44 protein-coding genes and 1 tRNA gene are annotated in these 46462 nt (G+C 64.5%); 25 read left to right on the top strand and 20 right to left on the bottom strand.

Going from position 1 to position 46462, the window contains the following annotated elements; genetic code table 11:
* Positions 1–98: 98 nt before the first annotated feature.
* Both SP5_RS11565 and epsC read right to left on the bottom strand, forming a co-directional pair.
* Complete coding sequence (locus tag SP5_RS11565; RefSeq protein ID WP_042488677.1) at positions 99–431, bottom strand: DUF2794 domain-containing protein; 333 nt, start codon at positions 429–431, stop codon at positions 99–101.
* The gene (gene epsC / locus SP5_RS11560; protein WP_042488703.1) at positions 431–1114 is read right to left on the bottom strand and encodes a serine O-acetyltransferase EpsC; all 684 of its coding nucleotides are present in this window, start codon (positions 1112–1114) and stop codon (positions 431–433) included. The genes SP5_RS11565 and epsC overlap by 1 nt, the downstream gene beginning before the upstream one ends.
* A 167-nt stretch (positions 1115–1281) precedes the next feature.
* On the opposite strand from epsC, the gene SP5_RS11555 reads away from it, so the two are divergent.
* Entirely contained in the window at positions 1282–2046 is a 765-nt protein-coding gene (locus SP5_RS11555) for a sulfite exporter TauE/SafE family protein (protein ID WP_157013691.1), read from the top strand.
* A 133-nt stretch (positions 2047–2179) separates the two neighbouring features.
* Here SP5_RS11555 and ahpD read toward each other — a convergent pair whose 3' ends face one another.
* Entirely contained in the window at positions 2180–2701 is a 522-nt protein-coding gene (ahpD, locus tag SP5_RS11550) for an alkylhydroperoxidase, AhpD family (protein ID WP_042488672.1), read from the bottom strand.
* A gap of 121 nt (positions 2702–2822) precedes the next feature.
* Complete coding sequence (locus SP5_RS11545) at positions 2823–3368, bottom strand: peroxiredoxin (protein WP_042488670.1); 546 nt, start codon at positions 3366–3368, stop codon at positions 2823–2825.
* A gap of 156 nt (positions 3369–3524) precedes the next feature.
* On the opposite strand from SP5_RS11545, the gene SP5_RS11540 reads away from it, so the two are divergent.
* The 3 genes from SP5_RS11540 (at position 3525) to SP5_RS11530 (ending at position 5846) form a co-directional block, all read left to right on the top strand.
* Positions 3525–4427 carry a hydrogen peroxide-inducible genes activator gene (locus SP5_RS11540; RefSeq protein WP_042488667.1) on the top strand — a complete coding sequence of 301 codons (903 nt, stop codon included), beginning with the start codon at positions 3525–3527 and terminating at the stop codon, positions 4425–4427.
* Positions 4428–4481: 54 nt separating this feature from the next.
* Positions 4482–5102 (top strand): fasciclin domain-containing protein, encoded by a 621-nt coding sequence (locus tag SP5_RS11535; RefSeq protein WP_076710759.1) that lies wholly within the window; start codon positions 4482–4484, stop codon positions 5100–5102.
* A 114-nt stretch (positions 5103–5216) separates the two neighbouring features.
* Entirely contained in the window at positions 5217–5846 is a 630-nt protein-coding gene (locus tag SP5_RS11530) for a fasciclin domain-containing protein (protein WP_157013690.1), read from the top strand.
* A 51-nt stretch (positions 5847–5897) separates the two neighbouring features.
* Here the strand turns inward: SP5_RS11530 and SP5_RS11525 are convergent, their stop codons facing one another.
* Genes SP5_RS11525 through pgsA form a run of 3 tightly spaced genes read right to left on the bottom strand, consistent with a single transcriptional unit; the run spans position 5898 to position 7146 of the window.
* Positions 5898–6338, bottom strand: a complete 441-nt coding sequence (locus tag SP5_RS11525) for a molybdenum cofactor biosynthesis protein MoaE (RefSeq protein ID WP_042488663.1) — start codon at positions 6336–6338, stop codon at positions 5898–5900.
* On the bottom strand, positions 6335–6592 hold the full coding sequence (gene moaD, locus SP5_RS11520) for a molybdopterin converting factor subunit 1 (RefSeq protein ID WP_042488660.1): 258 nt from the start codon (positions 6590–6592) through the stop codon (positions 6335–6337). The genes SP5_RS11525 and moaD overlap by 4 nt, the downstream gene beginning before the upstream one ends.
* A complete protein-coding gene (gene pgsA / locus SP5_RS11515; RefSeq protein WP_042488657.1) occupies positions 6592–7146 on the bottom strand; it encodes a CDP-diacylglycerol--glycerol-3-phosphate 3-phosphatidyltransferase in 555 nt (184 codons plus the stop codon). The genes moaD and pgsA overlap by 1 nt, the downstream gene beginning before the upstream one ends.
* 114 nt (positions 7147–7260) lie before the next feature.
* On the opposite strand from pgsA, the gene SP5_RS11510 reads away from it, so the two are divergent.
* Positions 7261–8571 carry an MFS transporter gene (locus SP5_RS11510; RefSeq protein ID WP_042488654.1) on the top strand — a complete coding sequence of 437 codons (1311 nt, stop codon included), beginning with the start codon at positions 7261–7263 and terminating at the stop codon, positions 8569–8571.
* A gap of 260 nt (positions 8572–8831) precedes the next feature.
* On the opposite strand, the gene SP5_RS11505 is transcribed toward SP5_RS11510, so the two are convergent.
* The 4 genes from SP5_RS11505 to SP5_RS11490 form a co-directional block, all read right to left on the bottom strand.
* On the bottom strand, positions 8832–10535 hold the full coding sequence (locus tag SP5_RS11505; RefSeq protein WP_042488650.1) for a cation acetate symporter: 1704 nt from the start codon (positions 10533–10535) through the stop codon (positions 8832–8834).
* Positions 10532–10837 carry a DUF485 domain-containing protein gene (locus SP5_RS11500; RefSeq protein ID WP_042488648.1) on the bottom strand — a complete coding sequence of 102 codons (306 nt, stop codon included), beginning with the start codon at positions 10835–10837 and terminating at the stop codon, positions 10532–10534. Before SP5_RS11500 ends, SP5_RS11505 begins: the two co-directional genes overlap by 4 nt.
* Before the next feature lie 70 nt (positions 10838–10907).
* Entirely contained in the window at positions 10908–12224 is a 1317-nt protein-coding gene (locus tag SP5_RS11495; RefSeq protein WP_042488646.1) for a sigma-54-dependent transcriptional regulator, read from the bottom strand.
* Complete coding sequence (locus tag SP5_RS11490) at positions 12221–14011, bottom strand: sensor histidine kinase (RefSeq protein ID WP_042488644.1); 1791 nt, start codon at positions 14009–14011, stop codon at positions 12221–12223. Before SP5_RS11490 ends, SP5_RS11495 begins: the two co-directional genes overlap by 4 nt.
* A gap of 209 nt (positions 14012–14220) precedes the next feature.
* Here SP5_RS11490 and SP5_RS11485 point away from each other — a divergent pair, with 209 nt between their 5' ends.
* From SP5_RS11485 to SP5_RS11475, 3 genes are all read left to right on the top strand, one after another.
* Positions 14221–15552, top strand: coding sequence for a dicarboxylate/amino acid:cation symporter (locus SP5_RS11485; protein ID WP_042488641.1), 1332 nt, complete (start codon positions 14221–14223; stop codon positions 15550–15552).
* 107 nt (positions 15553–15659) lie between these two features.
* Positions 15660–17147: an alginate export family protein gene (locus tag SP5_RS11480; protein WP_084220664.1), complete on the top strand. Its 1488-nt coding sequence runs from the start codon at positions 15660–15662 to the stop codon at positions 17145–17147.
* Positions 17148–17191: 44 nt separating this feature from the next.
* A complete protein-coding gene (locus SP5_RS11475; RefSeq protein WP_042488639.1) occupies positions 17192–18484 on the top strand; it encodes an MFS transporter in 1293 nt (430 codons plus the stop codon).
* A 3-nt stretch (positions 18485–18487) separates the two neighbouring features.
* Here SP5_RS11475 and mtnP read toward each other — a convergent pair whose 3' ends face one another.
* The 4 genes from mtnP to SP5_RS11455 all read right to left on the bottom strand — a co-directional run bounded on the left by mtnP (position 18488) and on the right by SP5_RS11455 (position 25376).
* A complete protein-coding gene (mtnP, locus tag SP5_RS11470) occupies positions 18488–19366 on the bottom strand; it encodes an S-methyl-5'-thioadenosine phosphorylase (RefSeq protein WP_042488692.1) in 879 nt (292 codons plus the stop codon).
* Positions 19367–19486: 120 nt separating this feature from the next.
* The gene (locus SP5_RS11465; RefSeq protein WP_042488636.1) at positions 19487–20956 is read right to left on the bottom strand and encodes an efflux transporter outer membrane subunit; all 1470 of its coding nucleotides are present in this window, start codon (positions 20954–20956) and stop codon (positions 19487–19489) included.
* Entirely contained in the window at positions 20949–24161 is a 3213-nt protein-coding gene (locus SP5_RS11460) for a multidrug efflux RND transporter permease subunit (protein WP_042488634.1), read from the bottom strand. Before SP5_RS11460 ends, SP5_RS11465 begins: the two co-directional genes overlap by 8 nt.
* A gap of 18 nt (positions 24162–24179) precedes the next feature.
* Positions 24180–25376 (bottom strand): efflux RND transporter periplasmic adaptor subunit, encoded by a 1197-nt coding sequence (locus tag SP5_RS11455; protein ID WP_042488631.1) that lies wholly within the window; start codon positions 25374–25376, stop codon positions 24180–24182.
* Positions 25377–25504: 128 nt separating this feature from the next.
* Here SP5_RS11455 and SP5_RS11450 point away from each other — a divergent pair, with 128 nt between their 5' ends.
* Genes SP5_RS11450 through SP5_RS11435 form a run of 4 tightly spaced genes read left to right on the top strand, consistent with a single transcriptional unit; the run spans position 25505 to position 29899 of the window.
* Positions 25505–26137 (top strand): TetR/AcrR family transcriptional regulator, encoded by a 633-nt coding sequence (locus SP5_RS11450; RefSeq protein WP_042488628.1) that lies wholly within the window; start codon positions 25505–25507, stop codon positions 26135–26137.
* Between the two features lie 56 nt (positions 26138–26193).
* Complete coding sequence (locus SP5_RS11445) at positions 26194–27309, top strand: glycoside hydrolase family 130 protein (protein ID WP_042488625.1); 1116 nt, start codon at positions 26194–26196, stop codon at positions 27307–27309.
* Positions 27306–28895, top strand: a complete 1590-nt coding sequence (locus SP5_RS11440; protein WP_042488621.1) for an alpha-amylase family glycosyl hydrolase — start codon at positions 27306–27308, stop codon at positions 28893–28895. The genes SP5_RS11445 and SP5_RS11440 overlap by 4 nt, the downstream gene beginning before the upstream one ends.
* The gene (locus SP5_RS11435; RefSeq protein WP_042488618.1) at positions 28892–29899 is read left to right on the top strand and encodes a glycosyltransferase family 4 protein; all 1008 of its coding nucleotides are present in this window, start codon (positions 28892–28894) and stop codon (positions 29897–29899) included. The genes SP5_RS11440 and SP5_RS11435 overlap by 4 nt, the downstream gene beginning before the upstream one ends.
* On the opposite strand, the gene SP5_RS11430 is transcribed toward SP5_RS11435, so the two are convergent.
* Positions 29881–30348: a MarR family winged helix-turn-helix transcriptional regulator gene (locus SP5_RS11430; protein ID WP_042488616.1), complete on the bottom strand. Its 468-nt coding sequence runs from the start codon at positions 30346–30348 to the stop codon at positions 29881–29883. The genes SP5_RS11435 and SP5_RS11430 overlap by 19 nt on opposite strands.
* Before the next feature lie 63 nt (positions 30349–30411).
* On the opposite strand from SP5_RS11430, the gene hppD reads away from it, so the two are divergent.
* The 4 genes from hppD to SP5_RS11410 all read left to right on the top strand — a co-directional run bounded on the left by hppD (position 30412) and on the right by SP5_RS11410 (position 33889).
* A complete protein-coding gene (hppD, locus tag SP5_RS11425; protein ID WP_042488612.1) occupies positions 30412–31473 on the top strand; it encodes a 4-hydroxyphenylpyruvate dioxygenase in 1062 nt (353 codons plus the stop codon).
* Positions 31474–31623: 150 nt separating this feature from the next.
* On the top strand, positions 31624–32904 hold the full coding sequence (gene hmgA / locus SP5_RS11420) for a homogentisate 1,2-dioxygenase (RefSeq protein ID WP_042488609.1): 1281 nt from the start codon (positions 31624–31626) through the stop codon (positions 32902–32904).
* Positions 32901–33533 carry a maleylacetoacetate isomerase gene (gene maiA / locus SP5_RS11415; protein WP_042488607.1) on the top strand — a complete coding sequence of 211 codons (633 nt, stop codon included), beginning with the start codon at positions 32901–32903 and terminating at the stop codon, positions 33531–33533. Before hmgA ends, maiA begins: the two co-directional genes overlap by 4 nt.
* Complete coding sequence (locus SP5_RS11410) at positions 33530–33889, top strand: Rieske (2Fe-2S) protein (RefSeq protein ID WP_042488604.1); 360 nt, start codon at positions 33530–33532, stop codon at positions 33887–33889. Before maiA ends, SP5_RS11410 begins: the two co-directional genes overlap by 4 nt.
* Here the strand turns inward: SP5_RS11410 and SP5_RS11405 are convergent.
* On the bottom strand, positions 33879–34745 hold the full coding sequence (locus SP5_RS11405; RefSeq protein WP_245613473.1) for a PEP-CTERM sorting domain-containing protein: 867 nt from the start codon (positions 34743–34745) through the stop codon (positions 33879–33881). The two genes, SP5_RS11410 and SP5_RS11405, sit on opposite strands and share 11 nt — an antisense overlap.
* Before the next feature lie 102 nt (positions 34746–34847).
* Here SP5_RS11405 and SP5_RS11400 point away from each other — a divergent pair, with 102 nt between their 5' ends.
* The 7 genes from SP5_RS11400 (at position 34848) to SP5_RS11370 (ending at position 41047) form a co-directional block, all read left to right on the top strand.
* A complete protein-coding gene (locus tag SP5_RS11400) occupies positions 34848–35123 on the top strand; it encodes a metal/formaldehyde-sensitive transcriptional repressor (protein ID WP_042488601.1) in 276 nt (91 codons plus the stop codon).
* Between the two features lie 47 nt (positions 35124–35170).
* A complete protein-coding gene (gene dmeF, locus SP5_RS11395; protein ID WP_042488598.1) occupies positions 35171–36115 on the top strand; it encodes a CDF family Co(II)/Ni(II) efflux transporter DmeF in 945 nt (314 codons plus the stop codon).
* A 35-nt stretch (positions 36116–36150) separates the two neighbouring features.
* Positions 36151–36783 (top strand): L,D-transpeptidase family protein, encoded by a 633-nt coding sequence (locus SP5_RS11390; protein WP_042488597.1) that lies wholly within the window; start codon positions 36151–36153, stop codon positions 36781–36783.
* Positions 36784–36851: 68 nt separating this feature from the next.
* Positions 36852–36925, top strand: a tRNA-Gly gene (locus SP5_RS11385).
* Between the two features lie 146 nt (positions 36926–37071).
* On the top strand, positions 37072–39105 hold the full coding sequence (locus tag SP5_RS11380) for a DUF6538 domain-containing protein (protein WP_157013688.1): 2034 nt from the start codon (positions 37072–37074) through the stop codon (positions 39103–39105).
* Positions 39106–39224: 119 nt separating this feature from the next.
* Positions 39225–40412 carry a DNA cytosine methyltransferase gene (locus tag SP5_RS11375; RefSeq protein WP_042488592.1) on the top strand — a complete coding sequence of 396 codons (1188 nt, stop codon included), beginning with the start codon at positions 39225–39227 and terminating at the stop codon, positions 40410–40412.
* Positions 40412–41047, top strand: a complete 636-nt coding sequence (locus SP5_RS11370; protein ID WP_042488589.1) for an Eco29kI family restriction endonuclease — start codon at positions 40412–40414, stop codon at positions 41045–41047. Before SP5_RS11375 ends, SP5_RS11370 begins: the two co-directional genes overlap by 1 nt.
* A gap of 227 nt (positions 41048–41274) precedes the next feature.
* On the opposite strand, the gene SP5_RS11365 is transcribed toward SP5_RS11370, so the two are convergent.
* Genes SP5_RS11365 through SP5_RS18530 form a run of 3 tightly spaced genes read right to left on the bottom strand, consistent with a single transcriptional unit; the run spans position 41275 to position 43952 of the window.
* Positions 41275–42426 (bottom strand): hypothetical protein, encoded by a 1152-nt coding sequence (locus SP5_RS11365; protein ID WP_042488586.1) that lies wholly within the window; start codon positions 42424–42426, stop codon positions 41275–41277.
* Positions 42423–43346 (bottom strand): MvdC/MvdD family ATP grasp protein, encoded by a 924-nt coding sequence (locus SP5_RS11360; protein WP_245613472.1) that lies wholly within the window; start codon positions 43344–43346, stop codon positions 42423–42425. Before SP5_RS11360 ends, SP5_RS11365 begins: the two co-directional genes overlap by 4 nt.
* Positions 43347–43397: 51 nt before the next feature.
* Positions 43398–43952 carry a hypothetical protein gene (locus SP5_RS18530; protein WP_052811510.1) on the bottom strand — a complete coding sequence of 185 codons (555 nt, stop codon included), beginning with the start codon at positions 43950–43952 and terminating at the stop codon, positions 43398–43400.
* A 469-nt stretch (positions 43953–44421) separates the two neighbouring features.
* On the opposite strand from SP5_RS18530, the gene SP5_RS11350 reads away from it, so the two are divergent.
* On the top strand, positions 44422–45054 hold the full coding sequence (locus SP5_RS11350) for a tyrosine-type recombinase/integrase (protein WP_042488683.1): 633 nt from the start codon (positions 44422–44424) through the stop codon (positions 45052–45054).
* Between the two features lie 409 nt (positions 45055–45463).
* A partial coding sequence (locus SP5_RS11345) for an abortive infection family protein (protein WP_052811509.1) occupies positions 45464–46462 on the top strand: 999 nt, incomplete at its 3' end.

Below are 46462 nucleotides of genomic sequence, written 5' to 3'. Positions count from 1 at the left end.
TTCGCCATGGGCCATACGCTTGTGGATACGCCCCACCCCCGGCCCCTCCCCTGAAGGGGAGGGGTGAGATCATCTCATGTCATCCTGCTATAGAACACCTATTCCTCGACCAGTTTCATCAGACGCCGCTCGACCGGGGCCAGAACCGGTCCCAGCTCATGCCCCCGCTTCAGCACCGCCCCGCCCTCACCGATCAGTGCCCACATGCCCTGGCGGTTGCGCAGCGCCGGGCGCTTCTCGATCCGGAATTCGGGACGTTCCGCCGCACGGCGAAAGGCGGAGAAAATGGCCGCATCGCGTCCCATATCCATCGCATAGTCGCGCCAGTGTCCGGCCGCGACCATCCGGCCGTAAAGGTCGAGGATACGGGTCAGTTCCGCGCGGTCGAACCCCACCTGCCCCGCCGTCTTGGGAAAGGGTACGACCCCCATCAGGCCCGATCGCGCTCTTCGCCCTGCTCGGCCAGCACTGCGTCCAGCCGTCGCCGCATCGTCTCCAGCTCGCAACGGAGCATTTCGATCTTCTGGGTCTGGGGATCGAACATCTCGGAACAAGGCGTGCCGTAAGGGACGAAGCGCTTCTCCGGCGCAGCGCCGCCCTCGACGATCGTGGGTCGAGCGGGAATGCCGACCATCACCGCACCCTCGGGCACGTCGCGCGTGACGACCGCGTTCGCCCCGACCCGCGCGCGCGGCCCCACGATGATCGGCCCCAGCACCTGCGCACCGGATCCGACGATCGCGCCGTCCATCAGCGTCGGATGGCGCTTGCCCGCCACGCCATTGTCCGGGCTGGTGCCGCCCAGGGTCACGCATTGATAGATCGTGACGTCGTCGCCGATTTCCGCCGTCTCGCCGATGACGACAAAGCCGTGGTCGATGAAGAAATTGCGCCCGATCTTGGCACCCGGATGAATATCGATCGCGGTCAGGAAGCGGGTGAAATGATTGACCAGCCGGGCGAGGAAAAACGCCCGCGACCTGTACAGCCGATGCGCGACCCGGTGCCCGGCCAGCGCCCAGACGCCGGGGTACAGCAAAATCTCCGCACGCGAATGCGGAGCGGGATCGCGAGCCCGGATCGAATCGAGATAAGCGGCCAATCGGCTCGGCATGAGCATGTCCCCAGATGCGATACGCGCATTTAGGCATAGGCTCGGGCAAAATCCAGATCGCCCCCCTCGATTGACCAACGCTTGCCTGGCACCGGGCAAACTCTATCGCGGTTGCAGCGTTGCTTGAGAAACGGCATGGCCGCCGGTCATTAAGCACAGGAGACATGATGGACCCGACCAGTACCGAGCTGATCCACATCCTGCCATTCGTGGCCGTGGGTTTCGCCGCGCAGGTGGTCGACGGTGCGCTGGGCATGGCCTTCGGGGTGATCTCCAACACGCTGCTCATCAGCCTGGGCGTTCCGCCCGCCGCCGCCTCGGCGGGCGTCCACAGTGTCGAGACCTTTACCACCGCGGTCTCCGGGATCAGCCATGTGGTGCATCGCAACGTCAACTGGCGGCTGTTCCTGCGACTGATGATCCCCGGCGTGATCGGCGGCGCGCTGGGGGCCTATGTCCTGTCCAACATCGATGCGGCCGTCGTGAAACCCTTCATCCTGGCCTATCTGACCGGCATCGGCATCTACCTGCTGATCCGCGCCTGGCGGCACAAGGCGGCGACGCGCGAGCCCAAGATCGTCGAGCCCTTGGGGTTCCTCGGCGGCTTTCTGGACGCCGCAGGCGGCGGCGGCTGGGGGCCGGTCGTGACGTCCAACCTGCTGGCCCAGGGCGCCGCGCCGCGCACGACTATCGGAACGGTCAACACCGCCGAGTTCTTCCTGACCGCGACCATCTCGGCGACGTTCATCACCCAGCTGGGCTGGGGTGCCTTCACCATGGCGACGGTCGGACTGCTGATCGGCGGGATCTGCGCGGCCCCGTTCGGGGCGATGCTCGCCAAGCGGGTTCCGGCGCGAACCCTGTTGACGCTGGTCGGGGTAATCCTGACGCTGACCAGCCTTTGGGGATTGTACCAGGCGATCACGCGGTAAATCCTCCCCTGCAAGGGGAGGTGGCAGCGCGTAGCGCTGACGGAGGGGTGTCACGGTCTGTGGCGACGCCCCTCCACCACCGGGCTGCGCCCGGCGGTCCCCCTCCCCAAGCTTCGCTTGGGGAGGATTTGGGCTACGCGACGGCCGAGTGAACGGTCGCCACGGCCTGCATCACCGCTGCGATCCGAACGGCGGTCTGGATGACCTCGGCCGAAATCCCGGCCTTCTTCAGCACCGCCTCATGGGCATCGATGCACATGCCGCAGCCGTTGATCGCCGACACCGCCAGGCTGAACAGCTCGAAATCGATCTTGTCGATGCCCGGGGCGCCGATCACGTTCATGCGCAGCTTGGCGGGCATGTTACGATATTCCTGGTTCCCGGCCAGGTGCGTGAAGCGGTAATAGACATTGTTCATAGCCATCACCGCCGCCGCCGCGCGCGCAGCATTGGCCGCCTCCGGCGACAGCTTGGAGGCGCATTCCGCCTCGGCCGCGTCGACCAGCGGCTTGTGGCCGGTGCCATGCGCGCAGGCGAGCAGCAGGCCATATTTACGCTGGTCGTTCAGCACTGGCTCGTTGAGCAGCGAGCCGACGTTCAGGCGGATATCCTTGGCGAAGTCGGGCAGCTGCCCGGCAAATTCCTTGAGGGACATGGGATTGCTCCAGATAGACGACGCCCCAGTCCGGGCCTCCGATCCGCGGTGGACCAGCGACCCTCGCCGGGGCGTCGGGAATGATGGGCACGGGGACGTCACCGCCCCCGGGCCGACAGGATTACTCGGCGGCGAGCTGGAGGACGTCGTCGCCCTTGTTCCAGTTGCACGGGCACAGCTCGTCGGTCTGCAGCGCGTCGAGGACACGCAGCGTCTCGGCCGGGTTGCGGCCGACGTTCAGGCCGTTGATCGTGACGTGCTGGATGACATTGTCGGGATCGATGATGAACGTCGCGCGGTAGGCGACATGCTCGTTCTTGTCGACGATGCCCAGCGCGTCGGCGAGGACGCGACCATTGTCCGCGATCCAGGGGAAATCGGCAGCGGCCAGATCCGGGTCCGACTTGCGCCAAGCCAGGTGGACATGCGCGGTGTCGGTCGACGCGCCGATGAGCACGGCATCGCGGTCCTCGAAGTCACCCTTCAGCTCGGAATAGCCGACGATCTCGGTCGGGCAGACAAAGGTGAAGTCCTTCGGCCAGTAGAACAGGACCTTCCACTTGCCCTCATAGGAGGTGTCGCTGATCGTCTCGCCGGCGGGCAGCGCGTTGGTGCCCTGCTGGACGGGAACGGTGAATGCGGGGAGCTTGTCTCCAACGGTCAACATGGCAATCTGCCTCCTTCTTTCATAAAATTCGGCTTCAGCCATCCTCTCGCACGACCGGCGGTTGGCCCGCCTGTATTCGATGCCGCAACAGATATGGGGACTGGCGCCTTTGATCCAACAAGCTATTTGTCACATCGCAATCGACTGAGACGATCAATGGCCGCGACCTATCTACCGACCCTGAAACAGTTACAATATCTCGTGGCCCTGCAGGACCATGGCCATTTCGGCCGGGCGGCGGATGCGTGTTTCGTCACGCAATCCACCCTCTCGGCGGGCCTGCGCGAGCTGGAGACGCTGATCGGCGTGACGCTGGTCGAGCGGACGCGGCGCGTCGTGCGCTTCACGCCGCTGGGCGAACGCATCGCCGACAAGGCGCGCCGCGTCCTGCGCGAGGCGGACGAGCTGGGCGACATGGCCCGCGCCGCCGGACGGCCCCTGTCGGGGGAGATGCGCATGTCGGTGATCCCGACCATCGCACCCTTCATGCTGCCGCGCATCCTGCCCCGTCTGCGGCGCGACTTTCCCGACCTGAAGCTGTTCCTGCGCGAGGAGCCGAGCGGCCCGGCTTGCGAGCGCCTGCACAATGGCCGTACCGATTGCGTCCTGCTCGCGCTCCCCTATGCCTGTGGCGAGGTGACGGCCGAGCCGTTGTTCGACGACCGACTGTTCGTCGCCTTCCCGACCGACGAGGAGGTGACGCCGCCTGCGGCCTTCCCGGCCTCCGCGATCGACGAGGCGCGGCTGTTGCTGCTGGAGGACGGACATTGCCTGAAGGACCATGCGCTGGCCGCGTGCAACCGCCCCGAACTGCGCGCGGAGGCGACGATGCTGGGCACCTCGCTCCACACCATCGTCCAGATGGTCGACAATGGCCTGGGCATGACGATGCTGCCCGAAATGGCGCTGCGCTCGGGCATTCTGGATAATACCCATATCACCGCGCGGCCGCTTGACGCCGAGAATGCGGTGCGCAAGATCGCGCTGGTCTGGCGTCGCGCCAGCCCCCGGGAAAAGGATTTTCGTTTGTTGGCACAGGTGCTTGCGGAAGCAGCTTGATCGGCACCCTGCGCGTCCCCTTCGATATCATCCCATCTTCAGGAGATTTCGCCCATGACCCATAATGCACGGCGGCTGGTGGCCGTTCTGCCGCTCATCGCCATGATCGGACTGGGTGGCTGCGGGCGCGGGCGGGATCAGCGCGAGGCGCCCGCCGCTCCGTCCAGCGCGCCGGTCGTCGCGCCCCCGGCAGCGCCGCAGCCGGATCAGCCGATGGTGCCCACCCGCACCATTCTCGACAATGCGACGGCCACGCCCTCTCTTTCGTCGCTGGTCGCCGCGATCCGCGCCTCCGGGCTGGCGACCACGCTGGCAGGTCCCGGTCCCTATACCCTGTTCGCGCCGTCGAACGAGGCCTTCGCGCGGCTTGCTCCCGGTGTGCAGGAGCAGTTGCTGCAGCCCGCAAACCGGGATTCGCTGGTCAAGCTGATCCGCTTTCACATGGTCCCCGGCGTCGTGGGCATCGCCGACCTGCAACAGCAGATCGCCGCTGGTGGCGGCACCGCCAAGCTGATGACCGTCCAGGGCGAGTGGCTGACCGTCAGCATGACCCAATCGGTCATCACCCTGACCGACAGCAGCGGTAACAAAAGCTATATCGAAGCTGGCGACATGCCCCAGGCGAACGGCGTCATTCACATCGTCAATGGTGTCTTGGTGCCAAAACTGGATTAAGTGCGTTACTCCCGGCAGGACGGCCGTTTCGCTTCAGGAACGGCTGGCCTGCCCTTCACCATGCGGCGCGATGCGATCCCGCTCCGCCGCCAGAAGAACGGGAGTATGCTTTTGATGTTGAAGACTTTTGCCATTCTCGTGTCCGCCACCGCCCTGACCGGGGCAAGTGCCGCCATCGCCCAGACGGCGCCGCAGACCACCCCGATGCAGCCCGCACCTGCCCAGACGGCCCCCGCCGCCCCGGGCCAGGCTGCTCCGATGGCCCCGGCCACCCCGACGCCCGCCGCGACCGGCACCATCGTTCAGGTCCTGGCCGCGACGCCGGACCGCAGCACGCTGGCGCGCCTGGTCACGACGGCGGGACTGACCGCCGACCTGTCCGGCCCCGGCCCCTTCACCGTCTTCGCACCCAGCAACGAGGCGTTCAGCCGTATGCCCCCGGGCGCGCTCGACACGCTGAGCAAGCCGGAGAACAAGGCCACGCTGGCGACGATCCTGAAATACCACGTCGTCCCGGGCAAGGTGACCGCCGACCAGCTGAAGGCGCAGATCGCGGCCGGTAACGGCACCGCCACGCTGACGACGCTCGCCGGTCAGCCGCTGACCGCGCAGCTCGGCCCGAACGGCAACATCATGCTGACCGACGTGAATGGACAGAAGGCCTATGTCGACAAGGCCGATGTCCAGGCGACCAACGGCGTTGTGCATCTGACCAACGGCATCAATGTGCCGAAGATCGGCTAAACCGCCGGATCGTCGAAACAGGGAAAGGCGGGGCTTCGGCCTCGCCTTTTTCTATGCGGTCCAGCGTTCGGCGGCGGCCGTGTCGCTTTCGCGTGCCTCGACCCAGCGGGAGTCATGCCCCCGCGTCTCGCGCTTCCAGAAGGGCGCGTCGGTCTTCAAGCGATCGATCAGATACGCACAGGCATCGAGCGCGTCGCGCCGATGGGGTGCCGCCGCCAGGACCAGTACGATCCGTTCGCCCGGCCGCATGGGGCCGACCCGGTGGACGATCGTTGCCGCCTGAAGCGACCAGCGGTTCACCGCCTCGCGCGCGATCCGCTCCAGTGCCGCCTCGGTCGCACCGGGGTAATGTTCCAGCTCGAGGCTGTCGACTCCGTCGTCGGCGCGAACCAGCCCGCAAAAGCTTGCCACCGCGCCGACATCCTGCCCTTCGACCCGCGCCATTTCCTCGGCCAGGTCGATGGGCGCGCGCGATACCAGGACGCGGATCATCCGCCCGTCACCGGCGGAAAAATCGCAACCTCACGGGCATTGCCGATGGCGGCATCGAGACCGACGAAATTCTGGTCGACCGCCGCGCGCAGCCGCTCCGGCTCGGCCATAGCCTCGGCATAGCCGCCACCCCGCGTCGCCAGCCATGCGACCAGATCGGCGACCGTCGCGACATGCTCGGGCAGCGTCACCGTCTCTTCGGCGTGCCCGATCCGCTCGCGGACCCAGGCGAAATAGAGGATCGTCAGCATCATCAGCTATCCATATGCTTGAGGCCGACGCGCAGATAGTCCCAGCCGGTGACGAGCGTCAGCACCGCCGCGGCCCAGAGCGCCGCCAGGGCCGCCCCATGCATCCACGGCCAACCGGGCAGCGCGCCGCCCAGGATCAGACCGCCGAGCGCGATCAGTTGCAGCGTCGTCTTCCACTTGGCCAGTCGCGACACCGGCACCGAGACCTGCAACTGCGCCAGGAATTCGCGAAGTCCCGACACTGCGATCTCGCGCAACAGGATGACGAGGCCCGCGACCACGCTCAACCCGCTCAAGACCTGCACGGCGACCAGCACCAGTATGACCGAGGCGACCATGATCTTGTCGGCGATGGGATCAAGAAAGACGCCCAGCTTCGACACAGCCCCCTGCGCACGCGCCAGATAGCCGTCGAAATAGTCAGTGATGCCCATCAGGCAGTACAGCGCAAAGGCGATGCCGTAGCCCAATGCCCAATCGGGCTGCCACAACAGCCCCGCGAGCAGCGGCACGGCCAGGATTCGCGAGAGCGTCAACAGGTTGGGCAGCGTCAGCATGTCGCCTTCTAACCGCTCGTGCGCCCATGACAAACCGCTTTAAGCGGTTGGCGATATGGGTACGCATAGCTATGTTGGTGTCATCCTGTTGCCACGATCGGGCCATTTTTCGTTATGCTCAATGCCCTCGGGCTTCTCAAACAGCGTCGCTTCCTGCCGCTGTTTGCCACCCAGTTTCTCGGCGCATTCAACGACAACCTGTTCAAGACGTCGATGGTGCTGTTCGCCACCTATGCGATCTTCACCGACCCCCATTCCGAATTCTACTTCAACTGCGCCGCGACCGGCGCCGCCATCCTGCCCTTCGTCTTCCTGTCGGCGCTGTCGGGACAATTGGCCGACAGCCATGACAAGGCCAAGATCATCCGCATCGTGAAGACGGTCGAGATCGGCATCATGCTGGTCGGTGCGGGTGGCCTGCTGATCGCCAAGGCGGGTTATACCACGGCCGGACTGGCGCTGATGCTGGGCACGGTGCTGGCGCTGGGTGTGCATTCGACCTTTTTCGGGCCTATCAAATACGCCATCCTGCCCCAGCATCTGGAAGCCGAGGACATATTGGGCGGCACCGGTCTGGTCGAGGCGGGGACCTATCTGGCGATCCTGCTCGGCACGGTCGCGGCGGGCTGGATCCCGATCGAGGCGGCGGCCGTCGGCGTCATCGTGGTCGCGGTGATCGGCTGGTTCCTGGGCCGCCAGGTGCCCCCCGCCCCGCGCGAAGGGCCACCGCTGAAGCTCAACTACAACCCCTTCACCGCCTCGTGGCGGCTGATCTCGGCGACGCTGCATATCCGCCGCCTGTTCCTGGCGATCATCGCGATCAGCTTCTTCTGGACGATCGGCGCGGTCCTCATCATCATCTTCCCCCCGCTGGTGAAGAATGTCCTGACGGCGGACAAGGAAGTCGCCAGCCTCGCCATCGCGATCTTCTCGATCGGTGTCGCCATCGGCTCGGTGGTCATCAACACGATGCTGAAGGGTGAGATTTCGGCGCGCTATTCGCCCATGTCGGTGATCGCGATGGGCGCGTTCGTCGTGCTGTTTTCGTTCCTGTGCCGCAACTGGACACCGGCGGCGGGGGGTGGCCTGTATAGCTGGCAGGCGTTCCTGGCCGAACCGCGGGCGATCGGCATCCTCGCCACGCTTCTGGCGATCGCGACGACCGGGGGCATGTTCGTCGTACCGCTCTATGCCTTCCTGACCACCACGGTCGAAAAGGACCAGACGGCGCGCACGGTGGCGGCGAACAACATCGTGAACTGCTTTGCCATGACGATCGGCTCGGTCCTGGCCTTTGCGATCAGTGCGGCGGGCGTTTCGTCGGCCGACATGCTCTTCGTGGTCGCGGCCATGTGCCTGGTGTCGGCCTGGCTCGCGCTGCTGCTGCACCGCGCCTGTGACGATGTTTCCGCCGAACCGGCTTAAAACAGAAACGTGTAGATGCTGATGAAGAAGGCCGTGAAGCTGAGGACGAACAACCGGATATCCTGATCGTCGTCCTGCCGCCGCCGTGTTTTGACGGGGGGCGAAAGCGTGCGCCGAAAGGGGTGACGGGAAGCTTCGTTGGTCAGGACAAGGCGGCGTCTCATAGCCCCCTGTTAACGCCTCGTTTACCATTTCGGCAGCGGCCCGATATCGGACCGGCTGTCCCCGCTGCCCCGTATCGAGACAGCGGGGACAGGGGATCAATGGTCGTGTGCGCCCGACGCGCCGATGCCCGTCTCCGAGCGGATGCGCTGCGCCGGATAGCCTGCCTTGTCGACCGCCGCACGGCCGCTGCTATCGGTGACGGACACCAGCCAGATGGTCAGGAACGCCAGGGGCATCGAGAAGATGGTCGGCGAACCATAAGGGAAGATCGGCGCGGCATGCCCCAGCACCGTCACCCAGATGGCAGGCGACAATATGGTCAGCACCAATGCGGTCAGCAGCCCGACCAGGCCGCCTGCGACCACGCCCCGCGTCGTGCAGCCCGACCATAGCAGCGACAGGAACAACACCGGGAAGTTCGCCGACGCCGCCAGCGCAAAGGCCAGGCTGACCATGAAGGCGACATTCTGCTTCTCGAACAGGATGCCCAGCAGGATCGCGATGACCGCCAGCACCAGCACGGTGATCCGCGACACTTTCAGCTCGGAGGCGGAATCCGCCTGCCCCTTCTTGATGACGGTCGCATACAGGTCATGGCTGACCGCGGAAGCCCCTGACAGGGTCAGGCCCGCCACCACCGCAAGGATGGTCGCGAACGCCACCGCCGAGATGAAGCCGAGGAACAGGTTGCCGCCGACGGCCTGCGCCAGATGGATCGCCGCCATGTTGCTGCCGCCCCTCAGCGCACCTTCGGCATCAAGAAAGCCCGGGTCGGTGGCGACCAGCACGATCGCGCCGAAACCGATGACGAAGGTCAGGATGTAGAAATAGCCGATCCACCCCGTCGCCCACAACACCGAGCTGCGCGCCGCCTTGGCGTTGGGCACGGTGAAGAAGCGCATCAGGATATGCGGCAGGCCCGCCGTGCCGAACATCAGCGCCGCCCCGATCGAGATGGCGGAAACGGGATCCTTGATGAACCCGCCCGGTCCCATGATCGCCCGGCCCTTCGTCACCGCCTCGTCCGGCCCCGCGCCCGCCAGAGCGGCGAGCGCCGTCTTCACCTCGATCGCGCGGGCGAACAGCGCCTCCGGGCTGAAGCCGAACCGCGCCAGCACCGCGATCGCCATGAAACTGGCAGCACCCAGCAGCATCATCGCCTTGACGATCTGGACCCAGGTCGTCGCCGTCATGCCGCCGAACAGGACGTACATCGTCATCAGCACGCCGACGATTATGACCGCATATCCATAGGGCAGACCGAACAGCAGGCGGATCAACTGCCCCGCCCCCACCATCTGCGCGATCAGATAGAACAGGACGACCAGCAGCGTCGAACAGGCGGCCACCATCCGCACCGGCGTCTGGGCGAAGCGGAAGGACGCGACATCGGCGAAGGTGAACCGCCCCAGATTGCGCAACCGCTCGGCCATCAGGAACAACAGGATCGGCCAGCCGACGAGGAAGCCGATCGAATAGATCAGCCCGTCATAGCCATCGGCATAGATCTGCGCCGAAATGCCCAGGAACGAGGCGGCGGACATGAAGTCGCCCGCAATCGCCAGGCCGTTCTGAAACCCGGTAATCCCGCCCCCGGCGGTGTAGAAATCGGATGCCGTCCGGGTCCGCCGCGCGGCCCAGCGGGTAATGGCCAGCGTCAGCGCGACAAAGGCCGCGAACATGCCGATCGCCGTCCAGTTCGTCGCCTGCTGCACCGCCGGGCCGATGGCATGAGCCTCAGCCGCCGAAACCGGCAGCAGCGTCAAGGCGGCGGCAAGTGGAATCCCCCCGCGCGTCATGCACCATACTCCGCCCGGAGTGCGTCGATGACCGGATCGAAATCGCGATTGGCCCGCCATACATACAGGCCGGTCAGCACGATCGCGAGCGCGATCACCCCCAGCCCGATCGGTATGCCCCAGCTCGTCGCCCCGCCGCTGACCGAACGGGCGAGCAGCGCCTTGTCGAAGGCGATGGTCAGGATGAACCCGAAATAGACGATCAGCATGATGACCGTCAGGACCGTCGTGAAACGCCCTCGCTTGCGAACCAACGCGATATAGCGCGGATCGCTGGCCAGACGGGCTGCGGCATCCTCCATGGCAATCTCCTAACCCCCGCACCGTAGATCGGTGTCGTGGCCGCCATGCTCCCTTGCCCGTGACGCGGCGTCAAGCGCGATTGGGACGATAGGCGTTCAGGTCGATGCCGTGCCGCGCGACCTTGTCGTAAAAGGTCTTGCGCGGGATGCCGAGCACGGCGAGCGCCGCGCGGACGTCGCCCGCCACCTCCTCCAGCACGGCGCGGATCGTCGCGCCCTCGAACTGCTCGACCCGTTCGGGCAACGGCAGCGGATCGCCCGCCTCCCGCGCGTCCCCGAACAGGCCCAGCGCGACGCGATTGGCATAGTTGCGCACCTCACGCACATTGCCCGGCCAGTCATGCGACAGCAGCCGCGCCTGGATACTGCCGTCGATCATCGGCACCGGCCGCCCGAACCGCTCCGCCGCCTCGCGAAGGAAATGGGCAAAGAGCAACGGCACATCGGCCCGCCGCTCGCGCAAGGGCGGCACGCGCAGCCGCACCGCGTCGAGACGATAGAGCAGGTCGGCGCGGAACCGCCCCTCCTCCACCGCCCGCGCCAGATCGGACTTGGCGGCCGCGACGATGCGCAGGTCGAGCAATTGCGGATCCTCCGCCCCGATCGCGCGGACCTCCCGCTCCTCGACCACGCGGAGCATCCGACCTTGCAGCGCAGGGGCCATGCTGTCGACCTCGTCGAGGAACAGCGTGCCGCGATGCGCCGCCGCGATGCGTCCCGGCGTCCGGCCATGCGCCTGGCCGAACAGCTCGTCCTCGGCAATCGCCTCGGGCAAGGCCGCGCAGTCGACCGCGATGAAGGGCCGCGTCCGCCGGGCGCTCAAGCGGTGGAGCAGCAGCGCGACCAGCTCCTTGCCCGTCCCCGTCTCTCCCTCGACCAACACGTCGACATCGGCCTGGGCGACCTGTCGCACCGTATCGCGCAGCCGCATCATGACCGGCGTTTCCCCGATCAGCGGATAGGCGCCCTGCGCTTCCTCCGCCGCCTGTCGCAGCCGCCGGTTGTCGAGAACCAGCCGCCGCATCTCCAGCGCGCGTTCGGCGCTGGAGATCAGGTGATCGGCGGCGAAGGGCTTGGTGACGAAGTCATGGACGCCCTGCTTCAGAGCGGCGACCGTCATGGGCACGTCGCCATGCCCGGTCATCAGGATCACCGGGATCTCGGCGTCGATCGCGGCCACCCGCTTGGACAATTCGATCCCGTCCAGGCCGGGCATCCGTATGTCGGACACCACCATGCCCGGAAAATCGGCGCTGATCACCGCCAGCGCCGCCAGCGGATCGCCATGCGCCTCGACATCGATACCGGCCAGTTCGAACGACTGGGCCAATGCCTGGCGCAGCACCGTGTCGTCATCGACCAGCAGAACCCGCAACGTCTCGCTCATGCCCGGCGCATCCTCAAACGAAAGCCTGCGCCGCCCAGGCTTGAAGGGGTAGTTTCCAGCACGCCGCCAAACTCCGTCATGATATCCCGCGCAATCCCCAGGCCCAGGCCCAGCCCATCGGGCTTGCCGGTCACGAAGGGGGTGAAAATCTCGGTCGCGATGGCCGGGTCCAGACCGGGGCCGTTATCCTCCACGGTCAGTTCGACGCTATCAGGATGCTCGACGACCGTCAGTCGCACACGCGGCGATGGCGTCTCCGCCACGGCATCCAGGGCGTTCTGCAAAAGATTGACCAGCACCTGCTCCAGCCGAACCCGCCCGGCCACGACCCGGGGCAGCGCCTCGCCTCTCGGTCGTTCCAGCGCGACCCCGGCCGTGCGGAACCGATCGCCGATCAACAGCATGGTGCCATCCAGCACCGCCTCCAGCGATACCGGTCCCAGGCCATGCGTCCCGCGCCGGACGAAGCGCCGCATCTCCTGGACGATCGATCCGATCCGCTCGGTCAGTTCGACGATGGTGGCCAGGTTGCCCGCCGCCTTGTCCGGCTTGTCGCGCGACAGGAAGGTGCGGGCATTGTCGGCCAGCGTGCGGATCGCCGCCACCGGCTGGTTGATCTCATGCGCCACGCCCGCCGTGATCGAGCCGAGCGAACCCAATCGGTTGGCCTGCGCCAGCTCCTCGCGCGCGGCACGGAAACGCTGGTCGGCGCGAATACGCTCGGAAATCTCGACGGTCAGCTGATCGTTGGTCGCGCGCAATTCGGCAGTCCGCCGGGCGACCTCCTCCTCCAACGCCTCACGCGCCATCGCCGCGCGTTCGGCGCGTGTCCGTCGCCAGATCGTCAACAGGGTCAGGCCGATCAGCCCGACCGCGATCAGTGCCGTGACCGATCGGACCCAGCCGTCAGCTTCCTTCAGCGCAGCCTTGGAGGGAAGAATATGCACCAGCTGCCACCGGGGGAGCGGTGCAGGCGTGACGCCGACAACGTAGCGCGCGCCCTCCCGGTCGGTCGCATCGATGCCCGTGATCCGATAGGGGCCGGGGCGAAGGGCGATCGTACCGAATTGCTGGCTTTCGCGGATCGCTTTCTGGGCAGAAGGGATCAGCGTGCGGGTCAGCGTGAATTCCGCGGCGGGATCGGTCGTGACCACGACCACGCCATGATCGTCGAGCAACAGGGTCTGCCCCGCATCGCTCGCCCAGGCCTGCACCATATGGGCGAATTCGACCTTTACGACGACCACGCCGTCCGGGGCCGCCGCAGGTCCGATCCGTCGGGCGAGAAACAGGCCGGGCCGGTGGCTCGTATTGCCCAGGGCGAAATATTCGGACGTGCCGGTTCGCATCGCTTGCCGGAAATAGGGACGAAACCCGTAATCGCGCCCAACAAAGCTGTCCCCAAGGCCCGCATTGGAGGCCGCGACCGTCCGCCCCCGCCTGTCGATCGCGTAAATGACCGGCGCACCGGTGCGCTCGGCCAATCCACGCAGCTTCTCGTTCAGTCGCGCGGCGGCCTCGACCGACCCGTTGCGCAGGGCGTCGCCGACATCGGGATATTCGACCAACACGATGGGCAGCAGCCGAAAGCGCTGCAACTCGCTGTTCAGCAGCCTTTCCTCCTGTCGGGCGATGCGAACGGCTTCGCCACGGAGGTCGGAGACCGCCTGCCTATGGGCATAGAGACGCAGCAGGGAACCGGCGACGATCGTCAGCAGCACGACCGCGATCAGCGGCAGCGCATGGCGCCGAACCTGGGCGCGGCCGAGATGGGGCGGCGGTGACATATGTGCGAAATATCGCAACCTGCTTCCAAATACCATGCGGATTTTCGCGCGGCATAGGTTCAGGCTGAATCATTTCTCGTTCTTTATCAGTTACATGAAGGCTATTTCGAGAAAATTGAAATCCCCGGCGGCATTCCGCACACTGACGACAATTCGGAAGCGCGGCCTACCGCGTCCGGCCCACTTTTTGTAGAGGATGCTGAAAAGTCATGATCGCCCAAGATTATGCCGTGGCAGAGGCGCCCCGCCGGGCGCGTATCTGGTCCCATCTATATGTACAGGTTCTGTTCGCGATCGCGCTGGGCGCGATCATCGGTCATTTCTGGCCCAGCTTCGGCGAATCGTTGAAGCCGATCGGCGATGCCTTCATCAAGCTGGTGAAGATGATCATCGCCCCCGTCATCTTCCTGACGGTCGTCACCGGTATCGCCGGTATGCGCGAACTGGGCTCGGTCGGCCGCGTCGCAGGTAAAGCGTTCTTCTACTTCATCACCGTCTCGACCTTCGCGCTGATCGTCGGCCTCATCGTCGCCAATGTCGTCCAGCCCGGCGCGGGCATGAACATCGATCCCAGCACGCTGAAGGTCGGGTCGATCGCCGAATATACCGCCAAGGCGCATGACACGACCGTCACCGGCTTCCTGCTGGGCATCATCCCCGATACGCTGATCAGCGCGTTCACGCAGGGCAACATCCTGCAGGTGCTGATGGTCGCCATCCTGTTCGGCATCTCGATGGCACTGGTCGGCGAGCCTGCCCGCCCGCTGCTGAACAGCCTGGAGCGGATCAGCGTCGTCGTCTTCCGCATGGTCGGCATCCTGATGCGCGCCGCCCCGATCGGTGCCTTCGGCGCCATCGCCTTCACCATCGGCAAGTACGGCGTCGGCAGCCTGGTCAATCTCGGCGCGCTGGTCGCGACCTTCTACCTCACCTCGATCCTGTTCGTGGTCGTCGTCCTGGGCACCATCGCCCGCGCCAACGGCTTCTCGGTCCTGAAGCTGATCCGTTACCTGAAGGCCGAACTGCTGCTGGTCCTCGGCACCTCGTCGTCCGAAGCCGCCCTGCCGAACCTTCTCGTGAAGATGGAAAAGGCGGGTTGCGAGAAGTCGGTCGTCGGCCTGGTCGTCCCGACCGGCTATTCCTTCAACCTGGACGGCACCAACATCTACATGACGCTGGCCGCGCTGTTCATCGCCCAGGCCTGCGGTGTCGACCTGTCGCTTGGCCAGCAGCTGGCGCTGCTCCTCGTCGCGATGCTGTCGTCCAAGGGTGCCGCTGGCGTCACCGGCGCGGGCTTCATCACCCTGGCCGCCACCTTGTCGATCGTGCCGGACGTGCCGGTCGCGGGCATGGCGCTGATCCTGGGCGTCGACCGCTTCATGTCGGAATGCCGCAGCCTGACCAACTTCATCGGCAACGCGGTCGCCACCGTCGTGGTCGCCCGTTGGGAAGGTGCTCTCGACAAGGACGCCCTCGACGCCGCGCTGAGCGGCAAGCCGATGCTCTCCACCGCTGCCCCGGTCCAGCCCGCCATCGCCTGATACCAAACCCGGCCCGGCCGACGGCATCGGCCGGGTCATTTGTTTACCAGGATGTTATAGGCAGTCGCCGCGACGACATATCGGTCCGATTAAGGGGGGACATTTTCATGAAAACTCTATGGCTTGCCAGCACCGCCATGGTGACGGCGATGGGGGCGGCGATTTCCCCGGCGACGGCGCAGACCGTCACCCCGAAGGCCGCGGCCGAACCCGCCAGCCCTGCCAGCACCGCCTATCCCACCAGCGCGGCGGGCGACGGCAATACCGTGGCGGGCTATAACCAGTCGCGCTGGGCCGAGGACTGGCGCAAATATTGCGATCCGTCCAAGCGCGACGACGTCATCGACGCCCTGAAATGCGTGAAGCTGACCGAGGACGGAAAGTCCTATGTCACCTTCTCGGGCGAGCTTCGCACCCGCGTCAACATCACCACCAATCCCAACCTCCGCGAAGTGCAGCAGCAGCGTCAGGATATCGCCCGCATCGTCGGCGGCGCGGACGTCCATCTCGGCGATCACTTCCGTGTCTTCGGGGAACTGGGCCGCGCCGAACTCCAGGGAATCAACCTGGGCGCACCGGGCGGCAACCTGCGCAACCAGCTGGCCGTGCAACAGCTCTTCGCCGAGGTGAAGGGCAAGGCTCTGGGTCTCGACGTCGGTGTGCGTGCCGGTCGCCAGGAATTCTTCGACGGGCCGCAGCTGCTGACGGTCGGTCGTGACAACAACACGTTGTTCTTCGTGCTCGACGGCGTCCGCGCCTATGCACGCGGAAAGGATGCCCGCATCGACGTGTTCGACCTGAACTATGTAACCTATGGCTTCAAGGGCATCGGCGACGACAGGACCAACCCGGACGTGCGGTTCTCGGGCGCGACCTTCGGCTTCCGCCTGTCGCCCAAGTTGTTCGGCGGGTCCAAGCTGTACATCGATCCCTTCATCTGGCGGTTGCGAAACCGTCGTGCCGTCTGGGGACCGACGACCGGGTTGGAGGAACGCTATTTCCTGGGCCTTCATGCCTATGGCGATGCCGGGCCGATCAATATCGACTGGACGGTCAACAACCAGCGCGGCACCTTCAACAACCGCCCGATCGAGGCATGGCAGGCGTTCGTTGCCCAGACCTATCGCCTGGGCAACAAGCCTGACGCGCCGCGCGTCGGCGTGCATTTCGACTATGGCTCGGGCGGCGGCGCCTATCAGCGGACGGGCGAGTTGAACACGACCAACGGCCTGTTCGGCAACAACATCTATTATAGCTATGGGTTGTTCCTGACGCCGACCAATCTGCTGTACACGGCACCGAACTTTACCTTCTCGCCGTTCAAGGGCGTGCGTCTGGCGACGGAATATGGGTTTGCCTGGCGGCCTAACGAGTTTGACGCCGTGTACCGCGCCAGCGGCGCGCCTTGGGCGGGCACGCAGAATGTGCGCGGCAAGAAGGTGGCCGAGGTCGCCCGCCTGCAGGCGACATGGACCATTACGCCACGCCTTTCGTTCGTTGGCCGTTACGAACACTTCAAGGCGGACACGGTGCTGCAACGCGCCAATCTGAAAAGCTCGGACTTCTGGGCAGGATGGTTGAGCTTCCGCTTCTAACAAGCCGGCAGAAAACGAAAATTAGGAAAAAGGGGAAATACGACATGACCAGTATCACCGCCGATCCCGGGCGCGAGCGGCTGAAAGCCATCATCGGCGGCTCGACCGGCAATCTCGTCGAATGGTTCGACTGGTATGTCTACTCCGCCTTTACCCTGTACTTCGCGCCGCATTTCTTCCCGTCGGCTGATCGCACGGCCCAGTTGCTGAGCGCGGCGGCCGTGTTCGCGGTCGGCTTCATCATGCGGCCGATCGGGGCATGGGTCATGGGCATCTATGCTGACAGCCGCGGACGCAAGGCGGGGCTCAGCCTGTCGGTCACGCTGATGTGTGCGGGCTCGCTGATCATCGCGGTGACGCCGGGCTATCAGACGATCGGCCTGGCCGCCCCGGCACTGCTGGTGCTGGCGCGCCTGATGCAGGGTCTGTCGGTCGGTGGCGAATATGGCGCCAGCGCGACCTATCTGTCGGAGATGGCGGGCAAGGATCGGCGCGGTTTCTTTTCGTCCTTCCAATATGTCACGCTGATCTCCGGCCAGTTGCTCGCCATCTGCGTCCTGCTGATCCTGCAATCGACCATGAGCGAGGCGGCGCTGGACGAATGGGGCTGGCGCATTCCGTTCGCGCTGGGGGCGGTGCTGGCGGTCGTGGTCTTCTACATCCGCCGCGGTCTGGCTGAAACCACGAGCTTCAAGAATGCCAAAAAAGAAGGCGCGCCCAAGTCGGGGCTGGTCCAGCTGTTCACCAAGCACCCGAAGGAAACCATGACGGTCATGCTGCTGACCGCCGGCGGGACGCTCGCCTTCTATGCCTATTCGATCTACATGCAGAAGTTCCTGGTCAACACCAGCGGCTTCAGCCGCGAGGTCGCCAGCCAGATCAACGCCGTGACCCTGTTCGTCTTCATGCTGCTGCAGCCGCTGGCGGGCGGGCTGTCGGACCGGGTCGGCCGCAAGCCGCTGATGGTCGCGTTCGGCATTGCGGGCGTGTTGCTGACCTATCCGATCTTTTCGACGCTGGAGACGACGCGCGATCCGATCGTCGCGGGGGCGCTGGTCATGGGCGCGCTGATCATCGTCACCGGCTATACCTCGATCAACGCGGTGGTGAAGGCCGAGCTTTTCCCGGCGCACATCCGTGCGCTGGGCGTCGCCCTGCCCTATGCGCTGGCCAACACCATCTTCGGTGGCACGGCGGAGTCGGTCGCCCTGCTGTTCAAGAAGGCGGGCTTCGAGCAGGGCTTCTACTGGTATGTCACCGCGATGATCGGCGTCTCGCTGATTGTCTATCTGCGGATGCGCGACACCCGCAAGAACAGCCAGATCGTCGAGGATTGATCCCTATCCGCTCCGTTTGGCGAGGACACGCGATACGATCGGGCCGAGGCTATCCGCCTTGGCCCGATCCATATGTGAGACAGGCGTGATGAGCGCCTGATCGAGCACGGTGTCGATCGGCGACGCGGTCCGCTCCTCGGGCAGCATGGCAGCCAGTTCTGCGACCAAAGCCCGCGCGGTCGCCGCATTCCGGCCCAGTTGCGCGAGGATCGCATCGACTTCGACATGTGCCTCGTCCTCACGCCAGCAGTCATAGTCGGTGACCATGCCGATCAGCGCGTAAGGCAGTTCCGCCTCGCGGGCCAACTTCGCTTCGGGCATCGCGGTCATGCCGATCACGTCGGCGCCCCATTGCCGATAGAGATGGCTCTCGGCACGGGTCGAGAATTGCGGCCCCTCCATCGCGAGATAGGTGCCGCCATGGACCATGCTGGCCCCCGCCCGCTCTCCCGCCTGCGCCGCCAGGGTCGACAGACGCGGGCAGACGGGATCGGCCATCGAGACATGGGCGACCAAGCCTTCGCCGAAGAAGCTGGTGTCACGGTGGACGGTCCGGTCGATGAACTGATCGACCGCGACGAAATGACCGGGCGGCAGTTCCTCGCGCAGCGACCCGATGGCGGAGATCGCCAGTATGTCGGTGCAGCCTGCCAGCTTCAGCGCATGGATATTGGCACGTGCATTGACCTCGGTCGGCGACAGGCGATGCCCCCGACCGTGGCGCGGCAGGAAGACGAAACGGACATTCCCGATGCGGCCGCGCACCAGCGTATCGGACGGCGCACCCCATGGCGTGTCGAGCAGCAGCGTCTCGACATCCGCCAGCGCATCGATCGCATAAAGGCCGGAGCCGCCGATGATCCCGATCGTCCAGCCCGTCATATCACGCTCCTGTTGCATCGCCTCGCCGGTTAGGCGCTCCTTTGCACAAAGCAAAGGGGCGCACGGGGGGAGGATCCCGTACGCCCCTCGCTCAACCGCGTCGGCCGGGGGTTCGGGGATTTAGCCGGACGCGGGAACCGTGGACGCCGCCCCTGTCTCGCGCAGGCCACCGCCCAGCGCGACATAGAGGGTGACGTCGTTCTGAAGGGCGGCGCTGCGCAACGTCAGCAACTGCTGCTCGGCGGAGAACAGGTTGCGCTCGGCATCCAGCACTTCGAGATAGATGGCGATGCCGTTGGTATAGCGAAGCCGCGCCGTGCGGGCGAGCCGCCGCTGCGCATCGACCGCGCGGGTCTGCGCCTCGATCTGTTCGGCATAGCGACGCCGGGCGACCAGCGCGTCGGCGACCTCGCGGAAGGCGCCCTGCACCGCGCGCTGATAGGCGGCGGTCAGCTCGTCGGCCTGCGCCCGGCTGAGCTTCAGCTGCGCGTTACGACGCCCCCAGTCGAAGATGGGGAGCAAGGCTGCCCCCTGCACCTGATACTGCCGCGAATTGCCGTCGATCAGGCTGCTGAGCGCAGGCGAGACGAAGCCCGCCAGCCCGGTGAGCGAAATGCTGGGCAGGAACGCCGCGCGCGCTGCGCCGATATTGGCGTTGGCGGCGCGCAGTTGCTGTTCGGCCTGAAGCACGTCGGGCCGGTTGACCAGAAGGGCCGACGGCAGACCGGGCTCGATCGCCGCGAACTGGTTCTGATCGCCCAGGCGCCGCCCCGCCGGAAGCGGCGTAGCGATCGGACCGCCGACCAGCACCGTCAGCAGGTTCTGCGACTGGGCCACCGTACGGCGCAGCTCGGCAAGCTGCGTTTCCGCCTGGGTCAGCAGCGCCGCCGCCTGATCGTAATCGACGCTGGACGTCACACCCGCATCCATCCGCCGCTTGGCGATGCTCAGCCCATCGCGGCGGCTGGTAACGGTCTGCTCGGCGAGCGCGATCTGCTCTTCGGCAGCGCGAATCTGGAGATAGGTCGCGGCGACCTGTCCGACCAGCGACAGGCGGAAGGCGCGTTCGGCCTCGACCGTCGCCAGATATTGCCGTCGCTGCGCCTCGGCGAGGTTGCGGACCCGACCCCAGAAGTCAAGCTCGAAGCTCGACACCCTCGCGCCCAGCGAGAACTGGTTATAGGTGATCGAGGTCGGGTTGTCCGCATTGCCCGCTCCGGGAATGGCGTTGCCGAAGCCGAGTGAGTTAAGCGGCACCCGCGTCCGGGATGCCCCAGCCGTGGCATCCAGCGCCGGCAGGCGTTGCGCATCCTGGATACGATATTGTGCCCGCGCCTGTGCCACCCGCGCCACCGCCTGGGCGAGGTCGCGATTGTTGGCGAGCGCGGCGGCGATATAGGCCTTGAGCTGCTCGTCGGCGAAGAATTCGCGCCAGCCGATCTCCGCAGCCGTCCGGGTGCCGCTGGCCGCCTCGGGATAGGTGGCGGACACGGGTGCGATCGGCTGGCGATATTGCGGCGCCAGGTTGCAGCCTGCCAGCGCGCTGGTCAGCGCCAGCGCGGCGGCCGCACGGGAAATCCCCTTACGCATGGGCCTGGCCCTCCTCTTCGCCGGTTCGCTCGTCACGCTCGCGCGCTTCTTCCTCGGCATCCGCCGCCTCATGGTCATGTTCGCGCGCCAGCCATTTCTTGGCCGCAATGTAGAAGACCGGCGTGAAGAAGATGCCGAACGCGGTCGCCGCGATCATGCCGCCCATCACGCCGGTGCCGACCGCACGACGGCTGGCCGCACCCGCCCCCGTCGCGATGAACAGTGGCACCATGCCCAGGATGAAGGCCAGGCTGGTCATCAGGATGGGGCGCAGACGCTGGCGAGCCGCCTCCAGCGTCGCCTCGAACGGGGAACGACCGCCCTCCTCGTCCTCGATCGCGAATTCGACGATCAGGATCGCATTCTTCGCCGCCAGGCCGATGATCGTGATGAGGCCGACGTTGAAATACACGTCCGCCGAGAAGCCCCGGAAGATGGTCATCAACACCGCGCCCAGCACACCGAACGGCACCACCAGCAACACCGCCAGCGGGATCGCCCAGCTTTCATACAGCGCGGCCAGCAGCAGGAAGACGACGATCAGCGACAGGCCCAGCAGCAGGCCGATCTGGCCACCCGCCTGCTGTTCTTCATAGGCGGTGCCGGTCCACTCGAAGCTCATGCCCGCGGGCATCACTTCGCGTGCGATCTTCTCCATTTGCTTCAACGCGGTGCCGGTCGACTGGCCGGGCGCGGCCATGCCCGAGACGGTCAGCGACGGATAGCCGTTATACCGCTCCAGCTGCTGCGGCCCGTTCTGCCAACGAACCTTCGTAAAGGCCGAGAACGGCACCATATTGCCCTGGCTGTTGCGCACACGCAGCGCCAGTACGTCGTCGGGGGACATGCGCTGTGGTGCATCGGCCTGAAGATAGACGCGCAACACATTGCCTTCGCGAACGAAGTCGTTCGCATAGGCCGAGCCGAAGGCGATCGACAGCGTCTGGTTCACGTCCGCAATCTGGAGCCCCAGCGCGCGCGCCTGGATCCGATCGATGTCGACATAGAGCTGCGGCGCCGGTCCCAGACCTTCGGGGCGAACGCCCATCAGAGTCTTGTTCTGCGATGCCTTGGCCAGGATCGCGCCCTGGGCCTGCTGCAACGCCGCTGCGCCCAGGCCCGAACGATCCTCGATCTTCATCGAGAAGCCGGTCGCATTGCCCAGCGCCTGGATCGGCGGCGGGTCGAGCGCGAAGATGGTCGCCTCCGGGATTGACTGGACAAAGCCCATCGTCTTGCTGACCAGCGTGGTCGAGTTGTTCTCGGTCCCCTTGCGGTCGTGCCAGGGTTTCAGGTTGACGAACGAGATACCCGCCGCCTGGCCCTGGCCGAAGAAGTTGAAGCCGGCGACCGACACGATGTCGGACACCTGCGGCTGGGCGTGGAGGAACTTCTCGACCTTGGTGATCGCCTCGCCCGTCCGCTCCAGCGTCGCGCCGGGCGCGGCATCATAGGAGACGAAGATATAGCCCTGGTCCTCGGTCGGCAGGAAGCCGCCGGGGATACGGGTGAACATCAGGCCGGTGACGACGACGACCACGGCGAACACCGCCAGCCAGCGAACCGGCCGCGACATCATCCGCTTCACGCCGCCCGTATATTTCTCCGTCCCCCGGCCGAACTTGTCGTTGAACCAGTTGAAGAAACGCTGCGGCAGGCCGCGCACGCCCGGCTTGGGCTCGGGCCGATCCTCCGGATGCGCGTCCTCCTGCTTCAGCAACGTCGCGCACAGCGCAGGCGTCAGCGTCAGCGCAAGCACGGCCGAGAAGAAGATCGACACCGCCAGCGTCACCGAGAACTGGCGATAGATGCCGCCGGTCGAGCCCGGGAAGAACGCCATGGGGATGAACACCGCGACCAGCACCAGCGTGATGCCGATGATCGCGCCGGTGATCTGCCCCATCGCCTTCACGGTCGCGCGGCGGGGGCTCAGCCCCTCCTCCGACATGATACGCTCGACATTCTCGACGACCACGATCGCGTCGTCGACGAGGATGCCGATCGCCACCACCATGCCGAACAGCGACAGCGTGTTGATCGAAAAGCCGAAGGCCAGCAGGCCGATACACGCGCCGCCCAGTGCGATCGGCACGACGATCGCCGGGATCAGCGTAGCGCGCCAGTTCTGGAGGAACAGGAACATCACCAGGAAGACGAGGATCATCGCTTCGACCAGCGTATGGATCACGCTGTCGACCGAAGCGGTGATGAACGGCGTCGTGGTGAAGGGAACGCTCCACGTCACATCGGCGGGGAAGCTTGTCTGAAGCTGCTTCATCTTGGCCGTGACCGCGTCCGCCGTCGCCAGCGCATTCGCGCCACTGGCCAGCTGAACGGCCAGACCCACGGTTTCCTTGCCGTTCAGGGTCAGGCGGAACCCGTAATTGTCCTTGCCCAACTCGACACGCGCCACGTCACCCAGCCGCACGGCCGAGCCGTCCGGGTTGGCCCGGATGATGATCTGGCGGAATTGCTCGGGCGTGGCAAAGCGGTTCTGGGTGATGATCTGCGCGGTGAACTCGGCAGTCCGGTTCAGCGGCTGGGCGCCGATCGAACCGCCCGCCGTCTGGCTGTTCTGCTCCTGCACGGCGGCCAGCGCTTCCGACGCCGAGAGGCTATACCCGGCCAGCTTCTGCGGATCGAGCCAGATGCGCATCGCATAGGGCGAGCCAAACAGCTGCACGTCGCCCACACCATCGATACGGCGAAGCTCGTTGCGGATGTTGTTCTCGGCAAAGTTGCCCATCGCGACCGGGCTGGTCTTGCCCGACTTGGAACTGAGCGTGATGACCTCGAGGAAGCCCGCCGAGCCCTCGGTCACCTGAATGCCGAGCGCGCGGACCTCCTGCGGCAGGCGCGGTTCGGCGCGGCTGAGGCGATCCTGGATCTGGGTGCGCGCCACATCCAGGTCGGTGCCTGGCTTGAAGGTGACGGTGATCTGCGCGGTGCCGTTGGAACGGCTGGTCGACGCCATGTAGAGGAAATTGTCGACGCCGTTCAGTTCCTTTTCGATGACCGCGGTCACCGAACGGTCCATCACCTCGGCATCGGCACCGTTATAGGTGACGGCGAGGTTCAGTGCGGGCGGCGCGACGGACGGATAGCTTTCGATCGGCAGCAGCCGCAGCGAAATCACACCGAACAGGGCGATGAAGAGCGCGATCACCCAGGCGAAGACCGGGTGATAGACGAAGAAGCGGTTCATGATGCTCTACTCCGGCGATCAGCGGGCAGCGGCGTCAGGGCCGGGCTGTCCGCCCGTCTGGCCCTGTGCCTGTGCGCCACCGGCTTGCCCCGGTTGCCCGATGCGAACCTTCTGGCCCGGCTGGACCTTCTGCCAGCCCTCGGTGATGACCTTCTCGCCCGGTTTCAGACCGGACAGGATCACCCAGTTGCTGCCGACCTGACCGCCCAGCGTGACCGGGCGCGGCTGGGCCGTGCCCGCCCCGTCGACCACCATGACGGAGGCCGCCTGATTGCTCAGCTGGACGGCGCGCTGCGGCACCGAGATGCCGTTGCGGATCGTGCCCGCATTGACATGAGCGCGGACGAACTGGCCGGGCAGCAGGGCACGGGTCGGATTGGGGAAGCGTGCGCGCAACTGCTGGCTGCCGGTCGTCGGGTCCACCGTCTGCCCGGCAAAGTCGAGCTGGCCGGTCGGACCATATTCGGATCCGTCCTCCAGCGTCAGGCGCACGGTGATATGCGACAGGTCGGGCAGCGCCAGACCACCCGAGCGGGCCTGCTGGATCAATTCGCTCAACGCCGCGCTCGACTGGGTGAAGACGGCATAGATCGGCGACATCTGGTCGACCTGGGTCAGCGGCGTCGCCTGGGTTGCGCTGACCAGCGCGCCCTCGGTCACCTGCGCGCGACCAACGCGGCCGGCGATCGGCGCGCGGACGATGGTGTAGCTCAGCTGCAACTGCGCACGCGACAGGGCGGCGCGGGCATCCGCGACGCTGGCGTCGGCCTGGCGCAGGGTGGACTGGGCCGCGTCGAATTCCTGCGCGCTGACCGCGCGTTCGGACACCAGCGGCTGGTAACGGCGGACGATCGACGCGGCATTCACCCGCGCGGCCTCGGCCCGAGCCAGTGCGGCCTGAGCCTGTTGCACCTGTGCGCGATAGTCGCGCTGGTCGATGCGGAACAGCGGCTGACCCTCGGCGACGTCGGTGCCTTCGCGATACAGCCGCGCCTCAACGATACCGTCGGTCCGCGCGCGAACCTCGGCAGTGCGGATCGCCTCGATCCGGCCGGGCAGTTCGATGACGTTGGGAACGGCAGCGGACTGAACGGTGATCGCGGTGACGAGGGGCGGTGGCGGAGCAGCCTGCTGCTGCTGCGACGCCCCCTGCCCGCACGCCACCAACGCCAATGCCATCGCAAGCGACGGCCCCAGGACGGTAAATTTGGACACCCCGTGAAACTCCCTGAAGCACCTGACGTTTAAGTCATTCGGTTCCCCTGTACCTCGCACCTGCAAAAAAGCAACGGGCAGGTGCAATTAAATTTGACCAATGCCCTTTAAGGACGCAAGAGGGGAACATGACAGTCACCAAACGGACCGCGGGACGACCCACGCGCGAGCAGGCGCAGCACATTGACGACATCATCCTGTCCGGCGCGCGCGAGGCGTTCTGCAGCCGCGGGATCGAGGGCACCTCGATGGAGGAAATCGCGTTATCCGTGGGGGTTAGCAAGCATAGCATCTATCGCAGATACGCGGGCAAGATGGCGTTGCTCGACGCGGTGGTGGCGCGCGACCTGGACCGGTTGAACCAGACCATGCTGGACGGCAGCAGCGGCGCCAATCCTCTGGAGCGATTGAAGAATTCTGCGCGCCGTTTCTTCTTTTTCTGCGTCGAGCCGGATTCGGTCCGGTTCATGGCCTTTCTGACATCGGAGGCGATTTTCTCCGAGGAGCTGCGTCAGCGATTCGCGACCTGGGACCGCGTGCTTGCCGATCCGATCATCGCCTGTATCCAGGCGTCGCAGGATGCCGGGCTGTTGCGGCGTGACGATAGCGCCATGGCGCTGTTCAGCCTGCTGGCCGACATCCTGGACGGACCCGGCCGCCGGATGCAGTTCGACCTTCCCGACCCCTTCAACGGCATGACGCCGGACGCCTTTTTCGAGCATCGCTGGTCGGTGTTCCTGAAGGTCGCGACGGCGGGTTGAGCGATCGGGTACGATCTTCATCGGGAACGCGAGGATATGGCGGGCGTTGGCGGGCCATGTCCGACGACCTGCTGATCTTCCGCCCCGATGATCTCGATCTGTCCCGCTCCCCGCTTCGCCGCGGCATATCCGAGCCGACCTATGTGCTGGGGGCGTTCAATCCGGGCATGACCCGGCTGGCCAACGGCAACATCCTGCTGATGGTTCGCGTGGCCGAGGCGCTGAGCCAGCCGGTCGACGGCGATCATGTCCGCGCGATCCGCTGGACGGACAAAGGCTATGTTCTCGACCGCTATCCGCTCTCGGCGGTCGACATGACCGATCCGCGCCAGTTCGCCATTCGCGGCAGCGCACACCGGATCCTTGCGCTCACCTCCCTGTCCTGGCTGCTGCCGGTCGAACTGTCGGGCGACGGCTCGACAATTGTCGCGGTCCATTACGATAAGGCGATCGAACCTGCCGCGACCTGGCAGGATTACGGGGTCGAGGATGCCCGGATCAGCCGGGTCGGCGACCGGTGGTACATGACGACCTGCTCAGTGTCTGCCGAGCGGCATTCGACCACGCTTCATATCTCTGACAACGGCCTGGATTACCGGCTGGCGGGGATCATCCTCGATCATCAGAACAAGGATATGCTGTTCTTCGAGGGCCTGGTCGACGACCGGTTCATGGCGCTGACCCGGCCGCTGGGTGAAGTCTACTTCGCCTATCCCGGGGACAGCCCCTTTGTCGGGGGACCGTCGATCAATTTTGCGACGTCGCCAGACGCGCTGCACTGGAAACCGCTGGAGGCCCCCGGCATCCGGGCACGCAAGGGTTCGGTATCGGCGATGAAGGTCGGCGGAGGCACTCCGCCGATCCTGACCGAACAGGGTTGGCTGACCCTTTATCACGGTGTCGAGCGGCGCGAGTCGGTCGGCATCTATCGCAGCTTCTGGGCGCTGTTCGACAAAACCGACCCGACGCGCATCCTGCACCTTGCCGACGATCAACCGATCCTGGAGGCCGCGCCCGAGCTTACGGCCTCCATCGCCCATCAAATGTACCTGCCGACGCCGGTGGTCTTTTCGACCGGCATGATCGACATGGGCGACCATTATCTGGTGGCAAGCGGCGAGGCCGACCTGGCCTGCCGGATGACCCGCCTGCCCAAGGGGCTGTTCGCATGAGCGCGCGCCCCTGGTGGCAGTCGGCGGTCCTCTATCAGATTTACCCCTGGTCGTTTCAGGACAGCGGTGACGACGGCGTCGGCGACCTGCGCGGCATCGAGCGCCGCCTTGACTATCTGGTCGAGCTGGGCGTGGATGCGATCTGGCTTTCGCCAATCTTTCCGTCACCTATGGCCGATTTCGGCTATGATGTGAAAGATTACTGCGATGTCGATCGTCGGTTCGGGACGCTGGCGGATTTCGACTCGCTGCTGGCCTCGGCGCATGCGCGTGGGCTGAAGCTGCTGCTCGACTTCGTACCCAATCACAGCTCGGACCAGCATCCCTGGTTCGTCGAGAGCCGGTCCAGCCGCGACAATCCCAAGCGCGACTGGTATATTTGGCGCGATGCAGCCCCGGACGGCGGCCCGCCCAACAACTGGATCAGCGATTTCGGCGGTCCCGCCTGGACCTGGGACGAGGCGACCGGCCAATATTATTATCACGCCTTTTTGAAGGAACAGCCCGACCTCAACTGGCGCAATCCGGATGTGCGCGCCGCGATGCTCGACGTGTTGCGTTTCTGGTTCGCGCGCGGCGTCGATGGGTTTCGGATCGATGTGCTCTGGCACATCGTCAAACATGCGGGCTTCCCCGACAATCCGCTCAACCCGGACTGGGACCCGGCGACCGGTGAAATGAACCGGGTGTTCCAGCTCCATTCGACCGACCAGCCCGAGGTCCATGACATCGCCGCCGACATGCGTGCCATCGCCGATATGTTCGGCCGCGGGGACGATGAGCGCGTGCTGATCGGCGAAATCTATCTGCCGGTCGAGCGGCTGATGCGCTATTATGGTCAGCATGGAGAGGGCGTACACCTGCCCTTCAACTTCCAGTTGATCGATGCCGCTTGGGATGCGCGCCATCTGGCGCGGATGATCGCGGACTATGAGGCCGCCCTGCCCCCAGGCGGATGGCCGAACTGGGTACTGGGCAATCACGACCGCCCGCGCAGCGCGACCAAGCGTGGTCCGGCACAGGCGCGGGTAGCGGCGATGCTGCTACTGACGCTGCGGGGTACGCCGACGCTTTATTATGGCGATGAGCTGGGTATGGAAAATGGCGTCATTCCGCCCGACCGCGTTCGCGATCCGCGCGAGTTACGCGAGCCTGGGCTGGGCCTGGGGCGTGATCCTGTGCGCACGCCAATGGTTTGGGACGCCAGCGACCAGGGCGGCTTTACGAAGGGTGAACCCTGGCTGCCGCTCGGCGAAGGCTGGCGGCAGCGCAATGTTGCTGACGAACTGGCCGAACCCGACTCCATGCTGACGCTCCACCGGGCCTTGCTGGCGCTTCGGCGGAGCAGTCCCGCGCTCGCCACCGGAACGATCCGGCTGATCGAGGCGGAGGGTTCCGTGCTCGCCTATGAGCGCGAACAGGATGATGAACGCTTCGTCATCGCGCTCAACCTGAGTGCGGAACCGGCGCCGATCCGCCTGACTGGCCGCCCCATACTGTCCACGCTGGGTGATCTGCCGAGCGATAACCCCGTCCTGCTTCGCCCCGATGAGGGCCTGATCCTGAAAGTCGACACGCCTGCATGAAGATCGCGATGATTGCCCCTATCGCATGGCGTACCCCGCCGCGCGCCTATGGCCCCTGGGAATTGGTGACGAGCCTGCTGACCGAGGCGCTGGTCGCGCGCGGAGTAGACGTCACCCTGTTCGCGACGCAGGACAGCATCACCACCGCCAAGCTGGCTGGCCCCGTCCCCGCCCCCTATTCGGAGGACCCATCGGTCGATGCCAAGGTCTGGGAAATGCGTCACCTGGCCAGCGTGTTCGAGCGGGCGGGCGAGTTCGACCTGATCCACAACCAAGCCGATTTTCCCACCCACGCCTTTTCCGGGCTGGTTGATACGCCGATGGTGACGACCATCCATGGCTTCTCGTCGGAGCGTATCGTGCCGATGTACGCGCCCTATCAGGATCGGATACGCTACGTCGCGATTTCGGACGCCGACCGGCATCCCCGACTACGCTATGCCGACACCATCCATCACGGCATCCCGATCGAGGATTTCCCCTTCGATCCAGTGGGTAGCGATGACCTTCTGTTCTTCGGTCGCATCCACCCCGACAAGGGGGCCGCCGAAGCCATTGCCGTCGCGCAAGCCGTCGGCGACCGTCTGCTGATGGCAGGGATCGTGCAGGACCAGGGTTATTGGGAGCGCGAGGTGCAACCCCATGTCGATGACGACCGCATCGTCTATCGCGGACCCGTCGGCGGCGTGGAGCGGACTGCGGCGCTGGGACAGGCCAAGGCCTTGCTCCACCTCATCAACTTTGACGAGCCGTTCGGACTTTCGGTTGTCGAGGCGATGGCCTGCGGCACGCCGGTCATCGCGATCCGGCGTGGATCGATGCCGGAACTGATCGAGGACGGGGTCAACGGCTTCCTGGTGGATAATGTCGAACAGGCCATCGAAGCGGTCGGCCGGATCGGCGAGATCGACCGGGCCACCTGCCGAAAAGTGGCGGCCGATCGCTTCTCGGTCGACCGCATGGCCGACCGCTATCTTCAGCTTTATCAAACGATCCTGGGCTGATCGCGCTGCGCCAGCGCGACGCTGTCGATCCGGTGGAGCATCGTCACGAACGCCTCCAGTTCGTCCGGCGTGAACCCGGCGAATAGCTGCGCCTCCAGTTCCAGCGCCTTTGGCGCGACATCGGCATAGAGTTCCCGCCCCGCCTCGGTCAGGACCAGCAGATGCGAGCGGCGGTCGCCGTCATGCGCGTTTCGGGCAAGGAGGCCACGCCCGACCATGGCGATGGCGGCGCGCGAAACCGTCACCTTGTCCATCCGGCTGCGCTCGCACACCGCCGACTGGGCGACTGCGCCCTCCTCCGCGACGATCGCGATCAGCCGCCACTCCGGGATCGTCAGCCCGAACAGCTGTTGATAGGCGCTGGCGATATGATCGCTGACCAGGTTGGACGTGATCGACAGGCGATAGGGAAGGAAGCCATCCAGCCGCAATTCGCGAGATCGTAACATTTGACACCAATTCCCTGTTCTGCGATCTAGTAACCGAAGATACTGGATCAGGAGTTGGACGTCATGGCAACCACCCCGAACAATCCGCTGGGCCTGGACGGCTTCGCATTCTGCGAATTCACGACGCCTGAGCCGGACACGCTGGCCCGTCAGTTCGACATGATGGGCTTCGTCCCCACCCATCGGCATCCCGAAAAGGCGATCACCCGTTACAAGCAGGGCCGCATCACCCTGCTGCTGAATGCCGAGGAGCAGGGCCAGGCGGCGGACTTCCGTGCCGAGCATGGCCCGTCGGCCAGCGGCATGGGCTTCTACGTCGCCGATCCGGCCGAGACGTTCGACCACGCGATCAAGGGCGGCGCCACCCCGGTCGACGCCGCACGCGGATGCCTGACCCCGGATGCCAAGGCAATCGAGGGCATCGGCGGCAGCTATCTCTATCTCGTCAAGGCGGGCAGCGACCTGTTCGCCGGCTGGAACGAGGTCGAAGGCTGGCAGCAGGCCGAGGCGGAGAACAATGTCGGGCTCGACCTGCTCGACCACCTGACCCACAATGTCCGCCGCGGCGAAATGCGCACATGGTCGGGCTTCTACTCGAAGCTCTTCGGCTTTGAGGAGCAGAAGTATTTCGACATCAAGGGCAAGGCGACCGGCCTGTTCAGCCAGGCGATGATCGCCCCCGACAAGGCGATCCGCATCCCGCTGAACGAGAGCCAGGACGAGAAGAGCCAGATCGAGGAATTCATCCGCGAATATAATGGCGAAGGCATCCAGCACCTCGCGCTGACCACCGACAATATCTATGAAACCGTCGAGAAGCTGCGCGCGCGCGGTGTCCGATTGCAGGATACGATCGAGACCTATTACGAACTGGTCGACAAGCGCGTGCCGAACCATGGCGAGGACCTGGAGCGGCTGCGCAAGAACCGCATCCTGATCGACGGCAATGTCGGCGAAGAGGGTATCCTGCTCCAGATCTTCACCGAGAACATGGTCGGGCCGATCTTCTTCGAGATCATCCAACGCAAGGGCAATGAAGGCTTCGGCAACGGCAATTTCCAGGCGTTGTTCGAGTCGATCGAGTTGGACCAAATCCGGCGCGGCGTCATTACCGTCGACGCCTGAGATTTTGCCGAACCAAGGGGCTTCCTCCCCTCCCCTTCAGGGGAGGGGCCGGGGGTGGGGCGCTTCCGAAAACCGCCGGCGCGTGGAGAGGCCCCACCCCAACCCCTCCCCTTCAGGGGAGGGGCTTGCTTGGAAGGAGAGGAAAAAGAGATGACGACATCCTACATCCCCGGCTTCGGCAACCATGTCGCGACCGAGGCGGTCCCCGGCGCACTCCCCATCGGCCGCAACTCGCCCCAACGCCCGGCTTACGGGCTGTATGCCGAGCAGCTGTCCGGCACCGCCTTCACCGCGCCGCGCCACGAAAACCGCCGTTCCTGGCTCTATCGCCTTCGCCCGACCGCCGAGCATCCGCCCTACGAGCCTTATGCTGGCGCGCCCCGCTTCGCCCCCGGCACCAGCGACAGCCCCCTGCCCCCCAATCGCCTGCGCTGGGACCCGGCGCCGATGACGCCGCCGGGCACCGACTGGATCGACGGGATGACGACGATGCTCGCGAACCGCGACCCCGCCGATCTGGAGGGTGTCGCGGTCCATGTCTATACCTGCAATCGCAGCATGGAGCGCGTGTTCGTCGATGCGGACGGCGAGCTGGTCTTCCTGCCGCAATCCGGCCGCCTGACCATCCTGACCGAGTTGGGCCGCATCGGCATCGCCCCCGGTCAGATCGCGCTCGTCCCGCGCGGCGTACGCTTTCGTGTCGAACTGCCCGATGGCGAGGCGACGGGCTATGTCGCGGAGAACCATGGCAGCCTGTTCCGCCTGCCCGACCTAGGCCCCATCGGTGCCAATGGTCTCGGCAACCCACGCGATTTCGAGACCCCCGTCGCCTGGTTCGAGGACCGCGACGAGCCGACACAGGTCGTCCAGAAATTCCTCGGCTCGCTCTGGACGATGACACTCGACCATAGCCCCCTCGACGTGGTGGCCTGGCACGGCAATCTCTTGCCCTGGCGTTACGACCTTTCGCGTTTCAATACGATCAATACGGTCAGCTTCGACCATCCCGACCCCTCGATCTTCACTTTACTGACCTCACCCAGCGACGTGCCCGGCCGGGCGAATGCCGATCTCGTCCTGTTTCCGCCACGCTGGATGGTCGCGGAGGACACGTTCCGGCCGCCCTGGTTCCACCGCAACATCATGTCGGAAGCGATGGGCCTGATCACCGGTGCCTATGATGCGAAGGCCGAAGGATTCCGTCCCGGCGGCCTCTCGCTCCACAATTTGATGGCGGGCCACGGCCCCGACCTTGCCAGCTGGCAGGGGGCGAGCAACGCCGACCTCCGGCCGCACCGGATCGAGGGCACCATGGCCTTCATGGTGGAAAGCTGCTGGCCCTATCGCCCGACGACCCACGCATTGTCCCATGCCCAACTCGATTACGATGCCGTGTGGAAGGACTTTCCCAAGGCCAGGCTGCCCCTATGAGCCTGACGCTCCACGGCTATTGGCGTTCGAGCGCCGCCTATCGCGTGCGACTGGCGCTGGCGCTGAAAGGCCTGTCCTATGACGGCGTCGCGCACGACCTGCGCACCGGGGCACAGCGTGCCGCGGACTATCGCGCGCTCCAGCCCCAGGGCCTCGTGCCGGTGCTGGAAGGGCCGGACGGACCGTTGATCCAAAGTCCCGCCATTCTGGAATGGGTGGAGGAACGCTATCCCGACCCACCGCTTCTGCCCGGTGACCATGCCGGGCGCGCCGTTGTGCGGGCGATGGCGGCCATCGTGGCGTGCGATATCCACCCGATCAACAATCTGCGCGTCCTGACCATGCTGCGTCAGGACATGGGAGCCGACGACGCCGCGATCGGTCGCTGGATCGGCCATTGGGTGACGGAGGGCTTCGCGGCACTGGAAACGCTGATCGAACGGCACGGCGCGGGCTATGCCTATGGCGACACGCCGACGCTGGCCGACTGCCATATCCTGCCGCAGGTCTATAACGCCCGGCGGTTCGCGGTCGACCTGTCGGCCTTTCCCCTGCTCGTCGCGGCGGCCCAGCGCCTGCGCGACCGTGTACCCGAGGCATCACCCGAGGTTCAGGGCGACGCGGCATGAGCGACGAACGCCTGACCGCCACGCCCCCCGGGATCACGCTCGGCCCGCTCGACACCATTGCCGACGGCGCGGCGCGCAATTTCGTGCTCCAGATGCGCGCGGGCCGTTTCCATGGCTTCGTCATACGGCGCGGCGAAACGGTCCATGGCTATGTCGACCGCTGTCCGCATATGGGCCTCCCGCTGGCGCAGGAACTCGACGCCTATCTGACCCCGAATGGGGAGCGGATCGCCTGTTCATGGCACGGCGCGATCTTCGACGTGGCGGACGGCCAATGTCTGGGCGGCCCCTGCATGGGACAGCGTCTAACGCCCTGGCCGGTCGCGGTGCGCAATGGAGCCATCGTTACGGCGTGACGCCCGTCACCTCGGCATGGGCAATCGCCTGCAACCGACCAATGAGGCGGGGTTCCAACCCCAAATCGATCCCCGCCCGCTCCTGCTCGCCCAGCCGGCGGACGTCGAACCCCGTGATCTTCCCGAAGACGACCAGCGCCTCGAGATAATAGCCCGCTGCGCTGGCGTGATACTGGTCCCAGGTCCACAGATCGACCTGACCGAAAGCGATACCGTCATAGGGGTTCGGATCGGCGACCCGCTCCGCCCAGGCCCTGTTCCATGCCTGCCCGACCGGGATCGTGCCCGAGATTTCGGGATAGCGCCGCAATGCATAGGCATTCCCCGCCGCCAGATCGTCCGCCATCGCGTTGATCGTCTTGCCACGCCAGGGACTGGCGGTGCGATAGGTCAGGTCCGCGCGACTCCAGGTGGATACAAGCTCGACCCTGACGCGCGGATTGGCTCGGCGCAGCATGGCGGTCAGCAGCCCTGCCGCCTCGGCGTGGCGCGTCGGATCGCCCGGCCGCTGCGCATCGAGCGTGCTATAGCCCTGCAGCACGACCACATCCCAGCGCCGATCGATTTCCTTTCGCTTCTTCTCGTAATGATAGGCGAGGTCGCGGCCGGGCGCGGTTTCCAGGCTGACCTGCCAGTCCTGGCCCGCCTGCTTGGCGAACGTCTTGAACATTGCGGGCACGCCGCCAATGCCTTCGCGGTTCAGGTCGCGGACCAGGTCGGGGCGGTAGCGCATGACCGGCGAATGCGCGCCGAAGGTGAAGCTGTTTCCGACGAACAGGATCGACTCTGCAGCGGCCGGGGCGGATGCGGTCAGCGCCACCGCTATCAAACCACAATGCCGAAACTTTCCCATCATGCCCGTCCCCTTGTTCTTCATGGCAGCCCTTCTGACGGATGCCCCCGCGGGTACGCAACCCGGTTGATCGAAATTCCGATATACCCTATACCCCTATCCATTATGGCTCATGTGACGACCAGCAAGGAAAAAATCATCGCGCGCGTCCGACGGATCGCGGGACAGGTCGCGGCGATCGAGCGGTCGGTGGCGGCCGATGCCGATTGCGCCGAGACGCTGCACCTGGTCGCGGCGGTGCGCGGCGCCGTGGCGGGTTTGATGGACGAGCTGGTCGAGGATCACCTCCACGCCCATGTCGCGGCCCCTGACCTCTCCGACCAGGAGCGTAAGGCCGCCGCCACCGAGCTGGCCAAGTTGCTGCGCCGCCATTTCCGCTGATTGCCGATCAAGGACGCCTTGCCGTGAACAGCCCCGTGAACGCCTCCATGAACAATCACAGCCACGATTATCTGGGCCATGCCCATGACGAGAATGCGCGCCGCACCCGCCTGGTGGTATGGCTGTCGACGGGGATGATGGTCGGCGAGATCGTCGCGGGCTATCTGACCGGTTCGATGGCGCTGCTGGCCGATGGTTTCCATATGGCGACCCATGTCGGGGCACTGGGGATCGCGGCGATCGCCTATTCCTATGCCAAGCGCCATGTCGCCAATCCCCGTTATAGCTGGGGCACCGGCAAGGTCGGCGAGCTGGCGGGCTTCGGGTCGGCGATGGTGCTGGGGCTGGTATCGCTGGGCATCGCCTATGAATCGATCATGCGGCTGGCCGATCCGCATGCGGTTGCGTTCGGGGACGCGATCTTCGTCGCGGTGCTGGGTCTGCTGGTCAACATCGCCAGCGCCTGGCTGCTCGGCCATGGTCATGGGCATGATCATGGACACAGCCATTCCCACAGCCATGGTCATTCGCACGATCATCGCGACCAGGACCATGGGCATTCGCATGACCGTTATGGTGGCGACACCAACATGCGCGCGGCCTATATCCATGTCCTGGCCGATGCGCTGACTTCGGTCATGGCGATCCTGGCTTTGGTGGCGGGGCGCTATCTGGGCTGGGTCTGGCTCGATCCGGCGGTCGGGCTGCTGGGTGCGGCAGTCATCGCCAACTGGTCGGTCGGCCTGATGCGCCAGGCCTCGACCGTGCTGCTCGACGCAGCCGATCCCAAGCTCGCCGGTCAGGTCCGCGACCGGGTGGAGGCGCCCGGCGACCTGCGCATCCACGACTTCCACATCTGGCGGATCGGACCCACGGCCCATGCCGTGGTCCTGTCGGTCGAAGGCATCGACACGGTCCTGACGAGCGCCGCAATCCACCAGCGACTGGAGGGCATGGCGGCGCTCGGCCATGTCACGGTCGAAATCCGCTAACACCTTATTGAAAAAGGGATGGTAGAGCGCGCAGGATGAAAGCGCTGCAAATTCTGGCCGGAGCCATCCTTCTGGGCGCGGCAGGCGGCGGCGTGATGCTGGCCCGCCATGCCTCTCGTGACGACGTGCCCCGGCCCGCCAAGACGGCACCACACAGCATCGTTTCCCTGCCGCCGGTCGTGGTCCCCTCGCCCACCCCGACGCCCGCGCCCTTCGTCGTCCGCCATATCCTGGATTTGAAGGGGCCATTGAAGCACGGTGACTTCGTGTGGGACGAAAGTGGCGCGCCCGGCGGCCCCATCGTCATTACGGTGGATCTGGCCGCGCAGGTCGTCTCGATCTTCCGCGATGGCTATGAGATCGGTACGGCGGCGATCATCTATGGCGCGGACAATATGCCGACGCCGCTCGGCGTGTTTCCCATCCTGCAAAAGGATGCGACCCACGTCTCCAACCTCTATGACGCGCCGATGCCCTATATGCTGCGCCTGACCAATGATGGCGTCGCCATCCATGCCAGCGATGTGCGCTACGGCAATGCCACCCATGGCTGTATCGGCGTGCCCCCCGGCTTTGCCAAAAAGCTGTTCGCCGCGACGAAACTGGGTGACCGGGTGATCGTGACCAAGGGCAAGACGATGACGCTGGGCCAGTCGATCCTGGGCTGATCGCCCCCAAGAAATTTGGCCGCACCCGCTTGCCAAATTCCTGTGGCTTGAATAGGCAGCATCGCAACGCGGGTGTAGCTCAATGGTAGAGCAGCAGCTTCCCAAGCTGAATACGAGGGTTCGATTCCCTTCACCCGCTCCATCTCCGCACTGAACCCACGGATTTCCGCCATTTCGGCGTCCGGCCGCGCTTCGCGGGACACCTGGCTGTAGCACCAAGCTGCGCACACGCCGCCGTCGTCCGCCCGCAACCGAAGCCCGTGCCGGCGACCGGACGAGACGTGGGACGTGGCCTCAATCACCTATCTGTGCCGGCGTGGCGCGCGCTATTACTACCGCCGCCGCCTGTACCAGCGGAGCGTCGTCAACCATCCTATAAGCATCTCGCTCGGTACGGCCGACCCGGTCGAGGCACGTCGCCTCGTCCCCCGGCTGTCCGCTCGATGGGAGATGATGGCGATGCAGATGTTCAACCGGACCAGCCGCGGTTTCCTTCAGGCGCAGGAACTGACGCGCATCTTCCGCGCAGGGCTCGACGAGGAGTTAGGGCTGGCGATGGCCTCCCAATTCGATGCTCCCGACGAGCTGCAAGGGAAGCGCCGCACAGTGCGGGTGCTGGAAGCGGCCTATCGGATCGCCGCGCGTCTGCCCGCCGACGCGGGCAGCGTGCCGGAGACCATCGTCGACGAGCTGACCGACGGCTTCTCGGATGAGGATCGTGCAGCCGTCGTGCTGATGCTCCGTTCGCTGGCGCCCCATAAGAGCGCGCAACGTGATGCCGAGAGCGCCTTGACGGCGATGTCGGCACCAACGACCCCGCGCGCGATAGATGACGCGCGCGTGCAAATCCTTCGGGCGCGTGCAGAAGCGCAGGCGCGTGCAGCGCTCGCCGATCACCCGCTCGCGGCCAGCCGGGGCGATCCGTACACGGCACTGCTCGACGACGATGTCGTCGCGGCGATCCGGCGCCAGCCGGTTGCGCCTTCAACCCCAACGCCATTCGGTCAGGCTGATCCGCATCGATCCTCCAGCGCGGGTCAGCCCGACTCCCCGTTCCTCACCCAAGACACGCGGCGATTCAACGAGATCATCGAGGACACCATCAAGATGATCCAGAGCGCGGGCGACTGGGACGAGGATCTGGACCAGCGTCGGCGTGTGATACGCAGCTTCGGGTGGATCACCGGCGACAAGCGCCTATGCGATTATGGCCCCGCCGATGCCCTGCATTATGCCCAGACCCTGAGGAAGCTACCCACGGAATTCAGATGGGGAACGCCTGAGGCGGGCGCCATGAGTCGCCCGCTGCAGGAGGTGCTTGTGGAGGTCGACGCGATGGCGAAGAAAACGCCGCGCAGCGATCGTACGTACAATCGCGATCTGACGATCATGGCGCGCTTCTCGCGGGAGCTGGCCAAGGCGTCGTGGCGGCCGAGATTCGGCAAGGATCTCATCGTCGACTTCAACGAACACACCGCCAAGGTCCAAGATGATCCCACCGATCCTGACCGGATGCCGTGGACGGAGGAGCAGTTAGTCTGCGCCTTCAAGGCTCCGATTTATACGGGCGGCGGCGGGTGCAGCCGACGGTTCAAGACCGGTTCCGATGACAAGGTGTGGCAGGATGCTGCATACTGGGTCCCGCTGCTGTTGGCCTACACCTTCATGAGCCGCGAAGAGGCGTGCGGGCTCGAATGCAGCGAGATCGTGTTCGACGTCGACACGCCCTTCCTGATCGTCAAAGCTAACATGACCAAAAGCAAGAACGGCGAAACGGCGGCAGGGCTGAAACGTCGCTCTCGCCACCGTGTCATCCCTCTACATCCGGAACTATTGCGGCTCGGCTTCCAGAGGTACGTCGCTGCGATCGAGGCAGAAGGTCACTGCATGCTGTTCCCGGAATTGTACCGGGGTGATCTCAAAAGGCGTGGTGGGATCCGCTTTTACGCCAGCGCTGGTCGGTATCTGCTCGACTATGTCGATCAGAATGTACCGCTCCTGCGAACCTCCTCGGGCAAGCGCGCAGACCTCCATTCGATGCGCACCGCCGGCGCAAGTTTTCTCGAGGATTCAGACGCGAAGCAGGTCTATATGGATGATATCCTGGGGCATGTCCGCGAGGGCACGGGGCCGCGTAAATATTGCAAGGCATGGTTCGTGAAGGGCGGTGCGGCAATCATTCAGAAGCGGCTGGGTCTGATGTGCGACGCGACGCCGAACCTGACTGCGCATCTCACGCCTGCACCGCTGGCCCTGCTGCCGCTGGAGGAGCGGTCGCGGACGGGATCGTACAGGGAATGCGCATCGCGGCGGAAGGCGTGATGACCCAGTATCTCGCGCCTCGAAAACATGGGCTGGTGCGTCCTACTTGTGTGGGAGAGCCGGTTGCGAGATAGGGAACAATTGGGCAACACGCTGCGACATTTCATCGAGGGTAATTCATGAAGGCGATCGAACTCTTCGCGGGCGCGGGCGGCCTCGGTCTTGGCGTCGGGCGAGCTGGGTTTACGCCAGTCGACGTGGTCGAATGGGATCGCTGGTGCTGCGACACGCTACGTGAGAATAGGGCTCGTGGCACCGAGGCGATGCGACACTGGCCCGAACCACGTGAGGGGGATGTTCGTGGCTTCTCGTTCCAGTCATTGGAGGGTCAGGTCGAACTCGTGACCGGTGGTCCGCCGTGTCAGCCCTTTTCACTCGGAGGGCGTCACCGGGCGTTTCTCGATAGCCGTGACATGTGGCCCGAGGCCGTCCGCGTCGTGCGCGAGACACGCCCGAGCGCTTTCATATTCGAAAATGTGAAAGGCCTGACCCGCGCGACATTCGCGACTTACTTTAGCTATATCTATCTCCAGCTCTCTTACCCGGAGATAGAGAACCGTAACGGCGAGACTTGGCTCGATCACCGTGCCCGCCTGGAGCAGCATCATACCTCCGGCGTGTCAACAGGCCTCAACTACCGGGTACTGCCTCCCAAGGTTCTGAACGCGGCGGATTATGGCGTACCGCAAAGGCGTGAACGGGTATTCTTCGTGGGCTTCCGCTCCGACCTTGGTATCGAATGGTCCTTCCCACGCGAAACGCATTCGCGTGATGCCATGCTTTGGTCGCAGTATCGCTCGGGTGAGTATTGGGATCGCCACCAGGTCAGCAGTCGCACGCGTGAAATTGACATTCGCGCCGAGGCCTTTGCCGCCAAGCTTATCGACAAGCCGCTGGATCGCCCGTGGCGAACGACGCGTGATGCCCTGATCGGTCTCCCCGATCCAGAGTTTCACCCGACTGCGCTCAGTACGTATCGCGATCATCGCTTTCAGCCGGGCGCTCGCTCGTATCCGGGCCATACCGGCAGCCCACTCGACGAGCCGGCTAAGACGCTTAAGGCTGGCGTCCACGGCGTGCCTGGCGGCGAGAACATGCTCCGCCGGTCCGATGGTACGGTGCGTTATTTTTCCATTCGTGAAAGCGCCCGTTTACAGACCTTCCCCGATGACTTTGTCTTCCATGGTTCATGGTCGGAAACCATGCGGCAGCTTGGCAACGCCGTGCCGGTTGAGCTCGCGGAAGTCGTTGCCCGTTCGGTTCGTCAGCATCTGGATGCCGCTCAGCTCCGTGTCGGCAACGCTTGATGTCCGACGTCTACAATCCGCTCGACAAGATCAATCTTGGTAAATCCGTCGCCGAGGCTCTTCTAGAACAGCCAGCCATGCCGTTGTCTGGCATTGCTGCATTCGAGGGCGCAGGCATCTATGTCCTCTACTACCACGGTGATTATCCGGCCTATGCGCCGATCGCTGCCATGAATGCAGCCGAAGCTCATTGGCCGATTTACATTGGCAAGGCGATTCCGTCAGGCGGACGCAAAGGAGCCAGCCTGTCGGCAAGTTCCCGGGGACGCTCGCTATATAATCGTCTCAGCGATCACCGCGACAGCATCGCCGATGTCCAACGCGGCTCGGGCACGCTTTCGGTCCAAGATTTTAGCGTACGCTATCTTATTGTTGACGACATATGGATCCCGCTAGGCGAGAGCTTGCTCATCACGCGGTTCCGCCCTGTTTGGAATATCGCGCTGGATGGGTTCGGTAATCACGACCCCGGCAAGGGCCGATATAATGGTCTGCGCCCGCTATGGGATCATCTCCACCCCGGTCGCGGATGGGCCATCAGATGCGCTGAGCGAACCGAGACGCTCTCTGAAATCGCCACCCGCATCTCGGATTATCTTGACGCACACCCTCTCCATTTGGGTAGCCACCGGTAATGGTCGGGAGTTGGGACTTTGCTGCCATCCCTGCAGCGTGGGCCGAACTGCGGCTTTCAACGGAAGCCGACGTTCGCGATCTTGGCCAGCCAACGGCATTAAACGAGCAAGACTGCGCCGTTAGCATTCCGTCCACCTTCGTGCGATTAGACATCGAAGGCGGTCTTTCAGCAAATGGCTGATGCGGGAGAGATCTGACCAGAGTCATCGTCCACCTCATCATGACGTTAGCGAAGGTCGAGGATACTTGGCCCGATCTCCGTAACGACCAACGCAGCTGCTTGGCCGTCGCGCCCCGGGATCGCCACCACCTGTCGGATAAGTGTTTTGGGAAGCTTCTCGGGATCGGCGCGCTGTCCAGGCCACACCTGATCAACCGAGAGAACCTTCGGAGGCGCAGACCCTGGCGGCGGGCCAATCAGTCCGGAGATCGTTGCCGAGCCACCCAGCCGCTTCAGCACTGTCCAACTTCGCACCTTGGCCATCGTCCGGCCTGAACAATCTATCCGGACCTCGCGCGCCAGAACGGGCTCGCCGGCAACCGGCTTCAACCCGTTTGGCATGGATCCCGGGACCGGATCGGGGCCGGCCACGTACTGCACGGTCGTGTGACCTTTTGGGCGGATGCGGCATTCGTCGGCGAGCGTAGTCCAGGCAGCCTCCGCCTTCATTCGGCCGGCAAGCCTGTCGATGCGCGTCACGGCCGCCACCGCCTGTCTCGGCGTCTCAAGTACGCCCCCCCTTACCGGCTCTGTTAGCAGCATCTGCGCGATCAGATACCAGAGGATGTTGAGGATCAGCAGAAGCGAGAAGGCTAGAAAGGCGCGCAGGAGGAACTTGTGCGCCATCATGATGCAGGTGACTTTCCAGTCGACCACGGCCATGTTCCGGCGAGCATGACTGAGGAGCCGCGCAGCCTGTGCGGCTACGGGATTGCGCTTTCCCCATGAATATACGAAGTCGCCGACGCCCACTTCGTGCGACATTGACACTTCGAAGACTCGAAAGGCCCACACTCCCGCAGCGGCGGTGTAAGATACCGCCAAACCGAGCAGCAGCAGGTTCAGCCAGATCGGCGCCCCGCCTGCCTTCTTCTCCCAAAGTGCGCTTACGACCGTTAGGATCAACGGGATTAGCGCCGCTACCAGCGGGAGATAGGTAGCGGCCTTCTGTTCGGTTCCGCGCCGCCGATCGGCTTCGCTATCGGCGAGGCGGCGAGCCTCATCTAGAGCAGCCGAGCTGTCACGCTTGAAGTCGATCGAGGCGATCCGTTGCAAGTCAGCCTTGGTGCGATCGGCCTGCTTGGCACGCTGCTCAGAAGTCCAGCGCACAAGCCAAGGCCAAAAGAAATCGAAGATATCAAAGAGCCGCTCGTTCACTTACCGGTCTCTGGGATCGCTAGGAGCGTATCGACGATGGCCTCCGCCAAGGGCAGGCCCGTACGCCGTTCTATCCAAGCCCATTGGCCGTTGGGATTGATTTCCAGGAACCAGTGCCGGCCGTCAGGATCGGCGACGAGATCGATCGCTCCGTAGCGCAATCCGAGGGCTGCAGTAAGCGCAAGGCATCGCTCCGCGACATTCGGCGGCAGTTCAATAGCCTCGTGCCGCAGATCATGACGCGTGCCGGAACGCCAGTCGACTTCGGTTTCGTCATGGTCTTGAGAGTGGATCGCCGCCGCAAAGACCTTGTCACCGATCACGGTCACCCGAACATCAAAAATCTTACTGACCTCGCGCTGGTAGATGACCGGAGCAAGCCCCACTGCTTGGCGATCCATGGGCCGCAAAGGGGCTAGGCGCGTCGTGAACAACACTTCGCTTGTCTCTCCGCGCTCGACCAGAGAATGGCGAAGCGGTTTGCCGACGATCCCGCCAGAAGCAATGAACGATTCTACGGGCGTGAAGTCGTTAGAGATGAGCGTATTGGGCACATCGAAGCCCAGCGATACAGCCAGCTCGAGCTGACGCGGTTTGTCCTCGGCCCGCAGGATTGCGAACGGTGAGCTCAGCCAACGCCCCTCAAGCGCATTCCAAAGCGAGCGCATCACCGCCGACCATTCCGCAGACAGATAGTCACGGGTAGCCGGATCGCTTGTCGGATAAGGTTCCGGAGTGCCAGGCCGACGATAATAGGCAGCGCGCACGTCGCGAACATTAAGGACGGTGCCTTCAAACTCAATTTCCCACCCGCGGTCAGCCTCTGGACTGAAGCGAACGACAGCGGATGGCAGGTCCTCGCTGTTCAAGCGCCAAAAGGCGATCCCACGGCGGCGCAACTCCAGGACGATGAAGTCCATGGTAATGTCACGCTTATTGGTAACTAGGAGTATCAATGCGAAACGGCCGGATCAGTGTACGAGCGAGTCTTCGTCGTCACTCTCACCATTTGAATAAGATCTGGTCTGAAGCTCAAGAAGCATTAGCGGCCAGTCGTCGTCGATACCTTCCTGGTTGTTCAAAGACCGTGTCTCGAGGTCCAAAAGCGCAGACGAGGCCATTTCGTCGGTGCCCTCCTGCTGCACGTTGGTCCTTGTTACGATCGCCTCAAGCGCACCGCAGCTACGTACACCAACTAGTCCATCGTCGGTGGAGATGTCGTCGTCCGCGCCTTCCTGCTTGGTTTTGGTAAAAGTGCTGGTGTCGAGCAACGTCGAGCAAAGCTCGCGGCTCGCGGCCGCGTCCTCATCGTCCCCCTCCTGCTGGACCCTGGTGCAGGTGCGGGTTTCGAGCTGAGGTACGGACGCAGCCTCTACCAGAGGAACAAAGCCCTTGCCGGTATTAACCACCCAAAGCTGAACTTCCGGATCGTAGCGCCCCGACATTTCTTCCGACGCGATGCAGGGCGTGGCGTGGCGAAACAGAAGCGGAGCGGTCTCGGCAATCGAGTTCGAGGTCTGGCGCATTGAACAAATCCCCTGAGCCCGGATGATGACTTCTACGCTTTGTTCTACCCTTAAGGCCCCTCGCTCGCCGTTGCAATCAGGCGAACGACCGTAAGCGTCCGACCTGACCCGTATTGCGTGGCAACTCGTGCTGCGAGAGGCGAGGAGCGCTCAGGAGAGTCCTTTAGCACTCCGAAAGGAGATTGCGGATAGGCCGCATGGACGTCATCACCCACGTAGAGCGTCGCCGACGCTACACCGACTGCAACTGCGCTGGCCGACGACTTCAGCTTTGAGGATGAGTTTCAGAGCAGCAGAACGTCGAAAATCAGGGCACTTGGCTAATCGTTCGCCTCGATCGGCGATCTTCAGCTTCCGTCAGGATCGGACGTTCATCGCGGCTGACTTGAACGACCGGCTCTGGTCGATGTCAGACAGCGATACCCGAAAGCGTTTTTCCGATGGCTGTTTTGGCCATTGGAGAAGGATCATAGAGATGTCTGAAACCCCACCGTCGGCCGCAAAGCGTCCAGTCTGGAATGCCGGAAGAACCGTAGGCGCGAAGCGGGCACCGAAACCGAAGCAAATATGGGAGATCCGGTTCTATCTCAATCAGCGCCGACGCTTGCGAGATCGGGCGCTGTTCGACCTGGCAATCGATAGCAAACTTCGAGGCTGCGACTTGGTACAAATGAAGATTGGCGACCTTGTCAGCGGCGGGCAAGTCCGAACGCGAGCGATTGTCATGCAGCAGAAAACAGGCCGGCCGGTTCAGTTCGAGCTGCTTCCAGACGCTCGCGCCAGCCTGCTGGCTTGGCTGGAGCGGCGGGGCGGCACGGTGAACGACTACGTCTTCCCCAGTGGGGTCGATCGTGATGGGCATCTCAGCACTCGCCAGTACGCCCGGCTTGTCGATGAATGGGTGACAGGGGTCGGTCTGATCCGAAGTGAATACGGTACGCACTCGCTCCGCCGAACGAAGGCATCGATCATCTACAGGGCAACCGGCAATCTGCGTGCCGTCCAGATCCTGCTCGGCCATAGCAAGATCGAGAACACGGTCCGCTATCTCGGCATCGATATGGAAGACGCGCTTGCCCTCGCCGAGAACACCGAGATTTGACCTGTCGGCTCCTCGCTCGGGCGAGGAGCCGACCTTACTGCGCATGGGACAAATCTGTCATTCCCAGATTCCAGACTGAACGTCAGGTCTTGCCATGAGCCGACATTCAGCGGGCGCTGGATTGCCCTTGCACAGCGCCTGCATCTGGGCCGGTTCCTGACTGAAAGCTTCTGGGCGTCAAACGCCAAATAGCCGCTATTTGCAAGAGAGGCCGCCGCAAACGACACCGGCGAACACCGACATTGTGATCTTGCGGCCGGGTCTTCCGGGCGCAATGGCCTACGCGGCATTCCCGCGTGATCGCGCGTTCCGTTACCGCACGTGCAGCAAAAGCTACGCGCTGAGTAGTTGCTCCCGGATCAGCTAATCCGATAAGCCGCGTCTCGTCTATTTGGCACGCACTGGGCCGATGATCTACGATAGCTGGATGAGCAGCACACGTGTCAACGACTTGCGAACACGCATCGCCGAGGTCGTCGCCGGCAAAAAGGCCTATGACGTTCCGGCCGTCTGCATCCGTCTGGGTCTGGCCGAGGGAACCGATGACGAGGCGATGCGGAGCAAGTTCAGATACGTGCACTCCCGGCTAGTGCCCCTATCCACCGCCCGCGTAGTCGCAGTCGCCAACGAACTCTTAGAGCAGGACTGGGACTTCTGGCTGGCCGAGCTGGTCGCGAAGGTCACGGAGCACGGAACCCCGCAGGTCTCCATACTGACCCGTCGTCGCATTTTCGACGTCTTCGATGGCCAGCCGCTGTGCACGGAGTACGACCAGGTGGACTTTCTCGAGAACGTGTTCCCGATCGGAGCCATGTCATCGGCCTTCCCCGACACCGACATCTGGGGACACCGGTCGCTGAAGGACGACATCATCCAGCACATCGTCCGGAACGACGACTGGAGCAATCGCGAACTGCTCGAGCGGCTCGGCTTGCTGGACGCATCTAAGGCGCTCCTCTTCCGCTTCCTGGAGGCCGCGGTGCACCCGACGGCGATCGACGAGGCTGACCAGAAGCAGCGGGTAGAGAGCATCAACCGGCACCTCAAGCATGACGGATACCGTCTTTCGCGCACCGGCAGGATGTCTGGCAGTCCGATCTACACGGTCGATGCCGCCGCGATCGGATCACCCGCAGATGCGGCCATCTCCGATACGTTGGCCAAGTTCGAGCCCGAACAGGTCCATGCGCGCTGGACGGCCGCCATGGATCGCCGCAGCGACGACCCCGCCGGCGCCATCACGCTCGCGCGTACACTGCTCGAGGACGTCTGCCGATGGCTGCTCCACGACCTGGATATACCGGCGGCGGACCAAGACGACTTGCCGACCCTCTACCGCAAGCTTTCCAAGGCTCTGAAGCTGGCGCCCGACGACCACAGTGAACAGGTGTTCAAGCAGATTCTTGGG

Origin of the sequence: Sphingomonas parapaucimobilis NBRC 15100, from assembly GCF_000787715.1 — a bacterium.
Lineage (GTDB): Bacteria > Pseudomonadota > Alphaproteobacteria > Sphingomonadales > Sphingomonadaceae > Sphingomonas > Sphingomonas parapaucimobilis.
This window is presented reverse-complemented; position numbering and strand designations above follow the sequence as displayed.

Bases quoted from the DNA above. Each gene is read 5' to 3' on its own strand.
- SP5_RS11565 (WP_042488677.1), bottom strand. From the start codon at position 431: ATGGGGGTCGTACCCTTTCCCAAGACGGCGGGGCAGGTGGGGTTCGAC.
- epsC (WP_042488703.1), bottom strand. From the start codon at position 1,114: ATGCCGAGCCGATTGGCCGCTTATCTCGATTCGATCCGGGCTCGCGAT.
- SP5_RS11555 (WP_157013691.1), top strand. From the start codon at position 1,282: ATGGACCCGACCAGTACCGAGCTGATCCACATCCTGCCATTCGTGGCC.
- ahpD (WP_042488672.1), bottom strand. From the start codon at position 2,701: ATGTCCCTCAAGGAATTTGCCGGGCAGCTGCCCGACTTCGCCAAGGAT.
- SP5_RS11545 (WP_042488670.1), bottom strand. From the start codon at position 3,368: ATGTTGACCGTTGGAGACAAGCTCCCCGCATTCACCGTTCCCGTCCAG.
- SP5_RS11540 (WP_042488667.1), top strand. From the start codon at position 3,525: ATGGCCGCGACCTATCTACCGACCCTGAAACAGTTACAATATCTCGTG.
- SP5_RS11535 (WP_076710759.1), top strand. From the start codon at position 4,482: ATGACCCATAATGCACGGCGGCTGGTGGCCGTTCTGCCGCTCATCGCC.
- SP5_RS11530 (WP_157013690.1), top strand. From the start codon at position 5,217: ATGTTGAAGACTTTTGCCATTCTCGTGTCCGCCACCGCCCTGACCGGG.
- SP5_RS11525 (WP_042488663.1), bottom strand. From the start codon at position 6,338: ATGATCCGCGTCCTGGTATCGCGCGCGCCCATCGACCTGGCCGAGGAA.
- moaD (WP_042488660.1), bottom strand. From the start codon at position 6,592: ATGATGCTGACGATCCTCTATTTCGCCTGGGTCCGCGAGCGGATCGGG.
- pgsA (WP_042488657.1), bottom strand. From the start codon at position 7,146: ATGCTGACGCTGCCCAACCTGTTGACGCTCTCGCGAATCCTGGCCGTG.
- SP5_RS11510 (WP_042488654.1), top strand. From the start codon at position 7,261: ATGCTCAATGCCCTCGGGCTTCTCAAACAGCGTCGCTTCCTGCCGCTG.
- SP5_RS11505 (WP_042488650.1), bottom strand. From the start codon at position 10,535: ATGACGCGCGGGGGGATTCCACTTGCCGCCGCCTTGACGCTGCTGCCG.
- SP5_RS11500 (WP_042488648.1), bottom strand. From the start codon at position 10,837: ATGGAGGATGCCGCAGCCCGTCTGGCCAGCGATCCGCGCTATATCGCG.
- SP5_RS11495 (WP_042488646.1), bottom strand. From the start codon at position 12,224: ATGAGCGAGACGTTGCGGGTTCTGCTGGTCGATGACGACACGGTGCTG.
- SP5_RS11490 (WP_042488644.1), bottom strand. From the start codon at position 14,011: ATGTCACCGCCGCCCCATCTCGGCCGCGCCCAGGTTCGGCGCCATGCG.
- SP5_RS11485 (WP_042488641.1), top strand. From the start codon at position 14,221: ATGATCGCCCAAGATTATGCCGTGGCAGAGGCGCCCCGCCGGGCGCGT.
- SP5_RS11480 (WP_084220664.1), top strand. From the start codon at position 15,660: ATGAAAACTCTATGGCTTGCCAGCACCGCCATGGTGACGGCGATGGGG.
- SP5_RS11475 (WP_042488639.1), top strand. From the start codon at position 17,192: ATGACCAGTATCACCGCCGATCCCGGGCGCGAGCGGCTGAAAGCCATC.
- mtnP (WP_042488692.1), bottom strand. From the start codon at position 19,366: ATGACGGGCTGGACGATCGGGATCATCGGCGGCTCCGGCCTTTATGCG.
- SP5_RS11465 (WP_042488636.1), bottom strand. From the start codon at position 20,956: ATGCGTAAGGGGATTTCCCGTGCGGCCGCCGCGCTGGCGCTGACCAGC.
- SP5_RS11460 (WP_042488634.1), bottom strand. From the start codon at position 24,161: ATGAACCGCTTCTTCGTCTATCACCCGGTCTTCGCCTGGGTGATCGCG.
- SP5_RS11450 (WP_042488628.1), top strand. From the start codon at position 25,505: ATGACAGTCACCAAACGGACCGCGGGACGACCCACGCGCGAGCAGGCG.
- SP5_RS11445 (WP_042488625.1), top strand. From the start codon at position 26,194: ATGTCCGACGACCTGCTGATCTTCCGCCCCGATGATCTCGATCTGTCC.
- SP5_RS11440 (WP_042488621.1), top strand. From the start codon at position 27,306: ATGAGCGCGCGCCCCTGGTGGCAGTCGGCGGTCCTCTATCAGATTTAC.
- SP5_RS11435 (WP_042488618.1), top strand. From the start codon at position 28,892: ATGAAGATCGCGATGATTGCCCCTATCGCATGGCGTACCCCGCCGCGC.
- SP5_RS11430 (WP_042488616.1), bottom strand. From the start codon at position 30,348: ATGTTACGATCTCGCGAATTGCGGCTGGATGGCTTCCTTCCCTATCGC.
- hppD (WP_042488612.1), top strand. From the start codon at position 30,412: ATGGCAACCACCCCGAACAATCCGCTGGGCCTGGACGGCTTCGCATTC.
- hmgA (WP_042488609.1), top strand. From the start codon at position 31,624: ATGACGACATCCTACATCCCCGGCTTCGGCAACCATGTCGCGACCGAG.
- maiA (WP_042488607.1), top strand. From the start codon at position 32,901: ATGAGCCTGACGCTCCACGGCTATTGGCGTTCGAGCGCCGCCTATCGC.
- SP5_RS11410 (WP_042488604.1), top strand. From the start codon at position 33,530: ATGAGCGACGAACGCCTGACCGCCACGCCCCCCGGGATCACGCTCGGC.
- SP5_RS11405 (WP_245613473.1), bottom strand. From the start codon at position 34,745: ATGATGGGAAAGTTTCGGCATTGTGGTTTGATAGCGGTGGCGCTGACC.
- SP5_RS11400 (WP_042488601.1), top strand. From the start codon at position 34,848: ATGGCTCATGTGACGACCAGCAAGGAAAAAATCATCGCGCGCGTCCGA.
- dmeF (WP_042488598.1), top strand. From the start codon at position 35,171: ATGAACAATCACAGCCACGATTATCTGGGCCATGCCCATGACGAGAAT.
- SP5_RS11390 (WP_042488597.1), top strand. From the start codon at position 36,151: ATGAAAGCGCTGCAAATTCTGGCCGGAGCCATCCTTCTGGGCGCGGCA.
- SP5_RS11375 (WP_042488592.1), top strand. From the start codon at position 39,225: ATGAAGGCGATCGAACTCTTCGCGGGCGCGGGCGGCCTCGGTCTTGGC.
- SP5_RS11370 (WP_042488589.1), top strand. From the start codon at position 40,412: ATGTCCGACGTCTACAATCCGCTCGACAAGATCAATCTTGGTAAATCC.
- SP5_RS11360 (WP_245613472.1), bottom strand. From the start codon at position 43,346: ATGGACTTCATCGTCCTGGAGTTGCGCCGCCGTGGGATCGCCTTTTGG.
- SP5_RS18530 (WP_052811510.1), bottom strand. From the start codon at position 43,952: ATGCGCCAGACCTCGAACTCGATTGCCGAGACCGCTCCGCTTCTGTTT.